The sequence below is a fragment of the Microbacterium sp. MTN4-26 genome (assembly GCF_042846595.1).
In the GTDB taxonomy this organism is placed as follows: Bacteria; Actinomycetota; Actinomycetes; order Actinomycetales; family Microbacteriaceae; genus Microbacterium; species Microbacterium luteum.
On record NZ_BTGO01000009.1, the window covers coordinates 57045 to 114715 of the forward strand.

Annotated in this window: 48 protein-coding genes (1 of these 48 only partly in view); 18 read left to right on the forward strand and 30 right to left on the reverse strand. The window is 70.5% G+C overall.

Going from position 1 to position 57671, the window contains the following annotated elements:
* The 7 genes from ACGG9C_RS09365 to ACGG9C_RS09395 form a co-directional block, all read right to left on the reverse strand.
* A protein-coding gene (locus ACGG9C_RS09365; RefSeq protein ID WP_194384349.1) for an excinuclease ABC subunit UvrA crosses the window boundary here: on the reverse strand, positions 1-2292 show its 5' portion. The gene continues 69 nt to the left of window position 1, outside the view; 2292 of the gene's 2361 nt are visible here — the first part of the coding sequence; the start codon lies at positions 2290-2292; its stop codon lies off the left edge, out of view.
* A gap of 60 nt (positions 2293-2352) precedes the next feature.
* The gene (locus tag ACGG9C_RS09370) at positions 2353-2925 is read right to left on the reverse strand and encodes a DNA-3-methyladenine glycosylase I (RefSeq protein WP_071045152.1); all 573 of its coding nucleotides are present in this window, start codon (positions 2923-2925) and stop codon (positions 2353-2355) included.
* Between the two features lie 36 nt (positions 2926-2961).
* A complete protein-coding gene (locus ACGG9C_RS09375; RefSeq protein WP_194384348.1) occupies positions 2962-5076 on the reverse strand; it encodes an acyl-CoA dehydrogenase in 2115 nt (704 codons plus the stop codon).
* A 177-nt stretch (positions 5077-5253) separates the two neighbouring features.
* The gene (locus ACGG9C_RS09380; RefSeq protein WP_228480899.1) at positions 5254-7029 is read right to left on the reverse strand and encodes a glycoside hydrolase family 3 protein; all 1776 of its coding nucleotides are present in this window, start codon (positions 7027-7029) and stop codon (positions 5254-5256) included.
* A 63-nt stretch (positions 7030-7092) separates the two neighbouring features.
* On the reverse strand, positions 7093-9069 hold the full coding sequence (gene recQ, locus ACGG9C_RS09385; protein WP_194384347.1) for a DNA helicase RecQ: 1977 nt from the start codon (positions 9067-9069) through the stop codon (positions 7093-7095).
* A gap of 187 nt (positions 9070-9256) precedes the next feature.
* A complete protein-coding gene (locus ACGG9C_RS09390; RefSeq protein WP_194384346.1) occupies positions 9257-9796 on the reverse strand; it encodes a DUF1697 domain-containing protein in 540 nt (179 codons plus the stop codon).
* A gap of 201 nt (positions 9797-9997) precedes the next feature.
* Positions 9998-12511 carry an RNA helicase gene (locus ACGG9C_RS09395; RefSeq protein WP_194384345.1) on the reverse strand — a complete coding sequence of 838 codons (2514 nt, stop codon included), beginning with the start codon at positions 12509-12511 and terminating at the stop codon, positions 9998-10000.
* Positions 12512-12598: 87 nt separating this feature from the next.
* Between ACGG9C_RS09395 and ACGG9C_RS09400 the strand changes: the two genes are divergently transcribed.
* Together ACGG9C_RS09400 and ACGG9C_RS09405 are read left to right on the forward strand one after the other, a co-directional pair.
* The gene (locus ACGG9C_RS09400; RefSeq protein WP_071045834.1) at positions 12599-12919 is read left to right on the forward strand and encodes a GNAT family N-acetyltransferase; all 321 of its coding nucleotides are present in this window, start codon (positions 12599-12601) and stop codon (positions 12917-12919) included.
* Between the two features lie 7 nt (positions 12920-12926).
* Positions 12927-13928: a pirin family protein gene (locus ACGG9C_RS09405; protein ID WP_194384344.1), complete on the forward strand. Its 1002-nt coding sequence runs from the start codon at positions 12927-12929 to the stop codon at positions 13926-13928.
* A gap of 58 nt (positions 13929-13986) precedes the next feature.
* Here the strand turns inward: ACGG9C_RS09405 and ACGG9C_RS09410 are convergent, their stop codons facing one another.
* Complete coding sequence (locus ACGG9C_RS09410) at positions 13987-17568, reverse strand: S8 family serine peptidase (protein ID WP_194384343.1); 3582 nt, start codon at positions 17566-17568, stop codon at positions 13987-13989.
* A 144-nt stretch (positions 17569-17712) separates the two neighbouring features.
* Here ACGG9C_RS09410 and ACGG9C_RS09415 point away from each other — a divergent pair, with 144 nt between their 5' ends.
* The 6 genes from ACGG9C_RS09415 (at position 17713) to ACGG9C_RS09440 (ending at position 24140) form a co-directional block, all read left to right on the forward strand.
* Positions 17713-18267 (forward strand): ECF transporter S component, encoded by a 555-nt coding sequence (locus tag ACGG9C_RS09415; protein WP_071045840.1) that lies wholly within the window; start codon positions 17713-17715, stop codon positions 18265-18267.
* A 166-nt stretch (positions 18268-18433) separates the two neighbouring features.
* On the forward strand, positions 18434-19702 hold the full coding sequence (locus tag ACGG9C_RS09420) for a sodium:proton antiporter (RefSeq protein WP_194384342.1): 1269 nt from the start codon (positions 18434-18436) through the stop codon (positions 19700-19702).
* Positions 19703-20049: 347 nt separating this feature from the next.
* Entirely contained in the window at positions 20050-21816 is a 1767-nt protein-coding gene (locus tag ACGG9C_RS09425) for an energy-coupling factor transporter ATPase (RefSeq protein WP_194384341.1), read from the forward strand.
* Positions 21813-22661, forward strand: coding sequence for an energy-coupling factor transporter transmembrane component T (locus ACGG9C_RS09430; RefSeq protein WP_390178590.1), 849 nt, complete (start codon positions 21813-21815; stop codon positions 22659-22661). Before ACGG9C_RS09425 ends, ACGG9C_RS09430 begins: the two co-directional genes overlap by 4 nt.
* Positions 22662-22686: 25 nt before the next feature.
* Complete coding sequence (locus tag ACGG9C_RS09435; protein ID WP_194384340.1) at positions 22687-23571, forward strand: siderophore-interacting protein; 885 nt, start codon at positions 22687-22689, stop codon at positions 23569-23571.
* Positions 23568-24140 carry an ECF transporter S component gene (locus ACGG9C_RS09440; protein ID WP_194384339.1) on the forward strand — a complete coding sequence of 191 codons (573 nt, stop codon included), beginning with the start codon at positions 23568-23570 and terminating at the stop codon, positions 24138-24140. Before ACGG9C_RS09435 ends, ACGG9C_RS09440 begins: the two co-directional genes overlap by 4 nt.
* Before the next feature lie 16 nt (positions 24141-24156).
* Here the strand turns inward: ACGG9C_RS09440 and ACGG9C_RS09445 are convergent, their stop codons facing one another.
* On the reverse strand, positions 24157-24978 hold the full coding sequence (locus ACGG9C_RS09445) for a hypothetical protein (RefSeq protein WP_194384338.1): 822 nt from the start codon (positions 24976-24978) through the stop codon (positions 24157-24159).
* 141 nt (positions 24979-25119) lie between these two features.
* On the opposite strand from ACGG9C_RS09445, the gene ACGG9C_RS09450 reads away from it, so the two are divergent.
* Together ACGG9C_RS09450 and ACGG9C_RS09455 are read left to right on the forward strand one after the other, a co-directional pair.
* Entirely contained in the window at positions 25120-25944 is an 825-nt protein-coding gene (locus ACGG9C_RS09450; protein ID WP_194384337.1) for a sugar phosphate isomerase/epimerase, read from the forward strand.
* Positions 25941-27065: a Gfo/Idh/MocA family protein gene (locus tag ACGG9C_RS09455; protein ID WP_194384336.1), complete on the forward strand. Its 1125-nt coding sequence runs from the start codon at positions 25941-25943 to the stop codon at positions 27063-27065. Before ACGG9C_RS09450 ends, ACGG9C_RS09455 begins: the two co-directional genes overlap by 4 nt.
* Positions 27066-27074: 9 nt before the next feature.
* Here ACGG9C_RS09455 and ACGG9C_RS09460 read toward each other — a convergent pair whose 3' ends face one another.
* From ACGG9C_RS09460 to ACGG9C_RS09470, 3 genes are all read right to left on the reverse strand, one after another.
* The gene (locus ACGG9C_RS09460; RefSeq protein WP_194384335.1) at positions 27075-27692 is read right to left on the reverse strand and encodes a TetR/AcrR family transcriptional regulator; all 618 of its coding nucleotides are present in this window, start codon (positions 27690-27692) and stop codon (positions 27075-27077) included.
* A gap of 40 nt (positions 27693-27732) precedes the next feature.
* On the reverse strand, positions 27733-28896 hold the full coding sequence (locus ACGG9C_RS09465; RefSeq protein ID WP_194384334.1) for an acyl-CoA dehydrogenase family protein: 1164 nt from the start codon (positions 28894-28896) through the stop codon (positions 27733-27735).
* Positions 28897-29036: 140 nt separating this feature from the next.
* Positions 29037-30236 carry a M15 family metallopeptidase gene (locus tag ACGG9C_RS09470; RefSeq protein WP_228480897.1) on the reverse strand — a complete coding sequence of 400 codons (1200 nt, stop codon included), beginning with the start codon at positions 30234-30236 and terminating at the stop codon, positions 29037-29039.
* Between the two features lie 28 nt (positions 30237-30264).
* On the opposite strand from ACGG9C_RS09470, the gene ACGG9C_RS09475 reads away from it, so the two are divergent.
* Positions 30265-31353 carry an Rv2578c family radical SAM protein gene (locus ACGG9C_RS09475; RefSeq protein ID WP_194384333.1) on the forward strand — a complete coding sequence of 363 codons (1089 nt, stop codon included), beginning with the start codon at positions 30265-30267 and terminating at the stop codon, positions 31351-31353.
* Between the two features lie 38 nt (positions 31354-31391).
* On the opposite strand, the gene ACGG9C_RS09480 is transcribed toward ACGG9C_RS09475, so the two are convergent.
* Positions 31392-33461 carry a DEAD/DEAH box helicase gene (locus ACGG9C_RS09480; RefSeq protein WP_194385394.1) on the reverse strand — a complete coding sequence of 690 codons (2070 nt, stop codon included), beginning with the start codon at positions 33459-33461 and terminating at the stop codon, positions 31392-31394.
* A gap of 281 nt (positions 33462-33742) precedes the next feature.
* On the opposite strand from ACGG9C_RS09480, the gene ACGG9C_RS09485 reads away from it, so the two are divergent.
* Positions 33743-34783 (forward strand): DUF998 domain-containing protein, encoded by a 1041-nt coding sequence (locus ACGG9C_RS09485; protein ID WP_194384332.1) that lies wholly within the window; start codon positions 33743-33745, stop codon positions 34781-34783.
* A 75-nt stretch (positions 34784-34858) separates the two neighbouring features.
* Here ACGG9C_RS09485 and ACGG9C_RS09490 read toward each other — a convergent pair whose 3' ends face one another.
* From ACGG9C_RS09490 to ACGG9C_RS09510, 5 genes are all read right to left on the reverse strand, one after another.
* A complete protein-coding gene (locus ACGG9C_RS09490; protein WP_194384331.1) occupies positions 34859-38425 on the reverse strand; it encodes an efflux RND transporter permease subunit in 3567 nt (1188 codons plus the stop codon).
* 113 nt (positions 38426-38538) lie between these two features.
* Complete coding sequence (locus ACGG9C_RS09495) at positions 38539-38916, reverse strand: CrcB family protein (protein ID WP_194384330.1); 378 nt, start codon at positions 38914-38916, stop codon at positions 38539-38541.
* A complete protein-coding gene (locus ACGG9C_RS09500; protein ID WP_228480896.1) occupies positions 38913-39323 on the reverse strand; it encodes a CrcB family protein in 411 nt (136 codons plus the stop codon). Before ACGG9C_RS09500 ends, ACGG9C_RS09495 begins: the two co-directional genes overlap by 4 nt.
* Before the next feature lie 22 nt (positions 39324-39345).
* Entirely contained in the window at positions 39346-40308 is a 963-nt protein-coding gene (locus ACGG9C_RS09505) for a DNA topoisomerase IB (RefSeq protein ID WP_194384329.1), read from the reverse strand.
* 6 nt (positions 40309-40314) lie between these two features.
* A complete protein-coding gene (locus ACGG9C_RS09510) occupies positions 40315-40581 on the reverse strand; it encodes an SAP domain-containing protein (RefSeq protein ID WP_194384328.1) in 267 nt (88 codons plus the stop codon).
* A 245-nt stretch (positions 40582-40826) separates the two neighbouring features.
* On the opposite strand from ACGG9C_RS09510, the gene ACGG9C_RS09515 reads away from it, so the two are divergent.
* Positions 40827-40991, forward strand: coding sequence for a hypothetical protein (locus ACGG9C_RS09515; RefSeq protein ID WP_176759463.1), 165 nt, complete (start codon positions 40827-40829; stop codon positions 40989-40991).
* Between the two features lie 63 nt (positions 40992-41054).
* On the opposite strand, the gene ACGG9C_RS09520 is transcribed toward ACGG9C_RS09515, so the two are convergent.
* Positions 41055-41840, reverse strand: coding sequence for a MerR family transcriptional regulator (locus ACGG9C_RS09520; RefSeq protein ID WP_194385392.1), 786 nt, complete (start codon positions 41838-41840; stop codon positions 41055-41057).
* Between the two features lie 278 nt (positions 41841-42118).
* On the opposite strand from ACGG9C_RS09520, the gene ACGG9C_RS09525 reads away from it, so the two are divergent.
* Together ACGG9C_RS09525 and ACGG9C_RS09530 are read left to right on the forward strand one after the other, a co-directional pair.
* The gene (locus tag ACGG9C_RS09525) at positions 42119-42979 is read left to right on the forward strand and encodes a DUF4097 family beta strand repeat-containing protein (RefSeq protein WP_194384327.1); all 861 of its coding nucleotides are present in this window, start codon (positions 42119-42121) and stop codon (positions 42977-42979) included.
* Positions 42979-43581 carry a PadR family transcriptional regulator gene (locus ACGG9C_RS09530; protein ID WP_194384326.1) on the forward strand — a complete coding sequence of 201 codons (603 nt, stop codon included), beginning with the start codon at positions 42979-42981 and terminating at the stop codon, positions 43579-43581. The genes ACGG9C_RS09525 and ACGG9C_RS09530 overlap by 1 nt, the downstream gene beginning before the upstream one ends.
* 2 nt (positions 43582-43583) lie before the next feature.
* Here ACGG9C_RS09530 and ACGG9C_RS09535 read toward each other — a convergent pair whose 3' ends face one another.
* Positions 43584-44120, reverse strand: a complete 537-nt coding sequence (locus ACGG9C_RS09535; RefSeq protein ID WP_071045862.1) for a universal stress protein — start codon at positions 44118-44120, stop codon at positions 43584-43586.
* A gap of 157 nt (positions 44121-44277) precedes the next feature.
* Between ACGG9C_RS09535 and ACGG9C_RS09540 the strand changes: the two genes are divergently transcribed.
* Positions 44278-44469, forward strand: coding sequence for a DUF3073 domain-containing protein (locus ACGG9C_RS09540; RefSeq protein WP_071045863.1), 192 nt, complete (start codon positions 44278-44280; stop codon positions 44467-44469).
* A 114-nt stretch (positions 44470-44583) separates the two neighbouring features.
* Here the strand turns inward: ACGG9C_RS09540 and purF are convergent, their stop codons facing one another.
* Both purF and purM read right to left on the reverse strand, forming a co-directional pair.
* Positions 44584-46044, reverse strand: a complete 1461-nt coding sequence (gene purF / locus ACGG9C_RS09545; RefSeq protein ID WP_194384325.1) for an amidophosphoribosyltransferase — start codon at positions 46042-46044, stop codon at positions 44584-44586.
* Between the two features lie 5 nt (positions 46045-46049).
* Positions 46050-47108 carry a phosphoribosylformylglycinamidine cyclo-ligase gene (gene purM / locus ACGG9C_RS09550; RefSeq protein WP_237673340.1) on the reverse strand — a complete coding sequence of 353 codons (1059 nt, stop codon included), beginning with the start codon at positions 47106-47108 and terminating at the stop codon, positions 46050-46052.
* Positions 47109-47246: 138 nt separating this feature from the next.
* Between purM and ACGG9C_RS09555 the strand changes: the two genes are divergently transcribed.
* Positions 47247-47855: a zinc-binding alcohol dehydrogenase gene (locus ACGG9C_RS09555; RefSeq protein WP_194384323.1), complete on the forward strand. Its 609-nt coding sequence runs from the start codon at positions 47247-47249 to the stop codon at positions 47853-47855.
* An 18-nt stretch (positions 47856-47873) separates the two neighbouring features.
* Here ACGG9C_RS09555 and ACGG9C_RS09560 read toward each other — a convergent pair whose 3' ends face one another.
* From ACGG9C_RS09560 to ACGG9C_RS09595, 8 genes are all read right to left on the reverse strand, one after another.
* Positions 47874-48305: a hypothetical protein gene (locus ACGG9C_RS09560; RefSeq protein ID WP_194384322.1), complete on the reverse strand. Its 432-nt coding sequence runs from the start codon at positions 48303-48305 to the stop codon at positions 47874-47876.
* Positions 48306-48344: 39 nt separating this feature from the next.
* The gene (locus ACGG9C_RS09565) at positions 48345-48644 is read right to left on the reverse strand and encodes a potassium transporter Trk (RefSeq protein ID WP_194384321.1); all 300 of its coding nucleotides are present in this window, start codon (positions 48642-48644) and stop codon (positions 48345-48347) included.
* A gap of 126 nt (positions 48645-48770) precedes the next feature.
* The gene (locus ACGG9C_RS09570; protein WP_390178591.1) at positions 48771-51113 is read right to left on the reverse strand and encodes an HtaA domain-containing protein; all 2343 of its coding nucleotides are present in this window, start codon (positions 51111-51113) and stop codon (positions 48771-48773) included.
* A 119-nt stretch (positions 51114-51232) separates the two neighbouring features.
* Positions 51233-52015 carry a heme ABC transporter ATP-binding protein gene (locus tag ACGG9C_RS09575; protein WP_194384319.1) on the reverse strand — a complete coding sequence of 261 codons (783 nt, stop codon included), beginning with the start codon at positions 52013-52015 and terminating at the stop codon, positions 51233-51235.
* Positions 52012-53085 carry an iron ABC transporter permease gene (locus tag ACGG9C_RS09580; protein WP_194384318.1) on the reverse strand — a complete coding sequence of 358 codons (1074 nt, stop codon included), beginning with the start codon at positions 53083-53085 and terminating at the stop codon, positions 52012-52014. The genes ACGG9C_RS09575 and ACGG9C_RS09580 overlap by 4 nt, the downstream gene beginning before the upstream one ends.
* A complete protein-coding gene (locus ACGG9C_RS09585) occupies positions 53082-54176 on the reverse strand; it encodes a hemin ABC transporter substrate-binding protein (RefSeq protein WP_228480895.1) in 1095 nt (364 codons plus the stop codon). Before ACGG9C_RS09585 ends, ACGG9C_RS09580 begins: the two co-directional genes overlap by 4 nt.
* Positions 54173-55093 carry an HtaA domain-containing protein gene (locus ACGG9C_RS09590; RefSeq protein WP_194384317.1) on the reverse strand — a complete coding sequence of 307 codons (921 nt, stop codon included), beginning with the start codon at positions 55091-55093 and terminating at the stop codon, positions 54173-54175. Before ACGG9C_RS09590 ends, ACGG9C_RS09585 begins: the two co-directional genes overlap by 4 nt.
* Positions 55094-55208: 115 nt before the next feature.
* Entirely contained in the window at positions 55209-55580 is a 372-nt protein-coding gene (locus tag ACGG9C_RS09595) for a sterol carrier family protein (protein WP_194384316.1), read from the reverse strand.
* A 644-nt stretch (positions 55581-56224) separates the two neighbouring features.
* Here ACGG9C_RS09595 and purD point away from each other — a divergent pair.
* Complete coding sequence (gene purD / locus ACGG9C_RS09600; RefSeq protein ID WP_194384315.1) at positions 56225-57496, forward strand: phosphoribosylamine--glycine ligase; 1272 nt, start codon at positions 56225-56227, stop codon at positions 57494-57496.
* The last annotated feature ends 175 nt before the right edge of the window (positions 57497-57671 follow it).

The window sequence follows — 57671 nt, forward strand, 5'->3', positions numbered from 1 at the left end:
GGTCCCCTCGAACACGATCTGACCGCCGTCGTGCCCGGCGCCCGGGCCGAGGTCGATGATCCAGTCGGCGTGAGCCATCACCGCCTGGTGGTGCTCGATCACCACGACGGTGTTCCCCGCCTCCACCAGGCGGTCCAGCAGCGCGAGCATGGTGTCGACATCGACGAGATGCAGCCCGGTCGTGGGCTCGTCGAGCACGTAGACGGCTCCCTTCTTCGCCATCGAGATCGCCAGCTTGAGCCGTTGCCGCTCGCCCCCGGACAGCGTGTTCAGGGCCTGCCCGAGGGTCAGGTAGCCCAGGCCCACGTCGACCATGCGCGCGAGGGTGGTGTGGGCGGCGCCCGTGGGGAAGAACGTGGCGGCCTCGGCCGCCGACATCGACAGCACCTCGTGGATGTTCTTGCCGTCGAGGGTGTAGGCGAGCACCTCGTCGCTGAAGCCGCTGCCCTCGCACAGGTCGCACCGCGTCTCGACGCTCTGCGTGAATCCGAGGTTGGTGATGATCACCCCGAGACCCTTGCAGGCGATGCAGGCGCCGGCGGAGTTCGCGCTGAACAGCGACGGCTTCACCCCGTTCGCCTTCGCGAAGGCGGATCGGACCGTGTCGAGGATGCCGGTGTAGGTGGCCGGACTGCTGCGGCGCGACCCCTTGATCGGCGTCTGGTCGACCACGACCACGTCGTCGAACGCGGGCAGGTTGCCGTGGATCAGAGACGACTTGCCCGACCCCGCGACGCCGGTGACGACGGTGAGCACGCCGAGCGGGATGTCGACGTCGACCCCTCGGAGGTTGTGCTGGGTCGCCCCGCGGATCTCGAGGGCGCCTCGGTGGGGTCGCGACGTGCTCTTGAGGGCGACGCGATGATCCAGATGGCGGCCGGTGAGGGTGTCCGATTCCCGAAGGCCGGCAACATCTCCGGTGTACTGCACCTCGCCGCCTGCTCGCCCGGCGCGGGGGCCGAGATCGACGACGTGGTCGGCGATCTCGATGACCTCCGGCTTGTGCTCGACCACCAGAACGGTGTTCCCCTTGTCGCGCAGCCGGCGCAGCAGCCGATTCGTACGGGCGATGTCGTGCGGGTGCAGTCCGGCCGTCGGCTCGTCGAAGACATAGGTGATGTCCGTGAGCGAGGAGCCGAGGTGGCGGATCATCTTCGTGCGCTGCGCCTCCCCGCCCGACAGCGTTCCCGACGACCGGTCGAGCGAGAGGTAGCCGAGGCCGATGTCGACGAACGAGTCGACCGTCTGACGCAGCGAGGACAGCAGCGGCGCGACGGCGGGATCGTCGATCGTCCGCAGCCAGGCGGCGAGGTCGGTGATCTGCATCGCCGCCGCCTCGGCGATGTTGACGTCGCCGATCCGTGACGACCGCGCCCCCTCGTTCAGACGGGTGCCGCCGCAGGCCGCGCAGGCGCTGAACTTCACGGCGCGCTCGACGAACGCGCGCACGTGCGGCTGCAGCGCATCGCGGTCCTTCTGCAGCATCGACTTGGTGATCTTGGGCACGAGCCCCTCGTAGGTGAGGTTGATGCCGCCGACCTTGACCTTCGTCGGCTCCTTGTAGAGGAAGTCGTGCCGTTCGGTCTCGGTGTAGTCCTGGATGGGCGTGGCCGGGTCGACGAAGCCGGACTCGGTGAAGGCCTTCACCATCCATCCGTCGACGGTGTATCCGGGAACGGTGATCGCGCCGTCCTGCAGGGACTTGGTGCGGTCGAACAGTTCGTCGAGGTCGATGTCGCTGACCTCACCCAGCCCCTCGCAGTCCGGGCACATCCCGCCGGTGATCTCGAACGAGCGGCGTTCCTTCTTGCCCTTGTCCTTGCCGACCTGCACGGTGACCGCCCCCGCGCCGGAGACCGAAGGGACGTTGAAGGAGAACGCCTGCGGCGAGCCGACGTGCGGGGTGCCGAGACGGCTGAACAGCAGACGGAGCATCGCGTGCACGTCGGTGGCCGTGCCGACGGTCGACCGGGAGTTCGACCCCATGCGCTCCTGGTCGACGATGATCGCGGGGCTGACGTTCTCGAGCGCGTCGACCTCGGGGCGACTGAGCTGTCCCATGAACTGCTGGACGAACGTCGGGTAGGTCTCGTTGATGAGTCGCTGCGACTCGTTCGCGATCGTCGCGAAGACCAGGGAGGACTTGCCCGAGCCGCTCACGCCGGTGAACACCGTCAGACGTCGCTTGGGGATCTCGACCGAGACGTTCTTGAGGTTGTTCTCCCTCGCTCCGACGACGCGGATCACGTCGTGGGAGTCGGCGATGTGCGGTGTGGCGTCGACCTCGGACATGCGGGCTCCTCCCGGTACCCCCTCAGTGTGGCGCATGCGGCCGACACGGCGCGTCGCGGATCACGCCGCCAGGAAGCATCCCTCGACGTGGTCGTCGACCATGCCGGCCGACTGCATCAGCGCGTACATCGTGGTCGGGCCCACGAAGCGGAAGCCCCGACGCCGCAGCTCGCGGCTGAGCGCGTCGGACGCCGGCGTGGTCGCCGGCACCTCGGCGAAGGTCCGCGGGCGAGGTCCCGGAGGCGGCGCGAACGACCACATCAGGGAATCGAACTCTCCCTCGGCCATGTCGCGGACGATCGCCGCGTTCGCGATCGTCGCGAGGATCTTCGCGCGGTTCCGGATGATGCCGGGGTCGGCCATCAGGCGTTCGACGTCGTCGCCGTCGAACGCCGCCACCGCGACCGGGTCGAAGCCGGCGAAGACCTCGCGGAAGCGCGGCCGCTTGCGCAGGATGGTGATCCACGACAGGCCCGCCTGGAACCCCTCGAGGCTCATCTTCTCGAAGAGCGGGCGGTCACCGCGCAGCGGCCGGCCCCACTCCTCGTCGTGATAGCGACGGTACTCGGGATCGTCGCCGATCCACCCGCACCGCACGATGCCGTCTTCACCGGTACGCACACTCTCCGCCACGCCCCCAGTATCGCCTCGGGGTACGACAGCGCCGGGCTACTTCTTGTTCTTCTTCTGCAGCGACTTCTCGGAGACGGGGGCGGTACCGGATGCGCGCTCGGCGGCGAAGTGAGCGGCGGCGGCATCCTGTCGCTCCTGCTCGGCGCCCGAGGCGATAGGGGCCCGCACGTGCTCGGGGGCGAACCCGAACGCGTCGACGAGATCCTGCGCATGCGGACGCAGGCGCGCGCTCAACCGGTCGATGTAGCGCGAGACGGCGCTCGCGCGCTGCGCGGACAGGCGGCCGTTGATGAGATACCACGCGAGGTGGCGCTCGATCAGCGACAGTCCGAAGAGGTCGCGCAGCCACGTGAGCACCTGCTTCGTGCCCGCATCGGCGGTCTTGTTCACCGCGTCGGTGAACGCCTCCCACTGCAGCAGCTCGCCGTGCGCGCGGGCAGCCTCGATCAGCTGCGACTGGTTCTCGTTGAACAGCGCCGCAGCCTCGTCGGCCGGCAGCTTCGATGCCGGGCGCAGCCGGCCGGCGATGTCGGCGATCATCTGCTGCACGCGGTCGGTGAGCAGCTCCTGCTGGTGGTCGCCCCGCAGCCCGAGCTCCACCGAGCGGGCGGTGGAGCCGAAGTCGGTGACCGCCTGTCCGAGCTGGCGGAGTCCGGCGCCGTGGAACACCTTGCCCGCGGTCTGGCCCACGGCGAAGCGGGCGAGCGTGGCGGCATCGGCACCCTTGAACTGCTTGGCGAAATCGCCGAGCAGGCGCTTGCCGACCAGCTGCAGGAGCACGTTGTTGTCACCTTCGAAGGTGACGTAGACGTCGAGGTCGCGGTGCAGGTCGACCATGCGGTTCTCGGCGAGGAACCCCTGGCCGCCGCACGCCTCCCGGCTCTCCTGGATGGTGTCCAGCGCGTTCCACGTCGACAGGGGCTTCAGGGCGGCGGCGAGGGTCTCGAGGTCTTCGCGCTCGTCGGGGGTGTCGGTGCGACCCGAGAAGACGCCGTCGAATTTCCTCAGCAGCTCGTCGTGCGAGAAGAACTGGGCGTAGACCTGCGCCAGGCGCGGCAGCAGCCGGCGCTGGTGCTTGGCGTAATCGAGCAGCACGACCTCGTCGGTTCCGGCGCCGGAGTCGAATTGACGCCGCTGGTTGGCGTAGGTGATCGCGATGCTCAGCGCCAGGGCGGTCGCGGTCGTGGCGGCACCGTCGAGGGACACGCGGCCCTGGACCAGGGCGCCGAGCATCGTGAAGAAGCGACGACCGGGGCTGTCGATGTCGGACGTGTAGCTGCCGTCGGGAGCGACATCGCCGTAGCGGTTGAGCAGGTTCTCGCGCGGCACGCGCACGTTGTCGAAGTGCAGCCGGCCGTTGTCGATGCCGTTGAGCCCGCCCTTGACGCCGTCGTCCTCTCCGCCGATGCCGGGGAGGAATGCGCCCTCGTCGTCGCGCAGCGGAACGAAGAAGCAGTGCACGCCGTAGTTCACGCCGCCGGTGATCAGCTGGGCGAAGACGGTGGCGGCCTTGCCGTGCAGCGCGGCGTTGCCGAGGTAGTCCTTCCACGCCCCGCGGAACGGCGTGTGGATGACGAACTCCTCGGTCTCGGGATCGTAGGTCGCGGTGGTGCCGATGGCGGCGACGTCGGAGCCGTGGCCGGTCTCGGTCATCGCGAACGCGCCGGGCAGATCGAGGCTGATGATGTCGCGAAGCCACAGATCGTGGTGCTTCTTGGTGCCCAGCTGGTAGACCGCGGAGCCGAACAGGCCCCACTGCACGCCGGACTTGATCTGCAGGCTCGGGTCGGCGAGCACGAGCTCTTCGAACCCGGCGAGGTTCGCACCGTTGTCTTCGAGGCCGCCGTACTCGGTGGGGAAGGCACGGCGCGAGCCGTCGTTGTCGACGAGGAGGTGCAGCTGCTCCAGCACGCGTGCGCGGTGCTCCGCCATGGACTGACCCGGCTCCTGCCAGAACACCGGGTCCTTGATCAGCTCGCGCACCTCCCGGCGGGTCTCGCGCCACGTGCCCAGCAGCGCGTTCGTGACGGCCGGCACGTCGATCCGTGCCTCGTGGGCTTCGTCCGCGGTGTGCGGCGCGGTCGGCGCACCGCCCTCGGGTGTGCGCTTGTCTTCTGCGGGCGTGGACGAACGGACAGCAACGTCTGCCATGACATCACCTTTCGGCGTCGGAGGGGTGGCGCCCGCATCGGATGCGGACACCATTGACAGTAGGTGTCCCACAATCATGCGGCAAACCCCTTGCAGCATCCACACAACGACACCGCCCGAGGTCACCCGTGACGATTGTGCGCGCCCCACACCTCCGCGATCCTGCGACCCGGGCGGTCAGCTCTCAGCCGCGACGACCAGCGCGATCGAGAGTCCGTGGCCGAACCGGAACAGGGGATCGACGGTGTCGAAGGGCACGTCGGGGCGGGAGCGTTCGACGGCCGCCATCGAGCGCGGCAGATCGAACGGCAGTCGCCCCTGGGGTTCGGCGACTCCCGTCAGCACGTCGAACAGCGCCGCGCCGCTCGCACCCCAGTTGGCGGTGAGGGCGGCGACATCCTCGACGATCGGCGTGAGGATCGCGGGGCGGTCGAGGAGCACATCCACCACCGTCGGCACCGCCTGCGCGACCTCGCGGACGTGGGCGATGACGTCGTCGGGGAAGGCGAGGGAGCCGGCGTGGAAGAAGTTCTCGAAGGTCGACCCGCGCTCCTCGAACGGCGCGCGGAGGCGAAGCACCGCCACGTCGGCCTCGGCGGGCGTGGCGACCACGGTGCCGTAGCGCGCGGCGATCTCCGGGTCGACGCCCTCGACGTACAGGCGGCGGCCGGTGGGCAGCGGCAGCACACCGCTGTCGGCGAGCAGCGTGATCGCCGCGCGCTGGGCGGCTTCCCCGGCCGCGCGGAAGTCGGCCCGGCCGACGATCTCGTCTGCGGCGGCGACGTCGACGAAGGGCTGCTCGAACAGGCCGAGCTCGAACTTCTCACGCAGGATGCGGCGCGCGGAGACATCCAGCCGCTCCTCGGCGACCTCGCCCGCGGCGACGAGCTCGACGAGCAGCGCCGTGCACGTCTCGCCGCCGAACTGGTCGACCCCGGCATCCAGCACCCTCATCATCCGCTCCGACGGCGTGAGGTGCTCGACGCCCCACGCGCGAGCCGGGAACGGGGTGCCGAGGATCTCGGCGTCGGTGATGAGACCCCAGTCGGTGCACACCAGGCCGTCGAAGCCGTACCGCTCACGGAGCAGGCCGGTGATGACCGACCGGTTGAAACCGAAGCCGACCTCCTCGTGCTCCGTGCCGACCGGCATGCCGTAGTACGGCATGACCTGGCGCGTGCCCGCCTGGAAGGCGTCCTCGAACGGCTTCAGGTGGTGTTCGAACATGCCGCCGGGGTAGATCTGCTCGCGGCCGTAGGCGAAGTGCGGATCCTCGCCGTCCTTCTGCGGTCCGCCGCCGGGGAAGTGCTTGGTCATCGTCGAGACGGAGCCGACCCCGAAGGCCTCCCCCTGGAAGCCGCGGATGTAGGCGGCGCCCATGCGGCCGGCGAGATCGGCGTCCTCACCGAACGTCGCGGTCTGCCGAGCCCAGCGCGGTTCGGTCGCGAGATCGACCTGCGGATGCAGAGCGACCCGCAAGCCGACGGCCGTGTACTCCTGCCGCGCGATGTCGGCGAACCGTTCGACCAGCTCCTCGTCGCCGATCGCGGCGAGCCCCATCGTCTCGGGCCACTGCGAGAAGGGCCCCGCCATGATCGCCGCACCCGGGTTGTCGCTGAAGGAGTGGCGCGGGTCGGTAGACAGCGTCACCGGGATGCCGAGTCGAGTCGATGCGGCGAGTTCCTGGAGTGCGTTGTGCCACTCGGCCATCTGCCGACCCGTCGGCGCGGCGCCGAGCAGGTTGAAGTGAGACATGTGCCGTCCGGCCACCAGCTCTCGCGGTGCCGGCAGACCGAACGCGGGGTTGTCCTCGTCGAGGTCGCCGATGGCGATCATCGTGTGGAAGAAGAGTCCTGCCTTCTTGGCCACGGTCATCGCCGACAGGAGCAGCTCGACGCGCTCCTCGACGGACAGGTCGGCGTTCAGCCACGGGCGTTCGGTCTCGGCAGCCACGGTCACCACTCCTTCGTGCGGGTCTCGCACCAGGATAAACCGAACATCACTCGATATTCACGGTCACCCCTCGGCGGCGACGACCTCGAGCACGGCCTCGCCATAGGCGTCGCGCTTGGTCGCGCCGATGCCGGTGATGCCGTCGAGGTCGGCCATGCTGCCCGGGCGGTGCTCGGCGAGCGCCCGCAGCGTCGCATCGTTGAACACCACGTAGGCCGGCTTGCCGATCTCGCGCGCCACGCCCGCGCGCCACGCCCGCAACGCTTCGAAGAGGCCGCGGTCGCCGTCGGCGAGCGCGTCGGACGCAGCGGAGGTGCGCCGCCGCGACCCGCCGCCCGATGCGCCGCGACCGAGCACATCCCGCCGTAGTGGCACCGGAGCCTCGCCGCGCAGCACCGCGGCGGCCGGGTCACCCAGCGCGAGGGTGCCGTACTCGCCCTGCGCCACGAGGATGCCGCGCGCGAGCAGCTGGCGCACGACGCTGCGCCAGTCCTGATCGCTGAGGTCGTCTCCGATGCCGTACGTGGCGAGCCGGTCGTGCCCCTGCTGGCGGATGCGGTCGGTCGACGCGCCGCGCAGGATGTCGATGAGATGCCCCGCCCCGAACGCCTGGCCGCGCTCGCGCTGCAGCCGCACCACGGTCGAGAGGAACTTCTGCGACGCCACCAGTCCGTCCCAGGTCTCCGGCGGCGTGAGGCACGTGTCGCAGTTGCCGCACGGCTGCGACTCCTGGCCGAAGTAGCCGAGCAGATTCTGCCTGCGGCATCCGACCGTCTCGCACAGCGCGAGCATCGCGTCGAGATGCTGTCCGAGTCGCATGCGATAGGTGCGGTCGCCGGGCGACTGGTCGATCATGCGCCGCTGCTGCACGACGTCGCCGAGGCCGTACGCCATCCACACGATCGCGGGGTCGCCGTCGCGGCCGGCGCGTCCGGTCTCCTGGTAGTAGCCCTCGACCGACTTCGGGAGGTCGATGTGGGCGACGAACCTCACATCGGGCTTGTCGATGCCCATGCCGAAGGCGATCGTCGCGACCATGACCACGCCGTCCTCGCGCAGGAAGCGCGACTGATTGGCCGACCGCACCGACGCGTCGAGGCCCGCGTGGTACGGCAGCGCGTCGATCCCCTGGCCGGCGAGGTACGCCGCGGTCTGCTCGACCGACTTGCGGCTGAGGGCGTAGACGATGCCGGCGGCCCCCTCCGGCTGGGAGCGGATGAAGGTCACGAGCTGGCGGCGCGGGTCGACCTTCGGCTCGATGCGGTACTGGATGTTCGGCCGGTCGAAGCTGAAGACGAAGTGACGGGCCTGCGGAAGCCGCAGGCGCTCGGTGAGCTCGCGATGGGTCGCGGGGGTGGCCGTCGCCGTCAGCGCGATGCGCGGAACGCCCGGGAAGCGCTCGTCGAGGTCGCCGAGGGCCAGATAGTCCGGGCGGAAGTCATGGCCCCACTGACTGACGCAGTGCGCCTCGTCGACCGCGATCACGCTGAGGCGGCCGCGCTGCAGGAAGGCCGTCGTCTGCGGCAGCGACAGGCGCTCCGGGGCGATGTAGAGGAGGTCCAGGGCGCCGCGCAGATACGCCTGCTCGACGGCCGACCGCTCGGCCGGGGTCTGCGTGGAGTTCAGGTAGGCCGCAGCCACCCCGTTGGCCACGAGGGCATCCACCTGGTCGTGCATGAGGGCGATGAGGGGCGAGACGACCAGGCCCGTTCCCGGCCGCACGAGCGCGGGCACCTGGTAGCAGACGCTCTTGCCGCCGCCGGTGGGCATCAGCACGACCGCGTCGCCGCCGGCGATCACGTGCGAGACGATGTCGGCCTGTTCACCGCGGAACGCGTCGTAGCCGTAGACCTCGTGCAGCACCGCGGCGGGGTCGGCGCCGACGAAGTCCCGGTGCGCGGATGCCGCGACCGCCGCCTCGGGCTCGGGCGGCGGCATCCACTCCTCCTCCGGCGGCGGCGGGGCGAACTCGTCGTCGGGCGGCGGGGCGAAGGCGTCGGGATCCCATGCGGCGTACGGGTCGGCCTGCGGATCACTCACCCGACCAGGGTAGCCGCGGCATCCGACGTCCGCCGAGGCTGTGGACAGCCGCGGGGGGGGTGCACCCTCCCGCTCGTTCGCAACTCCTCAACCAGGCGTCGGCAACCGGCCGAATCCTTCGATTCGCGGCACCGCGGCGCCGGATCTGAGGAGTTGTGAACGTCGAGCGTTCCGGAGGGCGCGCGGATCAGCCGGGCCAGAGGGAGGCGAGCTTCGCGATGACCGTCGCGTTGCGGTTGGTGCCGACGCCGAGGTGCTTCGCCGCACCGAGCGGATCCACCACGCCGTCTTCGTACCCGGGTTCGAGGAGGGCGTGCGCGACCCGACCGTGAACCACCATCCGGCCCCGGTCGGACGCCGCGGCGGCCACGGCCTCGAGCTGAGCGGTGTCGAGCTCGTCTTTGAGCAGGTAGACGTAGTGACGCGCCAACCCGGGGTTCTCGGCCGACAGCCTCGCCGTCTCGGCCGCGATCGCGGCGAACTCGGCGACGGAGAAGACGATGGCCGGCACCTCGAATCCCCGGTCGGCCAGGAAGGCGCGCTCGAGCTGCTCCTCGATGCGCGGCCGCGAACGCATCCCCGACCCGAAGCGCACGTTGCCGGTGTTGCCGTGCGTGGCGACCTCTTCGAAGCCGCACGACTCGACGGCGGCGCGCAGCGCATCCTTCGGGAACTTCCGCGTCGCCCCGAGGTTCACCGCGCGGAGGAACGCCAGGTACGTCGTCACTCGTCCACTCTGACACTGCGCTCCCCCGGCCCGCGAGCGGGCACACATCGCGGTCACCTGTCACAGGATGTCGCCACCGGCGCTGTTTCCGGCATCCGGTGACAGGCGAACCGAAACGGGGCAAGGCCCGGGCGGGGTGGGACGGCGGGACGGGGCGGAGCGGGGCAAGGCCCGGGCGGGGCGGAGCGGGGCGGGACGGGGCTAGAGGCGGAGGACCTCGTCGACGATCACCACGGCCGAACCCGCCTCCTCGGAGGCGGCGAGGTCGACGTGGGCGCGGATGCGCCAGTCGTGGTGGCCGGCGGGGTCGTCGAGGGTCTGCTCGATGCGCCACACCCCCTCGGCGGGCTGCTCGTCGATCGTCACGAGGCGCGGCGACCGCGCCGAGCCGCCGGTGAGCAGCTCGTCGTGCTCGGCGAAGTAGCGGTCGAGCACATCCGGCCAGCCGACCTCGGGGTCGAGCTCGACCAGATCGTCGTCGCGCTGCAGCGCCGCCAGCTGCACGCGGCGGAAGAGCTCGTTGCGCACCAGCACCACGAACGCGCGACGATTGTCCAGCACCGACGGGGGCGCGGGCGGCACGACGGGCGCCTCCGGATCGGCGGCGGGGTTCACCAGCGCCTCCCACTCGTCGACGAGGCTCGAATCGACCTGTCGCACGAGTTCGCCGAGCCACTCGATGACGTCGAGCAGCGCGTCGGTGCGGGCATCCATCGGCACCGTCTGGGTGATGGCCCGGTAGGCGTCGCTGAGGTAGCGCAGCACGAGACCCTCGCTGCGGCCCAGCTGATAGAGCGAGACGAACTCGCCGAACGACAGCGCGCGCTCGAACATGTCGCGCACGACCGACTTGGGGGCGAGCTCGAAATCGCGCACCCAGGGCTGGCTCGACGCGAACGTCTCGAACGCCTCGCCCAGCAGCTCGGCGAGCGGCTTCGGGTACGTGACCTCCTCGAGCAGCTCCATGCGCTCCTCGTACTCGATCCCCTCGGCCTTCATCGCGCCGACCGCCTCGCCGCGCGCCTTGTACTCCTGCTGCGACAGGATCGCCCGCGGATCGTCGAGCGTCGCCTCGATGACGCTCACGACGTCGAGGGCGTAGTGCCCCGTGCCGGCCGCGCCCGGTGCGTCGTCCGGGTCGAGAAGGCCGATCGCGGCGAGTGCGAAGGGCGACAGGGGCTGGTTGAGGGCGAAGTTCGGCTGCAGATCGACGGTGAGCCGGATGCGCGGTGCGGCGGCATCCTCGCGGTCGACCTGCACGATGCCGGCCGCCACGAGGGTGCGGAAGATCGCGAGGGCGCGCCGCGCGAGAGCGTAGCGACGGGCCGGCGCCTCGTGGTTGTCGAAGACGAGCGAGCGGATGTTCCCGAACACGTCGCCGCCGCGCCCGATCACATTGATGAGCATCGCCGCCGTCAGCTGCAGGTGCGAGGTGAGCGGCTCCGGCTCGGCTTCGACCAGCCTCTCGAAAGACCCGAGGCCCCAGTTGACGACCCCGGTCGGCGCCTTCTTGCGCACGATCTTCTTGCGCTTGGCGGGGTCGTCCCCGGCCTTGCGCAGCGCCGCCTCGTTCTCGATCTCCCAGTCGGGGGCCATCACCACGACGTTGCCGTAGGGGTCGTAGCCCGCGCGCCCCGCGCGCCCGGCGACCTGGTGGAACTCCCGCGCGCTGAGCTGACGCATCTTGGTGCCGTCGAACTTCGCCAGCGCCGTGATGACCACGGTGCGGATCGGCACGTTGATGCCGACGCCGAGCGTGTCGGTGCCGCAGATGACGCGCAGCAGTCCGCGCTGGGCGAGCGTCTCGACCAGGCGTCGGTAACGCGGCAGCATGCCAGCGTGGTGCACGCCGATGCCGGCGCGCACGAGCCGCGACAGGGTCTTGCCGAACCCCGTCGTGAAGCGGAACCCTCCGATGGCGTCGGCGATCGCATCCCGCTGCTCGCGCGTGATGACCTTCACGCTCGACAGCGCCTGCGCACGCTCGACCGCGGCCGCCTGCGAGAAGTGCACGATGTAGATCGGGGCCTCGCGCTCGTCGAGGAGCCTCGTGACGAGCTCGTGGGCGGGGACGCGCTCATAGGAGTGGTGCAGCGGCACCGGCCGCACGGCTCCGGTCACCCGCGCGACCGGGCGCCCGGTGCGCCGCTCCAGGTCGGCGGCGAGGTCGGTGACGTCGCCGAGGGTGGCCGACATGAGAAGGAACTGCGCGCGGGGGAGCAGCAGCAGCGGGATCTGCCACGCCCAGCCGCGGTCGGGATCGCCGTAGTAGTGGAACTCGTCCATCACGACCTGGTCGATGTCGGCGTCCGCGCCCTCGCGCAGCGCGAGGTTCGCGAGGATCTCCGCCGTGCAGCAGATGATCGGCGCGTCGGGGTTGACCGACGAGTCGCCGGTGACCATGCCGACGTTCCCGGCGCCGAAGACCTCCACGAGGGCGAAGAACTTCTCGCTCACGAGCGCCTTGATGGGCGCGGTGTAGAACGTGACGCCCCCGCGCGCGAGGGCGGCCGCGTGCGCGGCGATCGCGACGAGCGACTTGCCCGTGCCGGTGGGGGTCGACAGGATCACGTTCGACCCGGCGGCGAGTTCGATGACCGCCTCGTCCTGCGCCGGGTAGAGGCGGATGCCGCGGGCTTCCGCCCACGAGACGAAGCCGTCGTAGACGGTGTCCTCATCGGCGCCGACGGGAACGAGCTCGAGCAGCGACGACATTCCCCCACTCTGTCACGGGTGGATCTCGACCCTCGCGGAATCGCGTGCACCGGACGTACGTTTGTCCCAGCGACGGAAGGAACCCCCGTGACCGACACCTCCGAGACCCCGCGCATCACCCGAAACGACGCCGCATCCCGCTACGAGATCCACGTGGGCGACGTGCTCGCCGGATTCACCCGCTGGGAGGCCGACGACCGCGGTCGCCTGCAGATGGTTCACACCGAGGTCGACCCCGCGTTCAAGGGACGCGGCCTCGCGTCGATCCTCGTCGCCGACGCGCTCGCGGACATCGCCGCCCGCGACGAGACGATCGTGCCCCGGTGCCCGTTCGTGACCAAGTACCTCGGCGAGAACACCGTCGAGGGGCTGTCGGTCGATTGGCCGCACGGCGCGCCCGGCGCCTGAGACGACCATGACGCGTCTGGACGATGCCGGCGAGGTCGTGGCCGAGAGCGCCGCGGAGTGCGACGGGCCGCGCGCCGTCGTGATGACCTCGCGCGAGGTGCCGCTGGGCGGGGTCCGCGCGATGGCCGTCTTCCGGGCGCTGCCGCAGCGGGAACTGCCACTGGTCGGCGCCTGGTGCTTCCTCGACCGCTTCGGGCCGCAGCGCACGCGGATGCGCGTCGAGCCGCATCCGCACATCGGGCTTCAGACCGTGACGTGGCCGTTCGTCGGAGAGGTGCGCCACCGCGACACCGTCGGCAGCGACGTGATGGTGCGTCGCGGCGCCTTGAACCTCATGACCAGCGGCGCCGGCATCGCCCATTCGGAGTACTCGCACGGCGACGACGCCGTCGACCTCGATGCCCTGCAGCTGTGGGTCGCCCTCCCCGAGTCGCGTCGCCACGGTGCTCCCGCGTTCGAGCGTCACAAGGATCTGCCGACGCTGCCGCTGGCGGCCGAGACCGGAGACGACGGCGAGGCGACGGTCGTGCTCGGACGCCTCGGCGATGTCGCCTCGCCCGCATCCGTCTACACGCCGATCGTCGGCGCCGAACTGCATATCCCCGCCGGGGCGACCGTGCGCATCCCCCTCGAGGCGGCGTGGGAGCACGCGCTCATCGCGGTCGACGGCGACGCGAGCGTGCACGTCTCCCCCGCGCGCATCGACGGTGCCGACACGGTCGCGCTCGACGACAAGCGGATGCTCTACCTCGGCACCCGGCGCGATCACGTGCGCGTCGCCTCTGCGGCGGGGGCGCGGCTGTTCCTCATCGGGGGTGCCCCGTTCGAGGACGAGATCGTCATGTGGTGGAACTTCGTCGGCCGCAGTCATGACGAGATCGTCGAGGCCCGCGATGCGTGGGAGGCCCACGGCGAGCGCTTCGGCGAGGTCGTCGGCCACGGCGACGAGCGCATCCCCGCCCCGCCGCTGCCGAAGGTGCGGCTCACCCGCCGCCGCCGGCGCCTCTGACCTCCGGAGACGACGAAGCGCCCGGACCACGCACGGCCCGGACGCTTCGTCGACAGCGTCAGCGGAGCACGAGGAAGCCGCTCACCCCGACCGAGCGGGCGACGGTGTCGCTGCCGGTGTAGGTGGCGATCACGACCTTGATGCCCTTCTTCTGCTTCGGCAGGTCGAAGCTGACGGCACCGTCGGCGAGCGTGCCGGTCAGCTTCGTGGAACCGACCCACACCTCCACCGTGCCGTCGGCGACCGACCCGTCATCGACCGTGACCTCCACCGTCACGGTGTAGTCGTGCTTCGACGTGCCGATGTAGCGGTTCATCGACACCTCGGTGTCGGAGCCCACCTTCACGAACACCTCGTTGCTGAGCGCGGTGCCCGCGTTGGCGTTACCCTCGGCGCTGGCCGTCACCCGCGCCGACAGCGCCGTGCCGACGTCGTCGCGCGTCACCGTGTAGGTCGTGGATGTCGCCCCCTCGATCGCCGTGCCGTCTCGCAGCCACTGGTACGTCAGCTCGACGTCGGCGGGGTCCCACTCGCCCGGCGTCACCTCGAGGGTGCGTCCGACCTTCGCGGTACCCGTGATCTCGGGCGCCGTGACGGCCTCCGGGGCGGCCGCCCCGGCATCCACCGACACGATCGTGCGCACCTGCGACTCGCCGTACTGCACCACGCCGAGGTACGACGTCTCAGCCTGCAGTCCCGTCCACGACAGTGCGTACGTCGCCTGCTCGCCGCGGGTCACCGGCAGCGGGTTCGGTGTCGCGGTGAGCGAACCCTCGCCCTCCGGAGTGACCAGCGCCTGTGTGAGGTCCCACGTGAGGGGCTGGGTGATCGAGTACATGTTGGCCACGATCAGGTACGTTCCGGCGGTGGGCGCGATGAGGCTGACCTGCTCGTCGGCCGACGCGGTCGCCGAGACGAACTGCTCGTAGTAGCGGGTGTCCTCCCGACTGACCACGCGGTACACGATGAGGTCGAGGTCGCTCCCTGCGTCGTCGGACGAGTCGAGCGTCCACTGGGCGAGGGATGTGCCCTCGGCCACATCCGCGAACCAGAACACGTTGCCGTCGGCGTCGCCGGAGTTCTCGTCTCCGGTGTGGCCCTCGACCGGGTTGGCCGGGTCGGTGAGCAGCTCGACCGGAGCAAGGCCGGACAGGTTCAGCGGCAGCTCGCCGGAGACGCCCGAGTCGATGGTGACCTCGGTGGATCCGGCGATGCCCGTGCCGGAGACCTCGGCGGGGGCATCGGCGGTGACCGGACGCACGGCCAGCGGCGAGCGCGCCGTCGTGCCGTCATCGCCGGTCCACGTCATGAAGCCCGTCGCCCACTGCTCCACCGGAGCGTCAGCGTTGCTGATCGTCACCTCGAACGACTGCTGCTCGCCGGCGGCGCCGAAGGTGAGGCTCGCGGGCGAGACCGACACGTCGACCCCGGGGATCGAGGCCTCGACCGTGTAGGTGCCCGGACGCGTGGCCGTGAGCGTGCGGGTGACCGTCTGCTCCTTGGACAGCGTCCCGATCGCGAGCGACGCGAGATTCAGGTCGCTCGGGTCGATCGGATCGATGCCGCCGAAGTCCCAGTTGCCGGTGCCCTCGACGAAGCCCGCCCAGTCGACCGGGCCGTTCAGGTAGAGCACGCCCGGGTCGAGGAAGTCGGTCGGTTCCACCTGGCCGGCGCCCTGCGCGAAGGGATCGAGGTTAGCCGAGCCGTCGGCGTTCACGGTGTTCGACGCCGTGGTCATCATCGCCGACTTGACCTCGTCGGGTGTCGCACCGGGGTTGGCGGTCAGGTAGAGCGCGGCGAGGCCGGCCACGTGCGGGGCGGCCATCGACGTTCCCGAGAGGATGCCGAAGGTCGGGTCCTCGGTCGCACCGTTCTGGGTGGCGGCGAGGATCGCCACACCGGGGGCCGCGATGTCGGGCTTGATGACGTCGCTGCCGTCGGCGAGCATCGGTCCGCGGCTCGAGAATCCTGCGATCTGCGGCACCGGCGTCTCCTCGCCCGTGGTGTTCTCCCCGATGAGAGTGGCCTCGGCGTCGGGGGTGTTGCGCACGTAGTCCAGCAGCGGCTCCCGCACGGTGTCGGGCAGGTGCACCGTGGGCACGGAATGGAAGTCGTTGTCGAGGGATGCCGGCGTGACGTTCACCAGGATCGATCCGACACCGCCCGCCTCGGCGACCGCCTGCGACTTCTCGACGCGGGCGATGACGCCGCGGTCGCACACCACGATGGCGCCGGCGGCCGCTTCGGGGTCGAGAGAGTCGAGGTAGCACAGCGCCGCGTCGGCGGCGGAGACCCCCTCCGCCGGGATGTCTCCGGCGTAGACGACGGGGGCGGTGAGCGACTCGCCGAAGGGCACCGTCACCGACGCGCCGGCTTCGAGGAAGCCGTTGGGCAGCGAGACCGTGCCCTCCCAGGTCGGGATGGTCGACGCGGCGACCGTCGTGTACCAGGGGGCGGCGTGGTCGGCGGTCGACGCGTCGGGACCGGAGTTTCCGGCGCTCGCCGAGACGAACACCCCGGCGACGGCGGCGTTGAAGAACACCTGGTCGTCGGGTGACCACGTCGTGGTGGCCGCGCCACCTCCGATGGAGTAGTTGATGACGTCGACGCCGTCGTTCACGGCGGTGTCGATCGCGTCGAGCAGGTCGCTCAGCGCACAGATGTCGTCGGTCGTGACCAGCGGGTCGGGCCCGACGTAGCACGCCTTGTACGCCGCGACCTTCGCGGCCGGCGCGACACCCGAGACGGCACCGAAGTCGATGCCCTCGATCGAGGCGTCGACGCCGGCGTTGCCGGCGGCGGTGCTCGCCGTGTGCGACCCGTGGCCGTCGCCGTCGCGCGGCGACAGGTAGTCGGAGCCGAAGTCGAATCCGGCGCTCGCGGCACCGGTGGAGAAGTACTGCGCACCGATGAGTTTCGTGGAGTAGTCCTCGACGCCCCAGTCCTGACCGGTCACCCGCGTGGCGCGGAACTCGTCGCCGTTGGCCTTGGCGAACACGACGTCGTCGCCGTCGAGGTAGGGCTCGTCGCCCGGTGTCGCGCTCAGCGGCTCACCCGCGAACGACGGGTGCTCCGGGGCGATGCCGGTGTCGACGACACCGACCACGACGCCTTCGCCGGCGGCATCCGTTCCCCCGAGCGACTCCCACACGCCACCGGCCCCCTCGAGACCGAGGAACTCCGTCGACGGCACCGCGACGGGGTGGCGGATCTCGTCCGGATACACCCCGACGACGCCCTTGGCACCGGCGACCTTCGCGGCCTCCTGCGGCGACATCTTGGCGCTGAACCCGTTGAGGGTGATCTGGTAGGTCGCTTCGGGGCTGACGCCGGTCTCGGCCGCGACATCCTGCTGCCGCTCCTGCAGGTAGCCGGCGTACTCCTTCACCTCGGCCGACTGCGTGTCGAGCTTCTCGCCGTCTGCGGGCGTGGTGGCGCGCAGTCCCGGCTCGCCCCCGTCATAGGTGGCGACGGGATCCTCTTCGAGCAGCACGATGTAGGTGCCGGTCGGCGAGTCGATCGGGGTGGGCGGACTCACCTCCTCCGATCCGGTCGCGCCGAAGGCGGTCGTGACGGTGGTTCCGGTGAGAAGGGCGGCGACGGTGATGACCGCGGCCGCTCTCAGGGTGTTTCGGCTCATGCAGTGAGCTCCCAACGGGGAAGGGATGGGAAGGACTGCGCGGCATCGTCGGCGCGCAGTGCGCACAAACGTAACTCACAGTTCCCTCCCAGGGAACGGTCGTCGCGTGAGAAACCGATGAGAGGAGAGGTCTACGCTGGGCATGTGTCCCCCCGATCCGGCATCTCGACGAGCGTTCTGCTCACCTGCGCCGCGATCGGCGTCGCGACCGGTGCCGTCTCGGCCGGCGCCGGAGCGGTCAGCGGACTCGTGTCGGCCGCCGTGCCGGTGCTCTACGGACTCGTCCTCGGCGTGCACGTGCTGCCCGGCGTGATCGCCCAGGTGCTGCTGCGGATGCCCTGGGTCGCGCTGATCTCCCACGTGCTCGCCGCCCTCGTCGCGAGCGCGTTCGTGCCGCCATGGATCGGGCGCTACATCGGCACCGCAATCCTCATCGGGGGGCTGCAGGAGCTCATCGCCGCGATCGGGCGGTACCGCCACTGGGAGAGGTGGCGCTACTTCGTCTCGGCCGTCATCGTCGGCGTCGTGCTCGCCGTGCCGATCGCGCTGGTCGCCGACCTCGGCCGTTTCGCCCCGTGGGCCCAGGTGGTCTACATCGCGATGTTCATCGTCGGCCCGGTCGCCTGGACGGCCGTTGCCGTCGCGATCGGCGAGGCCCTCCGCCGCGCCGGCGTCGGCCGCACCGCCCGCCGCCGCTGACGCCCCCTCCCTTCGCTCGCCCCGCGCATCCGCACCCTCACCCCGGGAGGTCGGAGAATCGGCCCGATGTCGGAGGATCTGCCCGAAATCCTCCGACATCGGCGTGATTCTCCGACGTCGGCGGGGGCGGCCGGCCGGGCGCCGCGAGGTCCGATAGCGTCCGAGGGTGATCGCCGTGCTCGTCGTGCTCGTGGCCCTGGCCGTGTGGAGCGCGCTGTCGGGGCCGCTGCAGAAGCGCGGCGTGACGGCGGCTCTGTTCCTGGCTGTCGCCGGGGTCGTCACCGGGCTCACCCTGCCCTCGGCCTTCGATCTGGACATCGATCCGTCCGGGGCCGAACGCGTCGCCGAGATCGCCCTCGTGCTGCTGCTGTTCAGCGACGCGATGCGCATCGATCTGCGGGCGCTGCGCCGCCAGCTCGAGTGGCCGAGCCGCCTGCTCCTGGTCGGCCTGCCGCTGACCGTGCTCGCCGGCATCGGCGTGGGCCTCGCGCTCTTCCCGCAGATCGCGGTGATCTCGGTGATCATGATCGCCGTGATGCTGGCGCCGACGGATGCCGCGCTCGGCCAGCGCGTGGTGGAGGACAGCGCGGTCCCGCCCCGGGTGCGTCAGGCACTCGACGTGGAGAGCGGACTGAACGACGGGATCGCCGTACCCCTGTTCCTCGTCGCGGTGTCGGTGGCCAACGCCGAGCTGGAGTCGAGCATCCCGTCCGCCGTCGCGGTGAGCATCGCCGAGCAGATCGGATGGGGACTTCTCGCGGGCGTGATCGCGGGCGTCGCGGGCGGGGCGCTGTTCCGCCTCGCCTCGGCCAAGGGGTGGATCGACGGCCGGTGGCGGCAGATCCTGCCGCTGGTCGCCGCCATCCTCGCGCTCGCGATCGCCGAAGCGCTCGGGGGCAGCGGCTTCATCGCGGCGTTCGTGGGCGGCCTCACCTTCGGGCGCATCGTCGGATCGCCCCGCACCGAGGTCGGCGTGTTCACCGAGAGCGCCGGCGACCTCCTCGCCGCGGCGACCTGGGTGATCTTCGGAGCCGTCGCGGTCACACTGGCGCTCCCGTTGATCACCTGGCAGGTGGCGCTGTACGCGGTGCTCAGTCTGACGGTCGTGCGGATGCTGCCGGTCGCCCTCGCGCTCGCCGGCCGGCATGTCGGACTGCCCACGGTGGCCTTCATCGGCTGGTTCGGACCCCGCGGGCTCGCCTCGCTCGTGTTCCTCCTCATCGCGATCGGCGAGGGGGTCCCCGACGACGAGGTCGTCATCCCGACGATCGTGACCACGATCGCGCTCAGCATCACCCTTCACGCCCTCACGTCGGTGCCGTTCATCCGCCGGTATCACCGCTGGGCGCGGCAGCGCGCATCCACCGACCCGCTCGCGGCGGAGTCGGTGCCCACTCGCGTGCCACGCCGCCGCCACGACCACCCCACCCCCTGACCTGCCCCTCCCTCACGCCGCCCGGCACCTGCATCCAGCCCCAGCTCGCACCCGACCCGCACCCCACCCGGCCACCTGCATCCAGCCCCGCCGATGTCGGAGAATCGCGCCGATGTCGGAGGATTCGGGCAGATCTCTCCGACATCGGGCCGAATCTCCGACGTCGGGAACGCGCGACGGCCGCTCGCGCGCGACGGCCGCTCGCGCGCGACGGCCGCTCACGCGGGACGGGCCGCTCGCGCGCGCCAGCCCGGCCGGCACCCAGCGGGAGGGGATGAGGGTGAGCTAAGTTAGGAAGACCTCACTTCGCCGTGCAGCGGTCGAAGACGTCCCGAATCCCGAAGGGGATGCCCGTGGTCCGTGCCGACAGCGACCGGTCCGCCGCGCCGGCGGTCCGACAGGTCGTCGGCCAGCCGCTCGCGCACCTGGACGAGGTCGCGATCACGCACGACGAGGCGCGCGTCGCGACGCCGGCGTCGGTCACGTTCGACGTGTCCCCGGGCGAGGTCGTGCTGCTGCTCGGTCCGAGCGGGTCGGGAAAGTCGACCCTCGCGCTGGCGCTGAACGGCCTCATCCCGCACGCGCTGCCGGCAAGCGTCGACGGCACCGTGCGCATCGAGGGGGTCGACACCTCCGCGACCACGGTGGCCGCGCTCAGCACGCGGGTGGGCATGGTGTTCCAGGACCCGGATGCGCAGCTGGTCACCGGAACACTCCTCGACGAGGTGGCGTTCGGACCCGAGAACCTGAAGCTCCCGGTCGCCGAGGTGCTCGCCCGCGCGGAGGCGGCCCTGCGCCGCGTCGGCCTGTGGGACCGGCGCCGGGAGAACCCCGACCGGCTCTCCGGCGGCGGACGTCAGCGCCTGGCGATCGCGTGCGCGCTGGCGATGGGCTCGCCGCTGCTCGTGCTCGACGAACCCACCGCGAACCTCGATCCGCGCGGCATCGACGAGGTCTACGCGGCCCTCGGCGACCTCGTCGCGGCCGGCGACCGGGCGATCGTGCTGGTCGAGCACAACCTCGACGCCGCCATCGGCTTCGTCGATCGCGTCGTGGTGCTGGATGCGGCAGGGCGCCTCCTCGCTGACGGTCACGTCGACGACGTGCTGCGCCGCCGCGCCGACGAGCTGCACCGCCTCGGGGTGTGGCTCCCCCATTCCGCGCTCGCGGCGCTGCGCCTGCGCCGCGCGGGCTACGCGCTCGCCCCCCTTCCCCTGACGCCCGCGGAACTTCGCGATGCCCTCGAGGCGACCCCGCCGGTCGCCGCGCCGCGCGAGGCATCCGCTCCCGCCGCGACGCGCGCCACGGGGGATCCGGTGGTGCGCGTGCGCGGCCTCGAGGTGCGACGCGGCCGCACCGACGTGCTCCACGGCGTCGACCTGGAGGTGCGACGCGGCGAGTTCGTCGCGATCGTCGGCGCGAACGGCGCCGGCAAGACCACGCTCGTGCAGGCGATCGCCGGCGTCATCCGCCCGCCCCGCCGATCGGTGAGCGTCGACGGCGCCGACATCGCGCGCGTCGACCCGCGGCGGCTGTCCTCCCGGATCGGGTTCGTGTTCCAGAACCCCGAGCACCAGTTCATCGCCCACACCGTCTACGACGAGCTCGCGCACGGCCTGCGCCGAACGGGCGTGGACGAAGCGGCGGTTCGGGAACGCGTCGACGAGATGCTCGCCCGGTTCGGATTGAGCGAGCGAGCGGATGCGCATCCGTTCCTGCTCTCGGGCGGACAGAAGCGGCGCCTGTCGGTGGGCACGGCGCTCATCGGCGGTGCCCCCGTGCTCGCCCTCGACGAGCCCACCTTCGGCCAGGACCGCGCCCGTGCGGACGAGCTGCTGCGCCTGCTCGCCGAGCTGCGCGCGGACGGCACGACGATCCTCGTCGTGACGCACGACATGCAGCTGGTCGCTGAGCACGCCGAACGGATGGTCGTCGTCGACGCCGGCCGCATCGCCGCCGACGGCGCCACCGCCGACGTGTTCGCCGACGACGCGCTCCTCGAGCGCACCGGGCTCCGGATGCCGTCGCTGCGTCGCGCCCTCCACGGCCTCGCGTCGCACCCGGACCTCGCCGGGGTGGCCCGGCTTGCCGACCTGCCCGGGGGTGAGAGGTGACCGAGCCGCTCACGATCCCGCAGGCGCAGACCGGTGCGGTGCAGGTCGACCCGTACGCCGCGCTTCGCCCCGCGTCGCCGGTGCGGTTCCTCTACGGCATCAATCCGCTCGCGAAGCTCCTGGCACCCGTGCCGGCGATGGTGCTGCTCGTCTTCGTGCGCGATCTCGCCACCCCGCTGGCGTTCGTGGCCCTCACCGCGATCGTGTTGCTGATCGGCGTGCGGTTCACGCGGCGGCTGGTCGCACTCCTCGTGCTCGTTCCGGTCGCGGCGCTCGTGATGGGCGTCGGGTTCGCGATCTGGACCGACGCGTCGGGCGTGGATCAGAGCGTGGTCCTGTGGCAGATCGGCGGCTGGACGATGTACGGCGGCGCGATGCTGGTGGGACTGGCCACCGGCGCCCGGGTCGCCGCGATCGTTTCCCTCGCGCTGATCGTCGGCCTCTCGACGACGGGCCCGGATCTCGTGCGTGCGGGCGTGCAGCAGCTCCGGGTGCCGTATCGCATCGGATACACCGCGCTGGCCGCGTTCCGCTTCGTGCCGCGGTTCGGCTACGAACTGGAGATCATACGCCAGGCGCATCGCGTGCGGGGCAGCCACGGCGGCCGCGGGCCGATCGCCGCCGTGCACCGCTGGGCGGGCTACATCGTGCCGCTTCTGGCGGGGGCCATCCGGCACGCCGAGCGGGTCGCTCTGGCGATGGATGCCCGCGCCTTCGGCGCGTATCCGGATCGCACCGAGCGGCATCTCGTGCCGTTCCGCGCCCGCGACATCGTCTTCGTGCTCGCCTTCCTCGCGGTGTCCACCGCCGTGTTCGCCACCACCTCGCCCTGGACGCTCGCCTGAGCGCCCCGACCGAACGGAGCATTCCATGGCCCGCGCCGGCCGCCTCGTCAAGCCCGCCTCGCAGGACCTCATCCGCCTCACCGTGCTGCGCACCGCGCGGCTCTCGCCGCACTGGGTGCGCGTGACGCTCGGTGGTGCCGAGATCGACCGGTTCACGCCGATGGGCTACGACCAGTGGTTCCGCATCTTCCTGCCGCTCGGCGGCAACGACGGCCTGGAGCGCATCCCCGCCAAGGCCAACAAGCTGTTCGGGTATCTGCGTTACCTGCGGATTCCCGACGGTATGCGCCCGGTCATGCGCAACTACACCGTGCGCGCCTATCGTGCGGCGACCGCGACGGCAGGCGCCGAGATCGACGTCGACTTCGTGCTGCACGGCTCGGCGGCCGACGGCACCGCCGGACCCGCTTCACGGTGGGCGGAGACCTGCGAGCCGGGCGAGAGCGTGGTGATCATCGACGAGGGCCTCGCCTTCAACCCCGAGCGCGGCACGGAGCGCGTGCTGCTGGCCGCCGACGAGACGGGGCTTCCCGCCGTCGCCGGCGTGTGCGCGTCGTTGCCCGCCCACGCGACCGGGATCGCGCTCATCGAGATCCCGGGCGAGGACGATGCGCTGTCGTTCCCGCATCCGGCCGGCATAGACGTGCGGTGGATCGTGCGCGAGGGCGACGAGAAGCCGGGCACCCTCGCCCTGTCGGCCCTGCGCACGCTGCCCGAGAGCGACCTCGCTGCGCCGTTCCACGCATACGTCGTCGGCGAGCAGGCGCTGCCGACCGATGCGCGCCGGCATCTGGTCGGTGACCGCGGCCTCGACAAGGATCTCGTGAGCTTCTGCGGATACTGGCGCGTCGGCGCATCCTCACCCACCCCCAAGGCGCAGCTCGCGTCGGCAGCGGAAGCGCACGAATGAGCCGCGTCTCGACCGTCTACCTGCTCACCTGCGCGGCGATCGGGGTCGCCGGCGGCGTGCTGCTGTGGGGTGCCGGATGGATCTCGAGCGCCGTCTTCGCCGTGGCGCCCTTCTTCTCGGTGGCCGGCGCCGGGCTGTGGCTGCTGCCGGCGGCGGTCGGCATGCGCCTGCTCGAGCGCCCGGGAACCGCGATCCTGGTCGGGCTGCTGTCGGGGCTCGTCGCCTTCCCGTTCCTCGGCGCGAGCCTGTGGTGGGCGTTCTTCATCGAGCTGCCGTTCCTCGCCGTGCTCTACCGATCCTGGAAGACGTGGCAGTACCTCGCCGGCGCGGTCGTCGTCGGCATCGTGTACCCGCTGCTGTCCTGGGCGTCGTTCGACCTCGGGTCGCTGGCACCGGGCCTGCAGATCGCGTTCTTCGCCCTGACGATGGCCTCGTGTCTGATCGGCGCGGGCCTGGGGGTCGTCATCGGCGACCGCCTGCGCAAGGCGGGAGTCGCGAAGCTCGCGCGCCGGCGCGGCCTGGCATCGCGCGGCATGGGCCGCGGCGCGGGTCCCGCCGGGCAGCACTGAGACGTCGCAAGCAGGTTCATTCGCCGTCGAGGTAGACGCCCAGCCGATCCTCGTCAAGCACGAACTGCAGGGCGACACCGTCGGGGAACCGTGCGGCGAGCTCCTCCGGCGCGTTCGAATCGAGGGGGACCTCGACGGTCGCCGGGAACACGCCGACGCGGCACCCCGAGTACACCGGCCCCTCGAAGGAGTACGACCCGCCGTCGGCCTCGTCGTCGGCGGGGATCTGGTCGTCGCGCACGATCATCAGGCACTCGCCGGTCCCGCTGCTCCATCCCATGCCGCTCGCCGTCTCGAACGCCGTCAGTCCGGAGAACTCGAACACCGCCGAACTCGGCCCCGCGCCCATCCAACCGGCGGGCAGTGCGACGTCGGCCGGTTCGAGATCGTCGATCTGCGGGGCTCCGGATGAGACCGGCACCGGAGTGATCGCGACCGCTCCGTAGGTGATCGCCGCCGACGCGCTCCCGGCGATGAGAACGGATGCCGCCCAGATCAGGCGATCCCGGCGCGGCGTTCGCGGTCGACGCCGGTCGCGCCGTGTGCGTGCCCGCTGCTCCGGTTCCGACGCCTCGGAGAGCTCGCCCCGGTCATCGGCCGCTCCCGTCGACGGCGGTACGACGGCGGCCGCGGTCTCCGCACCGCGGGACACGGCGGCATCCCGCTCAGGCACGGGTTCAGAATCGATCTCGGACTCATGCATCGGCGAGGAACTCGCGTGAAGCTCCTCGAGCTCCTGCAGCCGGGCGAGTGCGACCGGATCATCGTGGATGTCGGCGGCGTGCCCGTAGGCTCGCGCGCGGAGGCGGTGCAGCTCGCCACGGGTATCGCTGTCCATCGCGGGAATCGTCTCATGTTCCGCCCATCGCCCGTCGGCACGGTGACCGGTCGATCAGAAACCTCCGGATGGAGGTTTTTCTGTTATCCTCATCGTCGTCACCGTCGTCGACACCGCCCGGTGACGGAAAGGACGGTCACCGTGGCCCTGCCGCTCGCCTCGATTCAGCTCTATACGCTCGCCGAGCAGTTCTCCGCCGACATGGGAGGCTCGCTCGACCGGTTGGCCGCCCTCGGACTGCGGAACGTCGAGGCTTTCGACTTCGTGCGCCGACCCGCTGAGGTCCGCGCCGCCCTCGACGCGTCGGGGCTCGCCTCTCCCACGGGTCACGCTCCGCTGCTGTCCGACGAGCTCTGGACGCCGGACGGCTCGATCCCGACTCCCGCACCCGAGGTGGTCTTCGAAGCGGCAGCCACGATCGGCGTGAAGACCGTCATCGACCCGTTCGTCGCCGCTGACCGCTGGCGCACCCGCGACGGCGTCACCGACATCGCCGACCGCCTCAACGCTCTCGCCGACACCGCCGCGGGATTCGGCCTCTCGGTCGGCTACCACAACCACGCACAGGAGTTCGTGGCAGACATCGACGGGCAGAGCGCCTACGAGTACTTCGTCGCACAGACCGACCCCCGGGTCGCGCTCGAACTCGATCTGTTCTGGGCCCTCACCGGCGGGCAGGACATCGTCTCGCTCGTCGACCGCCTCGGCGAGCGCCTCGTCGCGGTGCACGTGAAGGACGGCGTCGTCCCCGCATCCAACCCCTGGGCGCCCGGCGCGCCGGAGTTCGCGTCGTCAAGCCTGGATCAGCGTCACGCCGGCACGGCCGACGTTCCCCTCGCCGACGCGCTGCGCGCCGCGCACGGCCTGGAGTACGCCGTCATCGAGTACGACCACGCACCCGGCGACGTGTTCGACGACATCGCCGCCAGCCTCGCGTTCCTCACCGAGGGCGGGTTCGTCCGATGAGCGCGGTCGGCATCGGCATCATCGGGGTCGGCGTCATCAGCGACACCTACCTCGAGAATCTGGGCGCCTTCCCCGACACCGAGGTGCTGATCCTCGGCGACCTGGATCTCGAGCGCGCCCGCGCGCAGGCCGAGAAGTACGGCATCCCGGGGCACGGGAGCGCCGAAGACGTGCTCGCGCATCGCGGCGTGGACCTCGTGGTGAACCTCACGATCCCCGCCGTACACGTCGACATCTCCCGCGCCGCCGTGGCTGCCGGCAAGCATGTCTGGTCCGAGAAGCCGCTGGGGCTGGACCGGGAGGCCGCCGCGCTGCTGCTGCAGGAGGCCGAGGCCGCGGGCGTGCGCGTGGGGTCGGCCCCCGACACCCTGCTCGGCCCGGGATTCCAGGCCGCTCGCCGCGCCATCGAGGAGGGCCTGATCGGTCGGCCGCTCTTCGCCCAGACCGCCTTCCAGACGCAGGGCCCCGACCTGTGGCATCCGAACCCGGGCTTCCTGTTCGCCCACGGCGCGGGCCCGCTGCTCGACATGGGTCCCTACTACTTCTCGGCCCTGGTGAGCCTGTTCGGCTCCGTCGACCGGGTCTCGGCCGTCGGCACGAAGGCCCGTGCGGAGCGCGAGATCCACACCGGACCGCGCGCGGGCGAGCGATTCCCCGTCGAGGTGCCCTCGACGATTCAGATCGCGACCGCGTTCGCGTCGGGACAGCAGGCGCAGAGCCTGCTGAGCTTCGACTCCGCCCTCGAGCGTCACGGCGTCGTCGAGATCCACGGCACCGAGGGCTCGATCGTCCTTCCCGACCCGAACCGGTTCGAGGGGCGCATCGCGTACGTCGAGCCCCTCGGTGTGCTGCGCGACGGGATGAAGACGGAACAGGAGTGGATCGACATCCCCCACCCCGATCTCACCGTCGGACGCGGCCTCGGGGCGCTGGACATGGTGCGCGCCATCGCCGCGGGCCGCCCCCACGTGGCCTCGGGAGAGCTCGGCTTGCACGTGCTGGATGTGCTGCTGTCGGCTCAGGAGTCCGCGGAGTCGGGCGTGACCGAGGCGGTCTCCAGCTCGGTCGCGCCCGTTCCGCTGCTTTCGGACGACTTCGACCCGTTCGTCGCGACCCTCTGAGGCGACCGCTCAGGCGCCGCGCGGCGACAGGAGCGTGTCGAGCATCGCCAGCGCGCCCTCGTGATCCACGTCGGGGTCGAGGAGCCACTGCACCTGCAGGCCGTCCGATGCGGCGATCACGAGGGCCGCGACGAGGGCGGGATCGACATCGGGGCGGATGACGCCGTCGTCCTGCAGACGCGACACCCGCAGCGCCATCTCGCGGCGCAGTCGCGCGAATCGTGTGGTGATGAACTCCTGCGGAGCGGGGTGCCCGTCTTCGAGCGCCGCCGCGACCAGCGACGAGTACAGCTGCACGAGGCCGGGAATGCTCCGGTTCTGCTGCGCGGAGCGGCGCATGGTCGCGGCGGGCGTCGACTCCTCGGCGGGCTCCTCGCGCGCGTCGGAGCGGCGTCCCGACTCCACGTACACCGCCACCAGGAGCTCGTCGAGCGAACCGAAGTAGTGGGTCAGGGCGGCGTGCGTGACGCCGACCTCGCTCGCGATCGCGCGCAGGCTCGTGCGCTTGGATCCGCGCTCGGCGAAGACCTCGATCGCGCGGTCGAGGATCTCCTGCCGCCGCGCGATGCCCTTCGCGTAGCTGCCTCGTCCGCCGGGGCGCCCGTCGTCAGATCCGGGTGCGCTCATCCTGCGAGCCTACCGACCGCGTCTCATCCCCGTTCCGCAGTTACTTCTTGCCGGCGAGCTGACGGCCGACGATCTCGCGCATGATCTCGTTCGTGCCGCCGTAGATGCGGTGCACGCGGGCGTCGAGGAAGGCGCGGGCGATGGGGTACTCGGTGATGTAGCCGTAGCCGCCGTGCAGCTGCACGCACGTGTCGAGCACATCCCACTCGCGCTCGGTCGTCCAGAACTTCACCTTCGCCGCCTCTTCGGCCGACAGCTCGCCCTCGCCGTAGGCGCGCATGGCACGGTCGATGTACGCCCACAGTGCGTCCACCGTCGCGGCGATGTCGGCGAGCTGGAAGCGCGTGTTCTGGAAGTCGATGACCCGCTGGCCGAAGGCCTCGCGCTCCTTCGTGTACGCGACCGTCCAATCGAGCGCGGCGCCCGCCGCCGCAGCAGCCGCGACCCCGATCGACAGGCGCTCCAGCGGAAGGTTCATCATCAGCTGCACGAAGCCCTGCCCCTCGCGGCCGCTGATGAGGTTCTCCTCGGGCACGAACACATCCGAGAACGACAGCTCCGCGGTGTCATGACCGTGGAAGCCCATCTTGTGCAGCTTCTTGCCGTGGTCGAACCCCTCGGACGCGGTCTCGATCAGGAGCAGGCTGAACGCGTCGGGACGGTTTCCCTCGCCGGTCTTCACGAATGTGACGACGAGGTCGGCGCTCGCCCCCGACGAGATGAAGGTCTTCGCCCCGTTGACGACGTAGCCGCCGTCGACCTTCTTCGCCGTCGTCGAGATGCCGCGCAGGTCGCTCCCCGCGCCGGGCTCGGTCATCGCGAGCGCACCGATGATCTCCCCGGTGGCCATGCGTGGCAGGTACTTCTCCTTCTGCTCCTGCGTGCCCATGTGCACCAGGTACGGCACCGCCAGGTCATCCTGGATGCCGAACGCCCCCGCGAGCGACCCCGCCCCGGCGGCGATGACCTCTTCGTTCACGATCGCGCGGAAGCGGTAGTCCTGCAGCATGCCCGCCCCGCCGAACTCCTCCGGCACGGACAGGCCGATCAATCCCGCCTCACCCGCGGCGAGCATCGTCCCGCGGTCGACCTCGCCCTCGGCGTCCCACTTCTCGCGCACATCGTTGGTGACATGGCGCTTGATGAATTCCTTGACGACGTCGCGGAAGGCCTCGTGATCCTCGTCGTAGATGTCGCGTTCCATGCGGATCTCCTCCTCGAGTGGCTGCAGGTGCGGGTCTCCCCGGGCGTCATCCTAGTTCCGACGTCGGCGGCGGGGCGCGAGCGCTGTGAGATCGGGTCCCTCGATCCCCGGCACTCGGTGTCGCTATTTGTCGGATGCCGTCAACTGTCGTAGTCGGGCGCGGCAGGGAGGCCGAAGAAGCTCTCGAGGGTGTGCCAGCCGCCCTCGTGATAGTGCCGGGCGAGGTCGGTTCCGACGTACCGCAGGTGCCAGGGCTCGGGCACATACCCGGTCACGCCCGTAAAGCCTTCCTCGTATCGCACGATGAAGCCGTACTCCCAGGCATGCTCGGCGACCCAGTCGCCCTGAGCCGTGCCGGCCAGATCGTCGAGGTCCCCGCATCCGCCGGCACCGCACGCCACCACGTCGGCGGCGAGCCCCGCTTGGTGCTCACTGTGTCCGGGGCGGGCGCTGATCTCGTCGGCGCCGTCCGTGCCGCGCGCGTTGACGTGCGACGAGTAGGTGTCGACCTGGGTGTCGTAGGAGCGGAAGCCGCTGAGGAGTGCGATCTCGCCCGCTCCATCGGCTGCGGCGTCCGCGACGAGCGCCGACAGGGCGGAAGAGACCGCAGAACGCAGCGCGGTGCCCGGGATGTTGCGCACACCGTCGGGCGCGACGAGGTCGGCGGGACGATAGTCCACCGGGTCGTAGGGCCGGGACTTGTTGACCACGACCCACTCGAACGTCGGGTCGTCGAGGCGCACGCAGGGCGCCGTGCCGGCTGCGACGGCCGAGCGGAACGACTCGGCTCCACCGGCGGCGGCGACGGCCGCGGCGGTGTCGCGGGCATCGAGGGCCGCGGTGAGGTCGGCGGATGCGCAGATGTCGTCGCCGGTGACCTCGGGAGCGACGACCGGAGACGGCAGCGATTCCGTCACCGGGGGGAGCGGCTCGCTCTGCGACCCCTGCACCGACACGTCCAGGTCGCCGTTCGCGACACTGGCCGGTGCGTCTACGAGCGGCGGGGCCGTCACGGCAGCGGTCACCGCGACGGCGGAGCCGAACACGAGGGCGGCCGTGCCCACGACGGCGAAGACGGTCGCGATGCGCCCTGCCCGTCGGCGACGGGCATGTGCCGGAGACGATCCGGGGACGACGCCGGTGCCGTCGCCCGGCGCGCCTGCCCCGGGGCGCGAGGCCACCACTCTCTCGCGCAATGCGCGACGAGTGAGGGGTGCGCCCGGAGATTCGGGCGGGTCGGGGTCCGCCACCTCCTCATTGTCGTTCATCACGTGCACGATCTCGACGTCATGACCCGCGACTCCGCCACCCTTCGATCCTTGCCGTCCGATGGTTGACATTCGTTCGAAGCTTTGTTCCCATGGACACATGCGTTGGCGGGGACAGGAACTCGGAGTGGCCGACACGGCGGCACTGCCGGGTCTGGAGCACCTCGACGGACTCGTGCAGTCCGTCACGACACCCGAGTTCTCGGGCGTCACGTTCCACGAGGTCATGGCGAAGTCCGCGCTGAACCACGTTCCGGGCGGCTCGTCGATGCCCTTCGACTGGACCGTCAACCCGTACCGGGGCTGCAGTCATGCCTGCTCGTACTGCTTCGCCCGCGGAACCCATGAGTATCTCGACCTCGACGCCGGACGCGACTTCGACACCCAGGTGGTCGTCAAGGTGAACGTCGCCGAGGTGCTCCGCCGCGAGCTCGCCCGCGGCAACTGGCACCACGACCCGGTGATGCTGGGCACCAACACCGATCCGTATCAGCGAGCCGAGGGCCGCTACCGCCTCATGCCGGGCATCGTGTCCGCCCTCGCCGATTCCGGCACCCCGTTCTCGATCCTCACCAAGGGCACGATGCTGCGGCGCGACCTGCCGATGCTCGCGGAAGCTTCTCGTGAGGTGAGAGTGACCCTCGCCATGTCGATCGCCGTGTTCGACGACCATCTCCAGAAGGCGGTGGAGCCGGGAACGCCCACGACCGCTGCCCGACTCGACACCGTGCGCGCCGCGACCGACGCGGGATTCGATGTGACCGTCTTCCTGATGCCGATCCTGCCGCACCTCACCGACTCCATCGCCGCGCTCGACGACGCGCTGCGGCGCATCAAAGAGGCCGGGGCCGCTCGCGTCGTCTACGGCGCCCTGCATCTGCGTCCGGGCGCGAAGGCGTGGTTCATGTCCTGGCTCGAGCGCGACCACCCGGAGCTGGTGTCATCGTACCTGGGGCTCTATCCGGGGGTGTCCGCGTACGCGCCCAAGGGCTATCGCTCATGGCTCGCCAAGCGCGTGCAGCCGCTGCTGCGCGCACACGGGCTGAACGGCACGGTCGAAGACGACCGGCCGGATCGACGGATGCCGGTGCCCGGCCTGGCCGCATCGCCTCCCCCGATCGTCGTCACCTCACGGGGGCGCGTGGCCGCGCGCCGCACGGCCCCCGACGCCCCCGCGATGCTCTTCTGACGCGGGCGACCCGCCCGCGGGGTCGCCCGCGTCGCGGATCAGCTGGCGACGTCGGCGGCCTGACGGCCCGAGATCTCCTCGAGAAGGTCGTCGTCGGGACGCACGTCCTCGAACGGCGCCTCGATCTCGGCACGGTCGAGCAGCTCCGTCATCCGACGGCGACGCTGGCGGGTCACGAGCGTGACCACCCTGCCCTCGCGGCCGGCACGGCCGGTGCGGCCCGAGCGGTGCAGGTACGTCTTGTACTCGTCGGGTGCGTCGGCCTGCACGACGAGGTCGATGTCGTCGACGTGGATGCCGCGCGCGGCAACGTCGGTCGCCACCAGCACCTTCACGCGACCCGAGGTGAGCTTCTCGAGGTTCCGCGTGCGCTTGGACTGGTTGAGGTCGCCGTGCAGTGCGAGCGCGGCGATGCCCGCGTCTTCGAACTGCTCGGCGAGCATCTCGGTGTAGGCGCGCGTGCGCGCGAACACCAGCGTCTTGCCCTCGCGGTCGACGAGGGAGCGCAGGATCTCGGCCTTGTCGCGGTGGTCGACGACCAGCACGCGGTGGTCGATCGTGCCCGAGTCCTGGTCTTCGCCCGCGACCTCGTAGACGGCGGGCTCCACCAGGAACTCGTCGACCAGCGCGGCGACCTCGCGGTCGAGCGTGGCGCTGAACAGGAGCTTCTGGCTGTCGCCCGCCGTCAGACGCAGGATGCGCTGCACCGGCTCCAGGAATCCCAGCTCGCACATGTGATCGGCCTCGTCGAGGACCGCGATCTGCACCTGGGACAGGTCGAGCTTGCCCTGGCGCTCGAGATCCTCGATGCGGCCCGGGGTGCCGATGACGATGTCGACACCCTTCTTCAGCGCACCGACCTGACGCGCCTGCGGGACGCCGCCGTAGATCTGCGTGGTGAACAGGCCCACGCTCCGCGCGAGCGTCTGCACCGTGCGGTCGATCTGCAGCGCGAGTTCGCGCGTCGGAGCCATGATGAGGGCCTTCGGCGCGCGACCGAATTCACGCCGGGTGCCCGCCTGCGAGCGCAGCACCGACTCCACGAGCGGAGCGCCGAAGGCGATCGTCTTGCCCGAACCGGTGCGGCCGCGCGCGAGCACGTCGCGACCCTCGAGGATCGGGGCAACCGTGGCGGCCTGGATGGGGAAGGGCTTCTCGGCGCCGAGTTCGGTCAGTCGCGTGACGATGTTCTGGCCGAGACCGAGATCGGCGAACGTCGCGTCGGCGATGTTGTCGGCCTGGATCGCTTCGGCCTGCAGCCGCTCGTGCACGACGTCGACATGAGCATCGCGCGCCGCGTCGCGCGACGGTGCTCCCTCCCGGCGCGGGCGGTCGTACCCCCGGTCGTCCCGACGCGGACGGTCGTCCCGACGCGGACGCTCGAAGGCGCGGGCGTCACGGTCGTCCCGACGCGGACGCTCGAAGGCGCGGTCGTCCCGACGCGAGCGCTCATCACGGTCGCTCTGACGCGGACGGTCGTACCGCCGGTCATCCTGGCGCGGACGGTCGTACCCCCCGGCGCGATCATCACGGCGGGTGCGATCGCCGCGATTCCCACCGGCGCGGTCGTCGCGGCGCGGACGATCGGAGCGGTCGCCCTGCTGTCGACGGTCGTGCCCGCCGGAGCGGTCATCGCGGCGCGAACGGTCGTACCCACCGGCACGCTCGTCACGGCCGTATCCGCCCGCACGCTCGTCACGGCGCGGACGCTCGTCACGGCGCTCGTAGCCGCCGGCGCGGTCGTCGCGGTTCCGTCGGTCGTAGCCACCGGCACGGTCGTCACGGCGCGGGCGGTCCTCGCGGTACCCACCGGCACGGTCGTCACGGCGCGGGCGATCCTCACGCGAGGGTCGATCATTCCCGGCACGGCTGCGTATGCCGCGGGCTTCATCTCGGGCGACCCTCTCCTGAGCGGTCCAACGACGCTTGGGGGTCGAGCCCTCCTCCGCCGCGCGGTAGCCGCGGTGACCGGGGCTCCGGCTGCCCGTCGTGCCCGAAGAGGACTCGCCGGGACGACGCTTGCGGTCCTGGTAGGAGGTCTTCGCTCCGTATCGGGGTTCGAAGTTCTTCGCGGGGCGTCCGCCCTGCGGTTTCTTGTTCTTGGGCATGGTGATGCCTTTCGCCAGTGATCGCACGAGAAACAGCTTCCGCTCATGACGGATCACCCGGTCAACCGGGGCCATTTCGATGATGGTCATGCACGCCGGGTCGGCGCCCATCATCGGCCCCAAGGACTTCACACACCGCCCGCGAACAGATCATCGCAGTGTCCAGAGCCGACCGACCAACACTACCGGGAGATACCTGGGAGCCACCAGGACACGAATTCATAACATGGAATTAGCGCAAGACGTACATTTCCGCGCAGGCATTTCAATAATGTTGTCTCATGACCTCTGCCGCCCTCGCCGCCTTCGACGCGCCGGAACGACTCAAACCCGTCTCACCGACGCTCGCCGAAACGATGACGTCTCGGGCGCGCCTTCACTCTGCTCACCGTTTCGGGAGCATGGCGATGGCAGTTCTCGCGATCGGTGTCGTGACGGCGATCCTCACCACCAAGGAAACCACCTGGTGGACGCTGCACTTCTCGCAGCTGGGTACGGTCGGCGATTTCTCCGCGCGCACCTTCAACACCACCGTGATCGTCTCGGGCTCACTCCTCGCCGTCTACGGTGTCGTGATCGGTATGACCCTGCCCGCCACCACCGGCCGCCACACGCGCCGCGGACTGCGCGGGTCGCTCATCACCGCCGGCCTGGCGATGACGGTCGTGGGTCTCATCCCGATTCCGGTCAGCGTGGTCATGCACGACCTCGCCGCCTCCACCCTCGGCCTGTCCTTCCTCTCCCTCGTCGCGTGGAGCCTCGGCCTGCCCGGTCTGCCTCGCGTGTTCCGCCGCTTCACGCTCGTGTTCGTGATCGTGCTGGCCACCGGCATCGTCGTGCTCACCGCCGGCTTCATCACGCTCGCGCTCTTCGAGTTCACCGCCTTCTCGGTCGTCGGATGCTGGCTCGTCTCACTCCCGCGCGTCCTGCGCACGCAGGCCGAACTGTCTGACGCCGTCGCTACGGAACACGTCGACGTCGAGGCGAAGCGGGAGACCGCCGCCGTGTCCGAGGTGCCCGCCACCCGCGTCGTGCAGCCGCGCCGTCGTCACCGTCTCGCTCGCGCCGTGCGCCCCGCCCGCCGCAGCCCGATCACCGCGCGCACGACGGAGTCGGAACGCAGCCGGCTCACCGACCCCGTCGGCGTCACCCGCCCCGCCGTCCGTGCTCCGCGCGCCGGCCGCATCGCCCTGCGGATCCCGACGACCGGACCGACCGCCCACCGCCGCCCGACCGCGACCGAGCACGCGGCACGAGTCACGATCCCGCTTCGTCGCACCATCCGGATGCGTGACGACGACGCGTTCACCCTGGCGGCGTGATCGCCCACCGTTCCTCGTGGTGATCGAACCGCGGTCGCGGTCATCGATCCCGCCGTCGCGGTGAGCGATCAGCCCTCAGTCGCGGCGGTCGCCGTCGGCTGACTCCTCGCCGCCCTCATCGCCCGCGCCCGCCGAGGGCTCGAGCTCGTCCTCCGATTCGGCCGCCTCGGCCTGATCGTCACCGGAGTCGTCCGCTGCGGCCTCGGGAGCGGGCGCATCGGAGGGCACCTCGACATCGGGCGCCTGCTCGACGGGCGGCACGTCGTCGGACGTCTCCGCCGGCACGGCCGGAGCCGCATCATCGGGCGCGTCCGCGAACGTCGGGTCGGCCGCGTCAGCCGCGGCCGCCGGGGCCGGCGCGTCGGCCGGCGTCTCGACATCGGGCGCCTCTTCGATCATCGGCACATCCACCTCGGCGACCTCCGACGCGGTCGCGGCCACAGCGTGACGCTCGCGACGCTCGCGACGCGTCTCGAAGATGCCGTCGGCCGCGCCGACGCCGGCGCCCACGAGAGCGGGTTCGGCATCGCGGTCGGCGGCATCCGTCGAACCGGCCTTCGCCGCGCGACGGGCCAGGCGCCGCTCCTTCGCGCCTTCGACGAGGTTGTAGAGGGTCGGGAGCACGAGCAGGGTGAGCACCGTCGACGAGACGAGACCGCCGATCACGACGATCGCGAGCGGCTGCGAGATGAAGCCGCCGTGTCCGGTGATGCCGAGCGCCATCGGCGTGAGCGCGAAGATGGTCGCCAGCGCCGTCATGAGGATGGGGCGCAGGCGTCGCGCGCCGCCCGCGACGGTGGCGTCGTGCGCCGACAATCCCTTCTCGCGGTACTGATTCACCAGGTCGACGAGCACGATCGCGTTGGTGACGACGATTCCGATGAGCATCAGCACGCCGATCAGCGAAGAGACGCCCAGCGGCACGCCGGTGGCGATCTGCAGCAGGATCGCGCCGGTGGCCGAGAACGGCACGGACACCAGCAGCAGCAGCGGCTGCCGCAGCGACTTGAAGGTCGCGACCATGACGATGTAGACGATCAGGATCGCCGCGAGCAGTGCGAGACCGAGCTGCGCGAAGGCGTCGGTCTGCTGGGTGACGACGCCACCGAGCTCGGCGTCGGCGCCCTGCGGGAGCTCGAGGTCGTCCAGCGCGGTGGTCACGGTGGCCGTCGCCGCCGTGAGGTCGTCCGTCGACGGTGTGACCGTGACGGTCGCCGTGCGCTGACCGCGCTCGGTGGTGATCGAGGTCGGGCCCTCGGTCTGCTCGACCGACGCGATCTCCTCGAGAGCGATCGGCCCGGTCGCGGTCGGAACCTGCAGGTCGCGCAGCTCCTCGAGGGTCGCGGGCGGGTCGGGGGCATCGAGGTAGACGGTGACCGCGGTGTCATCGATCTCGATCGAGCCGATCGACTGCGGCTGCATGGTGTTGGACACCAGGGCGCCCACGGCGACCTCCGACAGACCGCTCTCTGCGGCCGCATCCCGATCGACCACCACGGCGATGTAGGGCAGCGAAGCCGACAGGTTGCTGGCCACCTGGCTGATGCCGTCGAGATCGGTGGTCGCGGCGACGACGTCGTCGGTCGCCTCCTGCAGCGTCGCGGTATCGGGGGCGGTGACGTCGATCTCGATGTCGCTCGAGCCGAACCCGCCGCCGCCGGCAGCGGACACGACGATGTCGCCGGCATCCGTGAGGTCTCCGACAACCTCGGTGACCTCTTCGCGGAGAGCCACCTGGTCGGCGTCCTCGTCGGTGGTGACCGAGTAGGTGATTCCTGCACCGCCGCCGGAGAACGCGTCGTTCAGCGACGATCCGGTCGTGCCGATCGAGACCTGCACGGTGTCGATGCCGTCGATGTCGGCGAGGGCGTCCTCGACCTGCTCGGCGGCGGCCGCCTCGGCCTCGAGGCTGGGGGCCGCACCGATCGTCTGGCTGATCGTGAAGGTGTTCTGGCCCGAGTCCCCGAGGAAGTTCGTCTTCATGAACGGGGCGGCCGCGACCGTTCCTCCCAGCACGAGCGCCGCGAGGGTCAGCGTCACCCACGAGTGGCGCAACGTCCAGCGCAGGACCGGCAGGTAGCCCTTCTGCAGGCGGGTCGGCGGAGCCGCAGGATCTTCGGGATCGATCGCCCGGCCCTGCTCGTCGAGCACCGGCTTGCCGGGCTTGAGGAACCAGTACGCCAGCACCGGCACGATCGTGAGGGCGACCAGGAGCGAGGCCAGCATGGCGATCGTGACCGTCAGCGCGAAGGGGCGGAACAGCTCCCCGGTGATGTCGCCGACGAACGCGATCGGCAGGAACACCGCGACCGTGGTGATCGTCGACGACGTGATCGCCGTCGCGACCTCGCGCACGGCCAGCAGGATCGACGATTTCTTGTCGGCGTCGCCGACGTAATGCCGCTTGATGTTCTCGATGACGACGATCGAGTCGTCCACGACGCGCCCGATCGAGATGGTGAGGGCACCGAGGGTGAGGATGTTCAGCGAGTAGCCGAAGGTCTGGATGCCGATGAAGGTGATGAGCACGCTCGTCGGGATCGAGATCGCGGTGACGAGTGTCGAGCGCACCGACAGCAGGAAGACCAGGATGACGAGCACCGCGAAGACGAGGCCCAGCATCCCCTCCACGGCGAGGGTCTCGATGGACTGCTCGATGTACGGCGCCTGATCGAACACGACGGTGAACTCCGCTCCGCCGAGGGCGTCCTCGAATCCGCCGAGGAGGGCCGTCACCCCCTGCGACACCTCAACCGTGTTCGCGGCGGGGAGCTTGGTGACGGCGATCGTGAGGGCGGGTTCGCCGTCGACCCGGGAGATGCTCGTCTGCGGGTCCTCGGTGAGCTGCACCTCGGCGACATCGCCGATGGTGACCAGCCCCGCCTGCGCCTGTTCCGCGTCGCCGGGCACGAGGGGCAGCTGCCCGACTTCGTCGACGCTGGTGATCTTCACGCCGGTCTGGACCGTGAGGGTCTCCCCGTCCTCGGTGATCTCGCCACCCGGGAAGAGCACACCGTTCTGATCGAGGGCATCGGTGATCGCCTGCTGCGTGTAGCCCGCCGCAGCCAGTTCGGCGTCATCCGGAGTGATGGTGATGCGCTGACCGATCGCACCGACGACCTCGGCGGAATCGACCCCGTCCACGTCTTCGATGTCGGGGATGACGCTGGACTCGAGCTGCGCCTGGACGGTCTCGGCGTCGTCGTAGCCGGTGACGGCGAGCTGGATGACCGGGAAGTCGTCGATGCTCGCGGAGATGACGTTCGGCTCGACCCCGTCGGGCAGCTGCGACGAGATGCGGTTGATCGCCTGCGTCATCTTCTGCTCGGCCGTGGCGAGATCGGTGTCGTAGTCGAAGGATGCCTGCACGATCGACGCGTTCGTGGTGCTGGTCGCCGTGCTCGACTCCAGCCCGGGGACGCCCTGGATCGCCGACTCGATCGGCGTGGAGACGTCGGTGTTGACCACCTCGGGCGAGGCACCCGGGTAGGTGGAGACGACGATGAGGGCGGGGAACTCGATCGAGGGGATCAGTTCCTGCTTGAGGCTGTTGAGCGCGATGCCGCCGAAGATGGCGGCGACGATGGTGATCAAGGCGATCAGCGCGCGGTTCTTGAGGCTCAGGACGGCGAGATTCGACACGTGTGACCTTCGAGAGGGGGCTGCGGTGCGGGCGACGATACTCGGATGTATCCGGTTCAGTATTTCACGGGCCGCACCCGTGATCCCCGGGGGTTATCCCCCGAAGCAGAACCTCACATCACCACGGCGCCGAGACCGATTCCGACCGCGGCGGCGGCCACGCACACCACCGCCGTGCCGGCGACGTTGAGCCAGGCGCGCCGCGCCTCGCCATCGCCGAACAGCAGCGCGGTGTCGACCGAGACGGTGCTGAAGGTGGTGAAGCCCCCGAGCAGCCCCGTCCCGAGGATCGTGGCCACGTCGCCCGGGAACACCTGGCCGGCGAGTGCGGTGACAAGACCGAGGACGAACGACCCGACGGCGTTGACGACGAAGATGCCGAGCGGGAATCTCGCGGGCGCGCGCGCCGTGACGAGCACATCCACGAGGTAGCGGAGGCCCGCGCCGGCCCCTCCGGTCGCGGCGACGATCAGGAACAGTCCGACGCTCATGCGGCGTTCCCCTGACGCGAGCGCCATCGGCGTGTGATCGCCACCCCGGCCATCGCGGCGACCAGGCCGAGCGTGACGGCGCCGGCCACCAGCAGCATCCCCCACAGTGGCGCGACCGCGAGGGTCTGCGCCCCGGCCACCGCGAAGGCACTGTACGTCGTGAACCCGCCGAGCGCGCCGGTGCCCGCGAAGGCCCGCCACAGCGGATGGCGGTCGCCGAGCGCGGCGACAGCGACGCCGAGGAGGAACGATCCGGCCACGTTCACCGCGACGGTTGCCACGACGAGCGGCGTCGTGGCCTGCCCGGCGAACGGGAGCAACGCCAGCTCCCGCAACGCCACGCCGAGGATTCCTCCCGCGACGACCGCGCCGAGCATGCGCGGGCGCACGAGCGGGGATCGGGTCACGCGCCCACGATAGTCCGGACCGTCAGCCGAGGATGAGCTTGCGGATCGCCGACTCGGGCCGCACCGACAGGTCGAGCAGGTCACCTCGGGCGTACCGGCGGAAGACCCGCGGATCGATGTACGAGGCGCGGGCGACGGCCGGGGTGTTCCCGAGCGCCTCGGAGGTGGCACGCACGGCGAGCGTTTCGGCGCGCTTGCGCTCACGCTCGGTGTCCACCGCTCCCATGCGGGCAAGGGCCTCGGCGGCGAGGATGGTGCCGCGGAGCGTTCGGAAGTCCTTCGCCGTGAACAGCCCGCCGGTGAGCGCCCGCACGTGCGCATTGACGTCGGTCGGACTGAGCGGGGCGCGTCGGCGACCCTTCCGGTAGGAGAGCAGGTGCGAACGCGCGCGACCGGCCGCGAGGTCGGCGATCACCGGCGCGAGGTCGGCGTCGTCGATCTGGATGTGCGCGCGCTGACCGCTCTTGGCCGGGAAGGACAGCGTGACCACCGTGCCGTCGACCTCGGCGTCGCGCCGCTGCAGGGTCGTCAGCCCTCGGCTGCCGTGGCGTTCGAGGTAGCGGGCGGAGCCGATGCGCGGGGCTCCCTCGTCGAGCAGCTTGAACGCCGCTCCGAGCACCTTCTCCCGATCGAGCGCGTCGCGTCGCAAGGCGGTCGTCGCCTGCCGTCGCGCGTGCGGAAGCGCGCCGGCCAGATCCAGCGCGCGGGCGAACTTGCGGCTGTCACGCCGCTCGCGCCACTTCGGGTGGTAGATGTACTGCCGTCGGCCGGCGTCATCGATGCCCACCGCCTGGATGTGCCCGCAGTCCTCGGTGCATACCCAGACCTCTTCCCACGCCGGCGGGATCACCAGCTGTTCGACGCGCCGACGATCCTCTGCCCCGATGTCGTCTCCGCTCGGGTCGACGTAGCGGAATCCGTTGCGCGAGCGCACGCGGGTGATCCCCGGGTCATCGGTCGGATGAACCCGGACCAGTCGCACCATCGACGGTCAGTGGTTGCGGAGCAGGGAGATCAGCTCCGCCTTGCGCTTGTCGGAGTAGCCGCTCAGTCCCAGTTCCTTGGCGCGCTTCTTCAGGTCGTCGACGGTCCAGTCCTCGTAGCTGCCCGACTCGCCGCCGCGACGGCCGACGGTGCTCTTGCCCTCGTTCGCCGCGGCGTTGGAGATGCGCGCGGCCTTCTCCTTCGACGCACCGTCTTTGCGCAGCTCTTCGTACATATCGGGGTTCTTCAGGTTCGACCCGCGTCCTTCGGGCATGACGACCTCCTCCGTTCGAATATCGAGACGCTACTGCCGAGCGCGTGGCTGTGAAGCGGGGTTGACACGAGGGCGAGCCGCGGACACGACAGCTCGCGACGCCGTCGCATGGGCCTACCACCGGATTTCTGACGCCGTCAACCCCCTGGGGCCGGCGCCGTTCCGGTGCCACTGTCGTCATTGTGCCCACGAGGCATCCGGCCGCCGCACCCCGCGCGCAGTCGACCACTGAAGAGGAGCCCTTCATGAACCTCGCACTGATCATCATCATCGTCGTCGCGATCGTGCTCGCGATCGTCGGCGGTCTGGGTGAAGCCCTCAGCTGGCTGCTGTGGGTGGCGCTGATCGTCGGCATCATCGCGCTCATCGCTCTGCTGTTCCGGGTGATCAGCGGAAGTCGGCGCCCCTGACTTCCGTCTCATGACACGGATGCCGCGGCCCCTCGGGGTCGCGGCATCCGTCGTTTCCGACCGCTAAGCGTGCGCACCGGGCAGGTGCGCGTCGGCGTAAGCGCGCAGCGCGTCGCGCACGAACTCAGCGCCTTCGGTGCCGCCGGCTGCCGTCGCGTAGTTCGCGCCGAAACGCGGGTCCGCGACGTACATGTCGGCGAGGCCGAGGACGTATCCCCTCACGTCGCCGCCCGGGTCGGCTGCCGGCGTGCCGGGGACGCTCCGCAGCCACGCGACGTGCCGGGCAGCGAGCGCCTGCGCCTCGTCCGAGCCGGGTGCGACGCCGCTCTCTGCGACGGCGACCCAGTCGCGCGCCAGCTGCGCGGTGCGCTCCTGCCACGTCGCCTTCTCGGCGGCATCCATTCCGCTCCACCAGGCATCGCTTCGCGCGTACGCGTCGCTGCCCCAGCGCTGCTCGACCTCGTCGCGGTGACGCGTGTGGTCGAAGCCGTCGAACATCTTCTCCGCCATGATCTGTTCACCTCCTTCCAGGGATGCGATGGTCGCCTCCACCGAGGCGATCTGCTGCGACGTGCGCTCCTGCTCGCGTCGCAGCCAGTCCAGGTGCACCCGCAGCGCCTCCACGGGGTCCGTGCGTCGTTCCAACACCTCGGCGATCCGGGACAGGCCGACTCCGAGCTCGCGGAGCAGCAGGATGCGCTGCAGACGCACGAGCGCGGCATCGTCGTAGTGCCGGTAGCCGTTGGAGCCGACGCGCGACGGCGCCAGCAATCCGATGTCGTCGTAGTGACGCAGGGTGCGGCTCGTCGTGCCGGTCAGGCGCGCGACCTCGTGAATCGACCATTCCATGCCCGTCCTTTCCACGCCACCGACGCTATGCGTTGACGCAACGTCAATGTCAACCCCGGCCCCGCCCAACCCGCCCGCCCACTCGCGGCCCGTTCACTCGCCCCTCCGCCCGCGCATCCGGCGATAAACGCGTTCGGGCGCGAGAAACACCGCAACGCGTGGTGTCTCGCGCCCGAAGGTGTGTCTCGGCGCGCAGAGCTCTTCCACATCGCGATATATCGTGTTATGTTCGATTCACGATACATCGCGAGTATGGGGCTCGCGAGAAGGAGACGGACATGGCTCTGGAGAAGTGGATCATCCACCCGGGTGAGACGCGCGTCATCGACATCGAAGACGTGCGCTCCCTCAAGATCGGCATGGTCGGCGGGCAGATCGACGTCATCGCCCACGACGAACCCGGCGCGCGCATCGAGGTGCACGGCGTCACCGTCAAAGACCTGCGCATCGAGGCGAACGACGATGCGGTCGAGATCGACCACCCGCAGTTGCGCTGGGACAACTTCCTCGAGGTGTTCCGCAACTTCGGCGCGGGCGGCCCGAAGGCCGAGATCAGCGTCGTGGTGCCGCGCGCCGTCGCGGTGAACCTCGGCGTCGTCAACGCGAGCGCCCTGGTCTCAGGCGTCCATGGCGACACCCGCCTGAACACCGTCTCCGGCGACATCATCGGCGACGGCCTCGAGGGCGACATCGCCGTCAACGCCGTCTCGGGCGACGTGCAGATCCGCGAACTGGTGGGGACACTCGGCGCGAACAGCGTCTCGGGCGACATCGCCGCGACCGGAGAGATCCGCAAGACGTCGATCGATACGGTCTCGGGCGCGATGGTCGTCGACTCGACCGGTCCCACGCACACCATCGGACTCAACACCGTGAGCGGCAACGCGACCGTGCGCCTGGATCGGTCGCTGCCGGTGAACGTGGTCGCGCGCAGCGTGAGCGGACGCGTGCAGGTCGACGGCGTCGTCCGCTCCGGCTCGGGGCCGACCAACTACTCGGGGTCCACCGGCGAGCTCAGCGGCATGTTCGCCGACATCCGCACCAATTCCGTCTCCGGCGACCTCACGATCCTGCGCCGAGACGGGGCCACCGACGCCGGCGCCGCAACGGCCGATTCCGACGCGGAAGGAGCCTGGTGATGCCCCCCGTCTTCTCGCACGGCGACCTGCGCCTCTACCTGCTGAACCTGCTCGACGACGGTCCGCGCCACGGCTACGACATCATCCAGGCGCTCTCGGACCGCACCGGCGGCACCTACACGCCCAGTGCCGGAACGATCTATCCGCGGTTGGCCAAGCTCGAGGAGGAGGGGATGGTCACGAAGTCCGTCGACGGCCGCAAGACGATCTACGAGATCACCGAGAGCGGCCGCGCCGAGGTGGCGGCTCGACGCGATGACCTCGCGGGCATCGAGGCGGGCCTTGCCGACTCGGTGCGCCTCATCGCGGATGAGGTGCGCGGCAGCGTGCGCGACGCGATGCGGAGCCTGCGGGCCGATCTGGCGGCCGCGACCGCCGAGCAGCGCGCCGAAACCACCGCGCCTTCGGAGGACGCTCGCACTCGCAGCCGCGAGCAGCTCCAGCGGGCGGATGCCGCCGTCAACGAGTTCCGCGGTCGTGTGCGCGCGGACCTGCGCACGCATGTCGCCCGCGGCGGGGAACTGAGCGCGTCACTCGTCGACGTCATCGTGGACGACCTCGACCGCATCGCGCGGGAGCTCACCCGCACTCTCGCGGACTGAGTTCAGGCGGGCCAGATCTCCTCGTCGTCGGCGACGGGCTCACCGAGCGGCACCACCAGCACGGGACGGTGCTGCCGGTGGGCCAGTCGCGCGGCGACCGATCCGGTGAAGAATTCCCGGATGGACTCGCCGATACCGCGCTTGCGCGTGCCGACGACCAGGAGCTTCGCGTCGACCTGCTCCGCGAGGTGCTTGATCGCCAGCGCGGGATCGCCGACCAGCTGCCGCACGCTCCAGTCGAGGTCGTGGCCGTCGAGCACCTCGGCGGCCATCCGGCTCACCTCGGCCAGGTCGGTCTCGCCGGCGGCGATGTTGATGTCGATCGGGGCCGTGTGCACGTACCCATCGGGATCCTCGTACGTGACGAAACGGGTCACGTCCACGTGCACGACGAGCAGGTGGACGCCCAGGAGCGACGCGTAGCGCCCGGCCTCCTTGAGAACCCGGTCGGGAAGTTCCGGGATCATGCCGACGATCACCGCACCGTGAAGCCCCGCGGGGATCTGGGTGTCGCGCGTGTCGGATGCCTCTTCGGCCATATGTCGCTGGTCCTCCTCTGCCGCCGGCACCGCCGCGGCCGGGGGCGCCGTGATATTCTGAATGCTACTCTTCCCGGTTCGAATCCGGATTTCGAAATGCCCGGGCTGTGGCAGCGAAGAGCACATGGCCCGCAACTCAGATATGAGGGGGTCAGGCATGGGGCGTGGCCGTCAGAAGGCGAAGCACACCAAGATCGCTCGCGAGCTGAAGTCGTTCAGTCCGAGCGTCAACTATGCTGCGCTCGAGCGCGAGCTCGGAACGCACACCGACGAGGACGCCTACGTCGACAAGTGGGCCGACCAGTACGAAGACGAAGACGAGGAAGAGGAATCGCTCGAGCGAGCGTGAGCCCTTCCCTCCGAGTCTGACGCGAAACCGGCGCGTGCCCTGCGGCATCGCGCCGTTTCGCGTGCGCGGCGCATGCGGCGGTCGAGCTCGACGCGCCGGACGCGCGGGCGCGGATCAGCTCTCCTGCGAGCCCTCGACCCAGGCGAGATATTCCTCGCTCACCGTGCCGGTGACGTAGCGTCCGTCGAAGCAGCTCAGGTCGAGGTCGCCGATGTCGGACCCCTCGAGGATGGCCGCCTTCAGGTCGTCGACCTCCTGGTAGACCATGTAGTCCGCGCCGAGCTCCTGGGCGATCTCGGGAATCGTGCGTCCGTGGGCGACCAGCTCGTGACGCGACGGCATGTTGATGCCGTACACGTGCGGGAAGCGCACGGGCGGAGCCGCGGAGGCGAAGGTGACCGTCTTGGCGCCGGCATCCCGGGCCATCTGAATGATCTCCTTGCTGGTCGTACCGCGCACGACGGAGTCGTCGATGAGCAGCACGTTCTTGCCCTTGAACTCGCTGGACATGGCGTTGAGCTTCTGGCGGACGCTCTTCTTGCGCACGGCCTGCCCGGGCATGATGAACGTGCGGCCGACATAGCGGTTCTTGTAGAAGCCCTCGCGGTACTCGATGCCGAGCTTTCGTGCCACCTGCATCGCCGCGGGGCGCGAGGAGTCGGGGATCGGCATGACGACGTCGATCGCCTCGCGGGGCGTGTGCCGGGCGATCGTGTCGGCGAGGCGGTCGCCCATGCGCAGCCGCGCCTCGTAGACCGAGATGCCGTTCATCACCGAGTCGGGGCGCGCGAGGTAGACGTACTCGAACGAGCAGGGCTTCAGCTGCGTCTCGGTCGCGCACTGACGGGTGTGGAGGTTGCCGTCGAGGTCGACGAAGACCGCCTCGCCGGGCATCACGTCGCGCACGATCTCGAACTCGCCGTTCTCCAGCACGAGCGACTCGCTCGTGACGACCCATTCGTAGGACCCGTCGGGAGCCTTGCGGGTGCCGAGGATGAGCGGTCGGATACCGAACGGGTCACGGAAGGCGAGGAGCCCGTAGCCGGCGATCAGCGAAATCGCCGCGTAGGACCCCTCCACCCGCTCGTGCACGCGCGAGACGGCCTGGAACACCTGCTCGGGGTCGAGCTCGAGACCCGAGATCGAGGACTGCAGCTCGTTGGCGAGCACGTTCACGAGCAGTTCGGTGTCGCTCGTGGTGTTCAGGTGACGCCGATCCTTGCGGAAGAGCTCCTGGGTGAGTTCGCGCGTGTTCGTCAGGTTGCCGTTGTGCACGAGCACGATGCCGTAGGGCGCGTTGACGTAGAAGGGCTGCGCCTCCTCCTCATTGCCGGCGGTGCCCTTCGTGGCATATCGGACGTGACCGAGGCCGAGGTTGCCCATGAGGGCTCGCATGTCGCGGGTGCGGAACGCCTCGCGCACCTGCCCCTTCGCCTTGTGCACGTGGAACGTGCCGGAGGGTTCGGCCGTCGCCATCCCCGTGGAGTCCTGACCGCGATGCTGCAGGAGGAGGAGGGAGTCGTAGATCTCCTGGTTGACGGGCCCACGGCCCACCATGCCGACGATTCCGCACATGCGTGTTACGCGTCTCCGTTCGTGAAGACGGCGTCGCCGAAGGCGCCGACCAGGCGCACGGCACCGCCGTCGACGCCCTTGGCGCCCTGCTCGTAGTCGCCCTCGGGGCGCTCGCCGTCTTCGACGACGCCGATCTGCCACGTGGCGATCCCGGAACGGGTGAGGGCGGATGCCGTCTGCTCGGCGCGGTCGGCCGCGACCACGGCGACGACCCCGACGCCGAGGTTCCACGTTCCCTCGGTGGCGGCGAGGTCGAGGTCGCCGAGGTCGGCGAGCACCTGGAAGACCGCCGGCGGTGCCCAGGTCGAGCGGTCGATGTCGACCCACGTGCCCTGCGGCAGCACGCGTGCGACGTTGGCGGCGATCCCGCCGCCGGTGACGTGGCTCAGAGCATGCACGGCGTCGCCGGTCTCGGCGATGGCGTCGAGGAGCGGCCGCGTGTACAGCCGCGTCGGCTCCAGCAGCACGTCGCCCCAGGTGGCGTCTCCGAAGTCGGCGGCGCGGTCGCCGTACTGCAGGCCCGCTCCGGAGACGATGTGCCGCACGAGGCTGTATCCGTTGGAGTGCAGGCCGCTCGAGGCGAGCGCGAGCACGACGTCGCCGGGGCGCACGCGCTCTGCGCCGAGCACCGCATCCGCTTCGACGACGCCGGTGGCCGCTCCCGCGACGTCGTAGTCGGCGGGGCCGAGCAGCCCCGGGTGTTCCGCGGTCTCGCCGCCGACCAGAGCGGTGCCGGTCTCGGAGCAGCCGTGCGCGATGCCCGCGACGATGTCGGCGATGCGCTCGGGCACGACCTTGCCGCACGCGATGTAGTCGGTCATGAAGAGCGGTTTCGCGCCCACCACGACGATGTCGTCGACGACCATGCCGACGAGGTCGATGCCGATCGTGTCGTGCTTGTCGATCGCCTGCGCGATCGCGACCTTCGTGCCGACGCCGTCGGTGCTCGTCGCCAGCAGCGGGCGACGGTACTCGCGGATCGCGGAGGCGTCGAACAGCCCCGCGAATCCGCCGACACCGCCGAGCACCTCGGGACCGTGGGTGCGTCGGACGGCGGACTTCATCAGCTCTACCGCGAGGTCACCGGCTGCGGTGTCGACACCGGCTTGGGCGTAGGGGTTCGCGGCGGCTTCGCTCGAGGGAGAGGCCACGGGGACAGCCTACCCCGATGCCGGCGACCCGCCCGGCCCTACAATGGCCGCATGAACGCCGGGGGGCCGGACTGGAGGGTTCGCGAAGACGCGAGCCGGCCGGTGCTGCTCGCGCTCTACCTGCGCCAGGCGCTCGGCATCCGCTCGCCCGATGAGCTCCCCGCGCTGCGGGGCGTGCCGAGCGTCGTTCCGCCGATGCCGGATGAGCGCCATCTGCGCCTCGAACGCGAGTGGCGGGAGTACTGGGCGATGACGGTCGAGCCGCAGGCGCATCCCTCGACCGTTCCGCTGGATCTCGTCGAAGACTTCGAGACCCTCCTGGCGCTGCCGGTCGAAGGCAGCGACGTGCTGCGACGCGCGGTGGTCCCGCACGCGGAGGCGGCGCTGGCGTATTCGCAATCCGCGGCCGAGCGGTACCGCCATGCGTCGGCCAGCGGCACGCACTCCGCCTACCGCGCCTACGCCAGCGCGATCGCCGAGCACGAGAGGCAGGTGGGACGGCGTGCGCATTCCTTCGAATTGAACGTGCAGGTGCTCCCGCTCACGCAGCGCGGCGTGTGGTGGATCGGATCGCTCACGATCGCGGTGACCGATGGACTGCGGGGGGATGTCGCCGCGTTCGACGCGGCCATCCATCCGATCATCGCCGAGCTGGCCTGAACCGGTCCGCCCCTCAGGTCACCGCCGATCGGGATCGATCTCGTCGGCGTCGCGGACCCACTGCGGGATCTCATCCGTCATCGGCGAGACGAGGTCGTCGGTCAGCGTCGTGGCGTGCTCGGCCACGCCCGAACGGCCGCGGGGGGAGGTGAATCGGTCGAGCACGATGACGACCAGGCCCGCCAGGAGAAGACCGGCGCCGATCGAGAGGATCGCCATGACCCCGAAGACGCGCATGACACCGGACAGGCCCGTGGACATCGGGCCGTCGGGGTCGGCCACCGACGTCATGGTCAGAAAGACAGCGACGAGGAGACCGGCGACAAGGCCCGTTCCCATGATCCGGCCGACTCTCGGGGCGCGCCGGACCCGCACCGAATCCCACTCCTCATGGACGACGTGTTCGTGTCCGTCGTCTTCGGGGGTGAGGCCGAGCCTCGCGCGGCTCATGCCCCCATTCTCGCCCCGCGCCGACGCCGGGACAATCCCCTATTCGTCGTCGTGGTCGACCGTGTGATCGACGCGCACCGACCGGGTGCGGCGTCCGACCGTGCGGTCCAGGATGAGCGCGAGGCCTCCCGTCACGGCGAGACCGACGGGAATGCAGATCAGCAGGAGGAAGCCGAAGACCTGCCCCTGGTCGTAGACGAGCCCGGTGTTCGGGCTCTCGTCGAACGTTCCGCTGAACGAGAAGGTGAGGATCATCGCGGCGAGGATGCCGAGGGCCGCGCCGAGGGCGAGGAACACGCCGTACTTGGGCGCGCGGCGCACGGTGAGCTTCTCGTCCATGCCTCCATCATCCCACTCGAGGCTGTGCCCCTCACCAACGACGAGGATCCCTCCGCCGAGTGCGGACACTCGACGGAGGGATGTGTCACGGCGCGCCGCGGAACCCGGGGCGACGCGCCGTGAGTCTCATCGCACGGATGCGGCCGTGCGGCGGCGGGCGACCACCAGAGCGGCGCCGGCGATCAGCATTCCGAGGGCCGCCCACGCGAGACCGCCCTGCTGCTCGCCACCCGTGGCAGCGAGGCTTCCATCGGTGGTCGAGTCGCACTCGACCTCCGCCCCCAGCGGGAAGGCGAACGACACCGGGTCGAGCGCCGTGCCCGCCTCGTAGAAGCCGGCGAAGGCCTCTGCGCCGGCGGCCGTGAGGGTGGCGGCGGCGCCCGTCCAGCTGACCTGGGACCCGGACTCCGCTGCCGCCGGCAACGACAGCGAAGCGAAGACCACGCCCGATGCGTTCACGTCAGAGCTGCCGTTGTAGCCCGCCGACTGCACGTCGACGATCAACGACGCGGAGGTCGCACTGTGCACCTGGATGCGCGGGCTGGAGATCGTCAGGTCCAGAAGTCCGTCGTGGCCGGTGAAGGTGGCCGATCCGCCGTACGAGACGAGTCCGCGGTCGGTCTCGGTGCTGTAGGCGCCCGATCCCGCTCCCCACCCGATCGAGTACGAGCCGTTCGCGATCGGACCGTCGATGTAGGACCGGAAGCTCTCCTTCACGCTCCACTGCAGGGTCGCTCCGGAGACGTCGCGCGCCACGCAGGCATCGGCTGTGTCGGCGGCGACCGGGTCCGCGTCGACCGTCGGCAGCTGGGCGGCCGATTCGACCACGAAGGGAGCCGAGACGATCACCTCTCCCGCCGCGGAGAGTTCGATGCGGTGCTCGCCGACCGGGAAGTCCGCAGGCACGGTCCACGCGAACGAGGCACGGCCGGAGTCGGTCACCGTCTGCGACCCGATCACGACCGGGTCGGAGAACGCGGTCGCGGTGACCGTGCTCCCGGCCTCGAGCCCGCCCGCCGTGATGGTCAGCTCCTCGCCCTGGCGGACGGTCGAGCCGCCCTGGAAGGCGATGTACGGCTCCGTCGGCTCGGCGACGGTCACGGCCGCGAAGGCATCCATCGACCGGTCGGTCTGCGAGAGGCCGTGCGCCGCGCTCGTCGCCACCTGGTAGTCCACCCCGGTCTCCATCGATCCCGCAGGAACGGTCACCGTCGTCGTGAAGGCACCGTCGACGATCTGAGCGGGCATGACCCATCCCTGGGTGATCCACCCATCGCTCGGCAGCGGCGTCTCGCCTGACCACACGGCGGTCTCGCCGAAGAGCACGTAGACGCCGTTGACGGCGCCCGCACCCTCGTACCCCTCGCCGCTCACCGTGAGGATGTTCTCCACGGCCGGGTCGAGATCCGCATCCGGAGCGACCGTCAGCGTCGGTCCGACCGGCTCGGGCTCGGGCTCGGGCTCGGCGAAGGCGATGTCGACGGCGAGCTCGTTGACTGCCTGAACGACACCACCGGCACCGACGGTGAAGACGGCCAGGCGCCCACCCGGGATCTCCTCCTCCGCGAGAGCCTCCTGGTCGATCGTGACCTCCCACACGAAATCGGCGGTGCCGTCTCCGTTATCGGTCCACTTCACATACGGCGCTACCTCGTTGGCACCCTGCACCCACACCGAGTACGCGTTCGAACGGTCGGACGAAGCCGCACCCTCCGACGGACGCCACGTGTCAGCAAGCCAACCGACCTGCGCATACACACCGGCGGGCTGACCAGCGGAAGGTCCGTAGATCGCCAGCGCCTCCGTGCTGTACCCCTCACCCGTGACGGTGATCGTCGCACCCTCCGGATCCAGATCCGTCACCTGCGACACACTCAGCGTCGGCACAACCGGCTTCGGCTCCGGCGTCGGAGAGGTCGTCGGAGTGGGCTCCGGCGTCGGGTCGACCGTGGGCTCCGGCGTCGGGTCGACGGTCGGCTCCGGCTCTGGCTCCGTCGTCGGCTCGGGTTCGGGATCCACGGTCGGCTCCGGCTCAGGCGCCGCGGCGTACGCGACGGGCGTCGTCGACGCCTGCGTCGGGTCCTGGACACCGTGCGCCGCGCGCGTGACGACCGCGTACGACACACCCTCGGCGAAGGCGGGAACGGGCACCTCGACGGCGAAGGAGCCGTCGGCGTTCATCGGAGCCGTGGCACCCAACCCGGGGATCTCTCCCGTGGTGTTCGTGTCGTCGATCCAGACGGTGTAGGTGTCTTCAGCCGCTCCGACGACGCGCAGACCCAGGTAGATGCCGAACCCCGACGGATCGAATCCTGAACCGCTCACCGTCACCGTGCCGCCCTCTCGGGGAGCCTCGGGAACGGAGACACCGACCGCGGCGTGCGCGGGAAGGGCGACGCCGACGATGGAGGCGGAGGCGATGAGGGCGGCGATGAGAACGCTCGCCAGAGCGCGCCAACGTGCACGCACAGCAATATCCACGGGTACTCCTCGGGAAGGAAGGAAACGAGAATGCGCTCCATTGCGCGTCAAAGTTTGAGGTTAGGCAAACCTTGCTGAGGTTAACCTAACCTACTCTCAGGCGTTTGTCAGCCGACCGTTCGCCGCGGCAGGATGAGCGGCCGCCCCGTATCGTGGTCGGCCGCTACGCGCACCGGCGTACCGTAGATCTCCTCGACCCGATCCCCCGTCAGCACCGTCTGCGGAGATCCGTGCGCCACCACCGATCCACGGTCGACCATCGCGACATCGTCCGCGTAGGCGGCCGCGAGGGAGAGATCGTGCAGCACGACCACGACGGCCCGGCCATCCCGGGCGAGATCCCGCGCGGTGCTGAGCACGTCCTCCTGATGCCTCAGATCCAGAGCGGCAGTCGGCTCATCGAGCATCACCACGGCCGTGTCCTGCGCAAGCACGCGTGCCAGCGAGACGCGAGCTCGTTCGCCCCCGGACAGCGAGGGCACTTCGCGGTCGAGCAGATGGCCGACGTCAGCACGATGGATCGCCCGGCTCATCACGTCGACGTCGAGGTCGGCGCGATCCGTGCCGATCCAGGGAGAGCGGCCCATCTCGATCACCTCGCGGGCCGTGAACGCGAAGGCCACCTGATTCTCCTGCGGCAGAACCGCACGCCGGCGGGAGAGCTCGCGCGGAGACAGGGCGCGCATCGGCGCGCCATCCATCAGCACCTCGCCAGGGGCGGGATGCGCGTCACCGGTGAGCACACGCAGGAGCGACGACTTGCCCGCGCCGTTGGGCCCGACGAGCGCGAGAAGGCGCCCGTACGCGACCTCGATGGACACGTCGTCGAGGATGGTCGTCGACCCGACGCGATACGTGACGTGCCGCGCGGCGATCGCCGCGGCGGTCATGCCCATCCTCCAGCGCGGCGCCGGTTGCGGCGGATGAGCCAGAAGAAGAAGGGGCCGCCGATGAGCGAGGTGAGAACGCCGATCGGCAGGTCGGCCGCGGGCACGATGGTGCGGGCGAGGAGGTCGGCGTAGACGAGCATCGTCGCGCCTCCGATCAACGACACCGGAAGCAGGACCCGGTTCGAGGGACCCAGGAGCATGCGGGCGACATGCGGCACGACGAGGCCGACGAACGCGATGATGCCAACGAACGCGACCGCGACACCGGTGAGGAGAGCCACCAGCACGATCGAGACCAGACGCAGCCTCTCGATCTTCACGCCGAGGTGCGCCGCGGTGCGATCGCCGAGCGCGAGAAGGTCGTACCGCCGCGCGAGGCCGATCGTGGCGGCCGCGGCCGCCGTGCCCACGACGACCGTGATCGCCACCTCCGACCACCGGGTGCCGTTCATCGATCCGAGCTGCCAGAAGATGATCTGCTCCCGCGAGGCGGTGTCGCCGACGAACATGAGCAGAGCCAGCGCCGCTCCCGCGAACGCGTTCACGGCGATTCCGGTGAGCAGCAGGGTGACGGCCTCGGTGCGCCCCTGCGAGCGCGCCGCGGCATAGACGACGAGCGTGGCCGCGAGTCCGCCGGCGAACGCGAAGAGCGCGCTGCCCCAGGAGCCGAAGGCCGTCGCGCCGATCGTGATGGCGATCGCCGCACCGACGGCGGCGCCCGAGGAGACACCGACGACGCCGGGCTCGGCCAGCGGATTGGCGAAGATCGCCTGCATCACGGCCCCGGCAACGGCGAGGAGCGCGCCGACCGCGACCGACATCACCACGCGAGGGAGCCGGATCTGCCAGAGCGTCTGCTCGATGAGCGGGTCCACCGGCGCCCAGGCGTTGTCGATCCCGGCGGCGCGCAACAGCGATCCGACCACCTCCGGGGGGCCGATCGGCAGCTGCCCGATGCCGGCCGAAAGCACGATGCCGATGACCAGCAGCAGCAGTCCTGATCCGATGACGACGCTCCGACGCACACGACGCGCGGTAGCGGCCGGAGTGGTCGCCGCGGGAGCGGTCACCGCTCGTCCGGGGCGTAGATCGCCCGGGCGAGCGCAGCGAGCACGTCGGCCGATCGCGGCCCGAAGGAGAGGATCTGCCCGTCGGCCATGTCCACGAAGCGGCGGTGCTCGCCGGCTGAGGTGAGGGCGATGGCCGGCTTGTCGGCGAGCAGTCCATCCACACCGCCCACGGATTCGATGCCACCGGTCATGACGAGGATGAGGTCAGGATCGGCGGCGACCATGGCCTCGTCCGTGAGCGGTTGCATCCCCCGCCACCCGAGTTCTCCGGCCACATCCACGCCCCCGAGGCCTTCGATCAGGGTGTCGGCCCCGGATTCTTCGCCGAACAGGTAGTAGACCCCGGCCGTGCCCCGCAGGTAGAGGAACACCATGCGCAGCCGATCATCCGGATCGGAAGGCGCGAGACGTGCGATCTGGGCGGACACCTCGGCGAGCTCGGCGTCGATCCGATCGGCCAGGAGCTCTCCGGCTTCGGGGGCACCGAACACCGCAGCGACGTCGCGCGCGAGCTCGGCGGCCCCGTCGAGGGAGGCGGACTCCTCGACGAAGACGACCGTGATGCCGACGTCACGAAGCTGCTCGACCACATCCCGTGGCCCGATGCTCCCGTCGGTGAGGACCAGTGTGGGCGCCAGGGCGATGACCGCCTCGGCATTGACGCTGTGGCCGTCGGTGGTGATGACGGGCAGATCCACGGCGCCTGGGAAGGTCGTCGACACGTCGCGGCCGACGAGCGTCTCACCGAAGCCGAGGCCCCACACGGTGGCGGCGAGCGACCCCGAGAGATCCATCGCGACCACGCGCGACGTGTCGGAGACGACGACGTCGGTGTCGCCGCCGAGGTCGTGCGAGACGACCTCGGCCGGCAGCTCCTGCGACGGGGATTCGACCACCGGCACAATCTCCGCCTCGTCGATGACCGCCGTGGACTCCCCCGTCCACGCGCGCGGATCCGCCAGCGGCACGACGTCGCTCAACGGCACCTGGGCGGAGGCCGTCACGGTCTCGTCCGCAGCGGAAGGCGCGGTTGCGCATCCCGTGACGATCAGAAGGACGCCCAAGAGCATGACCGTCGCGCGTCGTCTCACGGGGCCACCTCGGAATCGCCTCCGCGACGACGGCGGCGCGGCACGACGACGGCAGCCGTCGCCGCCGCCGCGATCACCGCGCCGATGCCGGTCCACACGAGCCACGAGGCGTTGTCGGCGGTCGCCGCCGGCGGATCGACGTCGACTGCGGCGGCGTCAACGGTCGACGTGCTGGGCTCGGGGGTCGGAGAGGCGGCGGCCGGGCACTCGGCGACGATGGTGAAGCTCAGCGGATCGAAGGCGGTACCCGGCTCGTAGCTGCCGAACGCGGCGAACCCGTCTTCGGTGATCGCTGTCGGAGCATCCTCGACCGCGAGGGTGACGCTGTCGCCGTCGGTGGTCACGGTCATCCCCCCGAGGTCGACCTCGACGAAGCCGACCTCGGTCAGCGTCTCAGCGGTGGCGTCTCCGGCCATCGCATCTTCCATCGAGACGCCGGTGATGTCGACGACGATCTGCGCCGTGGCGGCGTCGACGATGACGAGCGAAGGGTTCTCGACCGTCGTGTCGAGAAGCCCGTCGTGGCCGGTGAAGTGGATGCCGCCGTCGACCGGGACCGTCCCGGCAGAACCGTCGGAGGAGACCTCACCCGCCGATGACGCGAAGAGGAACTCCGGCGTGGCGTAGGACACGTCCCCCGAGGTCTCCCATTCACCGTGCGCGATCGATCCCGAGATGTAGGACCGGAAGGACTCCTTGAACCCCCATGACGCGTGGGCCTCGACGACCTGACAGGTGGTCGCCTCCGGGGTCGGCGTCGTCGCCGCGGTCGCGGCGGGCGCCGCGGCGACCGCGGTGAGAGCGCCAACGGATGTCGCGAGGGCGGAAGCCAGGACGACACGGACCCGGCGGGCGGGGCCGGCGGCGTGCGCGGGTCCGATGGGGCGGGGAGAGGGGGTCGAACGGGCAGAGCGCACGCGGACTCCTGACATGCACGAGGCGAAAAATCGCCTACTTAGGGTGGGCTAACCTAATCTATCCCACCCGCCGCGCCGGCGCATTCCCGCACCCGCCCGGGCATCGCACAGTCCGTCAGGGCCGGAGCGGAAGCAGAGCGGCGATCTCCCGGGCACGCGTGCCCGACGCGCTCAGCTGCGCGGTGCCGGCGACATCCGACCATGTCGACTCTCCCGTCGCCAGGGCGATCCACGTGGCGGGCGTCATTTCGACGACGTTCGGCGGAGTTCCTCGGGTGTGGCGCGGACCTTCCACGACCTGGACGGCGCCGAACGGCGGCACGCGCACCTCGACGGAGTTCCCCGGCGCCTTCTCGGCGAGCAACTGCAGCAGGTAACGCACGCCGGTGCCGAGGTCGGCGCGGACGGGTTCGCCGCCGGCCGCCGCGGCGCCGCTCACAGCCGCGAGCGCGGCGCGGCCTTCATCCGTCGTGATCTTCCGAGCCATTCCTTGAGGCTATCCCCGCTCGGCCGTCGCCACCCGCCACCCGCCATCCCGGCAACCGGCGATCCCGGACCTCCCGACCCCGCCACCCGCCACCCGCACCGGCCACCGGCCACCGGCCACCCGCGGATCCTGGCCCCCGCCGCGTCTCACCCGGTCCTAACTCAGGCTGGGGGCGGCATCGACTTCCAAAATCCGGCCTATTCGGCCACAACCCGACACCCGTCCTGAGTTGGGGCACGGCGCAGGAGGCGCAATCGCCGAGCAGCCCCGCCGCACGGCCACACACCACGGCCGACGCTGACCTACCCGCCACCGGCCGCTCGCCACCAGCCACCCGACCCTCCGACCACCCGGCCCTCCGACCCAGCCACCCGGCCCTTCGACCACCCGGCCACCCGGCCACCCGGCCCTCCGACCCAGGCCACCCGGCCCTAACTCAGGCTGGGAGCGGGATCTACCCCGAAACCCGGCTGTCTTCAGCCACAAGCCGACACACAGCCTGAGTTGAGGCGCGGATGAGGGAGGAGGGTCCAGACGGCGAAGGTCAAGCGCCGGAAGACGAGAAGGCGGAGGAGGGCCCAGACGGCGAAGGTCAAGGGCCGGAAGACGAGAAGGCGGAAGAAGGCCGCGGTTAGGCTGGCGGGGTGAAGATCCTCGTTCTCGGCTCGGGTGCCCGCGAGCACGCCATCATCCTCGCTCTCCGGTCCGAGCAGGCCGCGCACGACATCCTTGCTGCGCCGGGGAATGCCGGCATGGGGCGTGACGCCACTCTGGTCAGCCTCGACCCGAACGATCCCGTCGCGGTGACCACGTTCGCCATGGAGAACGCCGTCGACCTGGTCGTCATCGGCCCTGAGGCGCCCCTCGTGGCGGGCGTCGCCGACGCACTCCGCGAGCGCGGCATCCCCGTCTTCGGTCCGGGCGCCGCCGCCGCGCAGCTGGAGGGCTCGAAGGCCTTCGCCAAGCGGGTGATGGATGCCGCCGGCGTGCCGACCGGCCGCGCCGTGCGCGCCGCCACGCCGGACGAGGTCGAGGCCGCCCTCGACGACCTCGGCTCGCCGCACGTCGTGAAGGCCGACGGACTCGCCGCGGGCAAGGGCGTCATCGTCACCGGCGACCGCGACGCCGCCCTCGCCCACGCCGCGCAGTATCTCCCGAGCGGGCCGGTGCTCGTCGAGGAGTTCCTGGCCGGCCCCGAGGTCTCGCTGTTCTTCCTGTCCGACGGCGACCACGTACTACCGCTCAGCCCGGCACAGGACTTCAAGCGCCTCGCCGACGACGACGCCGGTCCCAACACCGGCGGCATGGGCGCCTACTCACCACTGCCGTGGCTGGCCGACGGCTTCGGCGGCGAAGACGCCTTCGTCGACCTCGTCACCCGCGAGATCGCCGAGCCCGTCATCCGCCAGCTCGATGCCGAGGGTACGCCGTTCATCGGGCTTCTGTACGCGGGCCTCATCCTCACCGACACGGGTGTGAAGGTGATCGAATTCAATGCGCGGTTCGGCGACCCCGAGACGCAGGTCGTGCTTCCGCGCCTCGCCGATCCGCTGTCGGAGCTGCTGCTGGCCGCGGCGTCGGGACACCTCGAGGACCACGACCGCCCGTCGTTCTCGGATGCCGCGACGGTCACCGTCGTGATCGCGAGCGAGGGGTATCCCGCATCCCCGGCGACCGGACGCACACTGTCAGGCCTCGACCGGGCCGAAGCCCTCGACGGGGTGCACCTCGCCCACGCCGCGACCGCGCTGCACGACGGCGAATTCCTCGCCACCGGCGGACGCGTGCTGAGCGTCGTCGGCGTCGGGTCGTCACTGGCAGACGCGCGCGATCGCGTCTACCGCGGCGTCGACGCGATCGGCCTTGAGGGCGGCCAGCACCGCCGCGACATCGCCGCACGCGCCGCCGACGCCTGATTCGGATCGCGCCGCGGCGGCCACGCCGACCACGCTGCCGCCTGCAGCCTCGCTCGCGGTGCACACTTCCGTCGCCTGAGCCCCAACCACGCGCCCTCGAGGCCTTTCCGCCTCCCGCAGCCTCGCTCGCTCGTTCACAACTCCGCAGATTCCGACCGCCACGGGCTCATCCGCC

Bases quoted from the DNA above. Each gene is read 5' to 3' on its own strand.
- ACGG9C_RS09375 (WP_194384348.1), bottom strand. From the start codon at position 5,076: ATGGCAGACGTTGCTGTCCGTTCGTCCACGCCCGCAGAAGACAAGCGC.
- ACGG9C_RS09395 (WP_194384345.1), bottom strand. From the start codon at position 12,511: ATGTCGTCGCTGCTCGAGCTCGTTCCCGTCGGCGCCGATGAGGACACC.
- ACGG9C_RS09405 (WP_194384344.1), top strand. From the start codon at position 12,927: ATGACGCGTCTGGACGATGCCGGCGAGGTCGTGGCCGAGAGCGCCGCG.
- ACGG9C_RS09410 (WP_194384343.1), bottom strand. From the start codon at position 17,568: ATGAGCCGAAACACCCTGAGAGCGGCCGCGGTCATCACCGTCGCCGCC.
- ACGG9C_RS09425 (WP_194384341.1), top strand. From the start codon at position 20,050: ATGCCCGTGGTCCGTGCCGACAGCGACCGGTCCGCCGCGCCGGCGGTC.
- ACGG9C_RS09435 (WP_194384340.1), top strand. From the start codon at position 22,687: ATGGCCCGCGCCGGCCGCCTCGTCAAGCCCGCCTCGCAGGACCTCATC.
- ACGG9C_RS09440 (WP_194384339.1), top strand. From the start codon at position 23,568: ATGAGCCGCGTCTCGACCGTCTACCTGCTCACCTGCGCGGCGATCGGG.
- ACGG9C_RS09445 (WP_194384338.1), bottom strand. From the start codon at position 24,978: ATGGACAGCGATACCCGTGGCGAGCTGCACCGCCTCCGCGCGCGAGCC.
- ACGG9C_RS09455 (WP_194384336.1), top strand. From the start codon at position 25,941: ATGAGCGCGGTCGGCATCGGCATCATCGGGGTCGGCGTCATCAGCGAC.
- ACGG9C_RS09460 (WP_194384335.1), bottom strand. From the start codon at position 27,692: ATGAGCGCACCCGGATCTGACGACGGGCGCCCCGGCGGACGAGGCAGC.
- ACGG9C_RS09465 (WP_194384334.1), bottom strand. From the start codon at position 28,896: ATGGAACGCGACATCTACGACGAGGATCACGAGGCCTTCCGCGACGTC.
- ACGG9C_RS09470 (WP_228480897.1), bottom strand. From the start codon at position 30,236: ATGTCAACCATCGGACGGCAAGGATCGAAGGGTGGCGGAGTCGCGGGT.
- ACGG9C_RS09475 (WP_194384333.1), top strand. From the start codon at position 30,265: ATGCGTTGGCGGGGACAGGAACTCGGAGTGGCCGACACGGCGGCACTG.
- ACGG9C_RS09480 (WP_194385394.1), bottom strand. From the start codon at position 33,461: ATGCCCAAGAACAAGAAACCGCAGGGCGGACGCCCCGCGAAGAACTTC.
- ACGG9C_RS09485 (WP_194384332.1), top strand. From the start codon at position 33,743: ATGACCTCTGCCGCCCTCGCCGCCTTCGACGCGCCGGAACGACTCAAA.
- ACGG9C_RS09495 (WP_194384330.1), bottom strand. From the start codon at position 38,916: ATGAGCGTCGGACTGTTCCTGATCGTCGCCGCGACCGGAGGGGCCGGC.
- ACGG9C_RS09505 (WP_194384329.1), bottom strand. From the start codon at position 40,308: ATGGTGCGACTGGTCCGGGTTCATCCGACCGATGACCCGGGGATCACC.
- ACGG9C_RS09510 (WP_194384328.1), bottom strand. From the start codon at position 40,581: ATGCCCGAAGGACGCGGGTCGAACCTGAAGAACCCCGATATGTACGAA.
- ACGG9C_RS09515 (WP_176759463.1), top strand. From the start codon at position 40,827: ATGAACCTCGCACTGATCATCATCATCGTCGTCGCGATCGTGCTCGCG.
- ACGG9C_RS09520 (WP_194385392.1), bottom strand. From the start codon at position 41,840: ATGGAATGGTCGATTCACGAGGTCGCGCGCCTGACCGGCACGACGAGC.
- ACGG9C_RS09525 (WP_194384327.1), top strand. From the start codon at position 42,119: ATGGCTCTGGAGAAGTGGATCATCCACCCGGGTGAGACGCGCGTCATC.
- ACGG9C_RS09530 (WP_194384326.1), top strand. From the start codon at position 42,979: ATGCCCCCCGTCTTCTCGCACGGCGACCTGCGCCTCTACCTGCTGAAC.
- ACGG9C_RS09535 (WP_071045862.1), bottom strand. From the start codon at position 44,120: ATGGCCGAAGAGGCATCCGACACGCGCGACACCCAGATCCCCGCGGGG.
- ACGG9C_RS09540 (WP_071045863.1), top strand. From the start codon at position 44,278: ATGGGGCGTGGCCGTCAGAAGGCGAAGCACACCAAGATCGCTCGCGAG.
- purF (WP_194384325.1), bottom strand. From the start codon at position 46,044: ATGTGCGGAATCGTCGGCATGGTGGGCCGTGGGCCCGTCAACCAGGAG.
- purM (WP_237673340.1), bottom strand. From the start codon at position 47,108: ATGAAGTCCGCCGTCCGACGCACCCACGGTCCCGAGGTGCTCGGCGGT.
- ACGG9C_RS09555 (WP_194384323.1), top strand. From the start codon at position 47,247: ATGAACGCCGGGGGGCCGGACTGGAGGGTTCGCGAAGACGCGAGCCGG.
- ACGG9C_RS09560 (WP_194384322.1), bottom strand. From the start codon at position 48,305: ATGAGCCGCGCGAGGCTCGGCCTCACCCCCGAAGACGACGGACACGAA.
- ACGG9C_RS09565 (WP_194384321.1), bottom strand. From the start codon at position 48,644: ATGGACGAGAAGCTCACCGTGCGCCGCGCGCCCAAGTACGGCGTGTTC.
- ACGG9C_RS09575 (WP_194384319.1), bottom strand. From the start codon at position 52,015: ATGACCGCCGCGGCGATCGCCGCGCGGCACGTCACGTATCGCGTCGGG.
- ACGG9C_RS09595 (WP_194384316.1), bottom strand. From the start codon at position 55,580: ATGGCTCGGAAGATCACGACGGATGAAGGCCGCGCCGCGCTCGCGGCT.